At 62.2% G+C, this 57671-nt stretch carries 51 protein-coding genes, 1 tRNA gene and 1 pseudogene (2 of these 53 running past the window's edge); 25 read left to right on the top strand and 28 right to left on the bottom strand.

From position 1 onward, the window contains the following. Window positions 1–272 carry the beginning of an arylesterase gene (locus CCK88_RS05620; protein ID WP_244557435.1) on the bottom strand. The gene continues 358 nt to the left of window position 1, outside the view, so the window shows 272 of its 630 coding nt (coding positions 1–272); its start codon is at window positions 270–272; its stop codon lies beyond the left edge, outside the window. Window positions 273–336: 64 nt separating this feature from the next. On the opposite strand from CCK88_RS05620, the gene CCK88_RS05615 reads away from it, so the two are divergent. The 4 genes from CCK88_RS05615 to CCK88_RS05600 all read left to right on the top strand — a co-directional run bounded on the left by CCK88_RS05615 (window position 337) and on the right by CCK88_RS05600 (window position 5511). Beyond that, window positions 337–1041 carry an ABC transporter ATP-binding protein gene (locus tag CCK88_RS05615; RefSeq protein ID WP_086469503.1) on the top strand — a complete coding sequence of 235 codons (705 nt, stop codon included), beginning with the start codon at window positions 337–339 and terminating at the stop codon, window positions 1039–1041. Further along, complete coding sequence (locus CCK88_RS05610; protein WP_086469502.1) at window positions 1038–3581, top strand: ABC transporter permease; 2544 nt, start codon at window positions 1038–1040, stop codon at window positions 3579–3581. The genes CCK88_RS05615 and CCK88_RS05610 overlap by 4 nt, the downstream gene beginning before the upstream one ends. A gap of 96 nt (window positions 3582–3677) precedes the next feature. Continuing rightward, entirely contained in the window at window positions 3678–4472 is a 795-nt protein-coding gene (locus tag CCK88_RS05605) for a lantibiotic ABC transporter permease (RefSeq protein WP_086469501.1), read from the top strand. Window positions 4473–4674: 202 nt separating this feature from the next. Further along, window positions 4675–5511 carry an undecaprenyl-diphosphate phosphatase gene (locus CCK88_RS05600; protein ID WP_086469500.1) on the top strand — a complete coding sequence of 279 codons (837 nt, stop codon included), beginning with the start codon at window positions 4675–4677 and terminating at the stop codon, window positions 5509–5511. 192 nt (window positions 5512–5703) lie between these two features. On the opposite strand, the gene CCK88_RS05595 is transcribed toward CCK88_RS05600, so the two are convergent. Next, window positions 5704–9402 (bottom strand): vitamin B12-dependent ribonucleotide reductase, encoded by a 3699-nt coding sequence (locus CCK88_RS05595; protein ID WP_086469499.1) that lies wholly within the window; start codon window positions 9400–9402, stop codon window positions 5704–5706. 558 nt (window positions 9403–9960) lie between these two features. Continuing rightward, entirely contained in the window at window positions 9961–11145 is a 1185-nt protein-coding gene (locus tag CCK88_RS05590; RefSeq protein WP_170926366.1) for an MFS transporter, read from the bottom strand. A 144-nt stretch (window positions 11146–11289) separates the two neighbouring features. Between CCK88_RS05590 and CCK88_RS05585 the strand changes: the two genes are divergently transcribed. The 5 genes from CCK88_RS05585 to CCK88_RS05565 all read left to right on the top strand — a co-directional run bounded on the left by CCK88_RS05585 (window position 11290) and on the right by CCK88_RS05565 (window position 14249). Beyond that, entirely contained in the window at window positions 11290–11886 is a 597-nt protein-coding gene (locus CCK88_RS05585) for a TetR/AcrR family transcriptional regulator (RefSeq protein WP_086470831.1), read from the top strand. 164 nt (window positions 11887–12050) lie between these two features. Continuing rightward, a complete protein-coding gene (locus tag CCK88_RS05580) occupies window positions 12051–12437 on the top strand; it encodes an NADH:ubiquinone oxidoreductase subunit NDUFA12 (protein ID WP_086470830.1) in 387 nt (128 codons plus the stop codon). 12 nt (window positions 12438–12449) lie between these two features. Continuing rightward, window positions 12450–12872 (top strand): DUF2155 domain-containing protein, encoded by a 423-nt coding sequence (locus CCK88_RS05575; RefSeq protein ID WP_086469497.1) that lies wholly within the window; start codon window positions 12450–12452, stop codon window positions 12870–12872. A gap of 79 nt (window positions 12873–12951) precedes the next feature. Then, window positions 12952–13737, top strand: coding sequence for an SDR family NAD(P)-dependent oxidoreductase (locus CCK88_RS05570; protein WP_086469496.1), 786 nt, complete (start codon window positions 12952–12954; stop codon window positions 13735–13737). Between the two features lie 14 nt (window positions 13738–13751). Next, window positions 13752–14249, top strand: coding sequence for a GyrI-like domain-containing protein (locus CCK88_RS05565; RefSeq protein WP_086469495.1), 498 nt, complete (start codon window positions 13752–13754; stop codon window positions 14247–14249). A gap of 82 nt (window positions 14250–14331) precedes the next feature. On the opposite strand, the gene CCK88_RS05560 is transcribed toward CCK88_RS05565, so the two are convergent. The 6 genes from CCK88_RS05560 to CCK88_RS05535 all read right to left on the bottom strand — a co-directional run bounded on the left by CCK88_RS05560 (window position 14332) and on the right by CCK88_RS05535 (window position 19070). After that, the gene (locus CCK88_RS05560) at window positions 14332–15108 is read right to left on the bottom strand and encodes an APH(3') family aminoglycoside O-phosphotransferase (protein ID WP_170926365.1); all 777 of its coding nucleotides are present in this window, start codon (window positions 15106–15108) and stop codon (window positions 14332–14334) included. Further along, window positions 15105–15737, bottom strand: a complete 633-nt coding sequence (aat, locus tag CCK88_RS05555) for a leucyl/phenylalanyl-tRNA--protein transferase (RefSeq protein ID WP_086469493.1) — start codon at window positions 15735–15737, stop codon at window positions 15105–15107. The genes CCK88_RS05560 and aat overlap by 4 nt, the downstream gene beginning before the upstream one ends. A 37-nt stretch (window positions 15738–15774) precedes the next feature. After that, window positions 15775–17121, bottom strand: a complete 1347-nt coding sequence (gene accC / locus CCK88_RS05550; protein WP_086469492.1) for an acetyl-CoA carboxylase biotin carboxylase subunit — start codon at window positions 17119–17121, stop codon at window positions 15775–15777. A 10-nt stretch (window positions 17122–17131) separates the two neighbouring features. Continuing rightward, window positions 17132–17632 (bottom strand): acetyl-CoA carboxylase biotin carboxyl carrier protein, encoded by a 501-nt coding sequence (gene accB, locus CCK88_RS05545; protein ID WP_086469491.1) that lies wholly within the window; start codon window positions 17630–17632, stop codon window positions 17132–17134. A 33-nt stretch (window positions 17633–17665) separates the two neighbouring features. Then, window positions 17666–18103 carry a type II 3-dehydroquinate dehydratase gene (gene aroQ, locus CCK88_RS05540; protein ID WP_086470829.1) on the bottom strand — a complete coding sequence of 146 codons (438 nt, stop codon included), beginning with the start codon at window positions 18101–18103 and terminating at the stop codon, window positions 17666–17668. A 94-nt stretch (window positions 18104–18197) separates the two neighbouring features. Further along, window positions 18198–19070, bottom strand: coding sequence for a DsbA family protein (locus CCK88_RS05535; RefSeq protein ID WP_170926364.1), 873 nt, complete (start codon window positions 19068–19070; stop codon window positions 18198–18200). A gap of 190 nt (window positions 19071–19260) precedes the next feature. Between CCK88_RS05535 and CCK88_RS05530 the strand changes: the two genes are divergently transcribed. Then, window positions 19261–20373, top strand: coding sequence for a pyridoxal phosphate-dependent aminotransferase (locus CCK88_RS05530; protein ID WP_086470828.1), 1113 nt, complete (start codon window positions 19261–19263; stop codon window positions 20371–20373). After that, entirely contained in the window at window positions 20374–20880 is a 507-nt protein-coding gene (locus CCK88_RS05525) for a GNAT family N-acetyltransferase (RefSeq protein WP_086469489.1), read from the top strand. Between the two features lie 174 nt (window positions 20881–21054). Here CCK88_RS05525 and CCK88_RS05520 read toward each other — a convergent pair whose 3' ends face one another. After that, complete coding sequence (locus tag CCK88_RS05520) at window positions 21055–23688, bottom strand: Rne/Rng family ribonuclease (protein WP_086469488.1); 2634 nt, start codon at window positions 23686–23688, stop codon at window positions 21055–21057. Window positions 23689–24249: 561 nt separating this feature from the next. Between CCK88_RS05520 and CCK88_RS05515 the strand changes: the two genes are divergently transcribed. The 4 genes and pseudogenes from CCK88_RS05515 to CCK88_RS05500 all read left to right on the top strand — a co-directional run bounded on the left by CCK88_RS05515 (window position 24250) and on the right by CCK88_RS05500 (window position 29904). Then, window positions 24250–25479, top strand: coding sequence for an N-acetylmuramoyl-L-alanine amidase (locus tag CCK88_RS05515; RefSeq protein WP_086469487.1), 1230 nt, complete (start codon window positions 24250–24252; stop codon window positions 25477–25479). Window positions 25480–25563: 84 nt separating this feature from the next. Further along, window positions 25564–27909 (top strand): annotated as a pseudogene (locus CCK88_RS05510) (penicillin-binding protein 1A); the annotation flags it as partial. Window positions 27910–28189: 280 nt separating this feature from the next. Beyond that, window positions 28190–28273 (top strand) — tRNA-Leu (locus tag CCK88_RS05505). Between the two features lie 269 nt (window positions 28274–28542). Then, on the top strand, window positions 28543–29904 hold the full coding sequence (locus CCK88_RS05500) for an MATE family efflux transporter (protein ID WP_086469485.1): 1362 nt from the start codon (window positions 28543–28545) through the stop codon (window positions 29902–29904). A gap of 40 nt (window positions 29905–29944) precedes the next feature. On the opposite strand, the gene CCK88_RS05495 is transcribed toward CCK88_RS05500, so the two are convergent. Together CCK88_RS05495 and CCK88_RS05490 are read right to left on the bottom strand one after the other, a co-directional pair. After that, a complete protein-coding gene (locus CCK88_RS05495; RefSeq protein ID WP_086469484.1) occupies window positions 29945–30217 on the bottom strand; it encodes a hypothetical protein in 273 nt (90 codons plus the stop codon). Between the two features lie 122 nt (window positions 30218–30339). Beyond that, complete coding sequence (locus CCK88_RS05490) at window positions 30340–31908, bottom strand: serine hydrolase (protein ID WP_170926363.1); 1569 nt, start codon at window positions 31906–31908, stop codon at window positions 30340–30342. 368 nt (window positions 31909–32276) lie between these two features. Here CCK88_RS05490 and clpS point away from each other — a divergent pair, with 368 nt between their 5' ends. Together clpS and clpA are read left to right on the top strand one after the other, a co-directional pair. After that, window positions 32277–32666, top strand: coding sequence for an ATP-dependent Clp protease adapter ClpS (clpS, locus tag CCK88_RS05485; protein ID WP_086470827.1), 390 nt, complete (start codon window positions 32277–32279; stop codon window positions 32664–32666). 9 nt (window positions 32667–32675) lie between these two features. Next, window positions 32676–35015: an ATP-dependent Clp protease ATP-binding subunit ClpA gene (clpA, locus tag CCK88_RS05480; protein WP_086469482.1), complete on the top strand. Its 2340-nt coding sequence runs from the start codon at window positions 32676–32678 to the stop codon at window positions 35013–35015. Window positions 35016–35081: 66 nt separating this feature from the next. Here clpA and CCK88_RS05475 read toward each other — a convergent pair whose 3' ends face one another. The 7 genes from CCK88_RS05475 to CCK88_RS05445 form a co-directional block, all read right to left on the bottom strand. After that, the gene (locus tag CCK88_RS05475) at window positions 35082–35447 is read right to left on the bottom strand and encodes a DsrE family protein (protein WP_086469481.1); all 366 of its coding nucleotides are present in this window, start codon (window positions 35445–35447) and stop codon (window positions 35082–35084) included. A gap of 59 nt (window positions 35448–35506) precedes the next feature. Further along, the gene (locus CCK88_RS05470) at window positions 35507–36148 is read right to left on the bottom strand and encodes a YoaK family protein (RefSeq protein ID WP_086469480.1); all 642 of its coding nucleotides are present in this window, start codon (window positions 36146–36148) and stop codon (window positions 35507–35509) included. A gap of 4 nt (window positions 36149–36152) precedes the next feature. Beyond that, window positions 36153–36569 (bottom strand): HIT family protein, encoded by a 417-nt coding sequence (locus CCK88_RS05465; RefSeq protein ID WP_086469479.1) that lies wholly within the window; start codon window positions 36567–36569, stop codon window positions 36153–36155. Window positions 36570–36952: 383 nt separating this feature from the next. After that, window positions 36953–38128 carry a GNAT family N-acetyltransferase gene (locus tag CCK88_RS05460; RefSeq protein ID WP_086469478.1) on the bottom strand — a complete coding sequence of 392 codons (1176 nt, stop codon included), beginning with the start codon at window positions 38126–38128 and terminating at the stop codon, window positions 36953–36955. A 131-nt stretch (window positions 38129–38259) separates the two neighbouring features. Then, window positions 38260–38718, bottom strand: coding sequence for a RidA family protein (locus CCK88_RS05455; RefSeq protein ID WP_086469477.1), 459 nt, complete (start codon window positions 38716–38718; stop codon window positions 38260–38262). Further along, the gene (locus CCK88_RS05450; protein ID WP_086469476.1) at window positions 38715–40040 is read right to left on the bottom strand and encodes a DNA polymerase IV; all 1326 of its coding nucleotides are present in this window, start codon (window positions 40038–40040) and stop codon (window positions 38715–38717) included. The genes CCK88_RS05455 and CCK88_RS05450 overlap by 4 nt, the downstream gene beginning before the upstream one ends. Before the next feature lies 1 nt (window position 40041). Further along, complete coding sequence (locus CCK88_RS05445; RefSeq protein ID WP_086469475.1) at window positions 40042–40317, bottom strand: DUF3572 family protein; 276 nt, start codon at window positions 40315–40317, stop codon at window positions 40042–40044. 129 nt (window positions 40318–40446) lie between these two features. Between CCK88_RS05445 and CCK88_RS05440 the strand changes: the two genes are divergently transcribed. After that, entirely contained in the window at window positions 40447–40818 is a 372-nt protein-coding gene (locus CCK88_RS05440; protein ID WP_086469474.1) for a response regulator, read from the top strand. 130 nt (window positions 40819–40948) lie between these two features. Beyond that, complete coding sequence (locus CCK88_RS05435; RefSeq protein ID WP_086470826.1) at window positions 40949–42319, top strand: PleD family two-component system response regulator; 1371 nt, start codon at window positions 40949–40951, stop codon at window positions 42317–42319. A 466-nt stretch (window positions 42320–42785) separates the two neighbouring features. On the opposite strand, the gene rpmG is transcribed toward CCK88_RS05435, so the two are convergent. Further along, window positions 42786–42953, bottom strand: a complete 168-nt coding sequence (rpmG, locus tag CCK88_RS05430; protein WP_046104197.1) for a 50S ribosomal protein L33 — start codon at window positions 42951–42953, stop codon at window positions 42786–42788. Window positions 42954–43066: 113 nt separating this feature from the next. On the opposite strand from rpmG, the gene CCK88_RS05425 reads away from it, so the two are divergent. After that, window positions 43067–43483: a hypothetical protein gene (locus CCK88_RS05425; protein WP_140048896.1), complete on the top strand. Its 417-nt coding sequence runs from the start codon at window positions 43067–43069 to the stop codon at window positions 43481–43483. Between the two features lie 2 nt (window positions 43484–43485). Here CCK88_RS05425 and CCK88_RS05420 read toward each other — a convergent pair whose 3' ends face one another. Together CCK88_RS05420 and rnr are read right to left on the bottom strand one after the other, a co-directional pair. Beyond that, entirely contained in the window at window positions 43486–43881 is a 396-nt protein-coding gene (locus CCK88_RS05420; RefSeq protein WP_086469472.1) for a DUF983 domain-containing protein, read from the bottom strand. A 3-nt stretch (window positions 43882–43884) separates the two neighbouring features. Continuing rightward, window positions 43885–46179 carry a ribonuclease R gene (gene rnr / locus CCK88_RS05415; RefSeq protein ID WP_086469471.1) on the bottom strand — a complete coding sequence of 765 codons (2295 nt, stop codon included), beginning with the start codon at window positions 46177–46179 and terminating at the stop codon, window positions 43885–43887. Window positions 46180–46337: 158 nt separating this feature from the next. Between rnr and plsY the strand changes: the two genes are divergently transcribed. Both plsY and dprA read left to right on the top strand, forming a co-directional pair. Further along, entirely contained in the window at window positions 46338–46946 is a 609-nt protein-coding gene (gene plsY, locus CCK88_RS05410; RefSeq protein ID WP_086469470.1) for a glycerol-3-phosphate 1-O-acyltransferase PlsY, read from the top strand. 4 nt (window positions 46947–46950) lie between these two features. Continuing rightward, window positions 46951–48072, top strand: coding sequence for a DNA-processing protein DprA (gene dprA / locus CCK88_RS05405; RefSeq protein ID WP_086469469.1), 1122 nt, complete (start codon window positions 46951–46953; stop codon window positions 48070–48072). A gap of 3 nt (window positions 48073–48075) precedes the next feature. Here the strand turns inward: dprA and murB are convergent, their stop codons facing one another. After that, entirely contained in the window at window positions 48076–49086 is a 1011-nt protein-coding gene (gene murB / locus CCK88_RS05400; protein WP_086469468.1) for a UDP-N-acetylmuramate dehydrogenase, read from the bottom strand. Beyond that, window positions 49083–49259, bottom strand: coding sequence for a hypothetical protein (locus CCK88_RS18365; RefSeq protein WP_170926362.1), 177 nt, complete (start codon window positions 49257–49259; stop codon window positions 49083–49085). The genes murB and CCK88_RS18365 overlap by 4 nt, the downstream gene beginning before the upstream one ends. Window positions 49260–49386: 127 nt before the next feature. Between CCK88_RS18365 and topA the strand changes: the two genes are divergently transcribed. Continuing rightward, entirely contained in the window at window positions 49387–52014 is a 2628-nt protein-coding gene (gene topA, locus CCK88_RS05395) for a type I DNA topoisomerase (protein WP_086469467.1), read from the top strand. 116 nt (window positions 52015–52130) lie between these two features. Here the strand turns inward: topA and CCK88_RS05390 are convergent, their stop codons facing one another. The 4 genes from CCK88_RS05390 to ruvX all read right to left on the bottom strand — a co-directional run bounded on the left by CCK88_RS05390 (window position 52131) and on the right by ruvX (window position 56173). Next, entirely contained in the window at window positions 52131–53174 is a 1044-nt protein-coding gene (locus tag CCK88_RS05390; RefSeq protein WP_086469466.1) for a dipeptidase, read from the bottom strand. Window positions 53175–53320: 146 nt separating this feature from the next. Beyond that, a complete protein-coding gene (pyrC, locus tag CCK88_RS05385; protein WP_086469465.1) occupies window positions 53321–54613 on the bottom strand; it encodes a dihydroorotase in 1293 nt (430 codons plus the stop codon). Further along, window positions 54610–55578 carry an aspartate carbamoyltransferase catalytic subunit gene (locus CCK88_RS05380; protein WP_086469464.1) on the bottom strand — a complete coding sequence of 323 codons (969 nt, stop codon included), beginning with the start codon at window positions 55576–55578 and terminating at the stop codon, window positions 54610–54612. The genes pyrC and CCK88_RS05380 overlap by 4 nt, the downstream gene beginning before the upstream one ends. Window positions 55579–55720: 142 nt before the next feature. Then, the gene (gene ruvX / locus CCK88_RS05375) at window positions 55721–56173 is read right to left on the bottom strand and encodes a Holliday junction resolvase RuvX (RefSeq protein ID WP_244557433.1); all 453 of its coding nucleotides are present in this window, start codon (window positions 56171–56173) and stop codon (window positions 55721–55723) included. A 762-nt stretch (window positions 56174–56935) separates the two neighbouring features. Between ruvX and CCK88_RS05365 the strand changes: the two genes are divergently transcribed. Together CCK88_RS05365 and gatC are read left to right on the top strand one after the other, a co-directional pair. Next, window positions 56936–57460 carry a hypothetical protein gene (locus CCK88_RS05365; protein ID WP_086469461.1) on the top strand — a complete coding sequence of 175 codons (525 nt, stop codon included), beginning with the start codon at window positions 56936–56938 and terminating at the stop codon, window positions 57458–57460. Window positions 57461–57546: 86 nt separating this feature from the next. Further along, window positions 57547–57671 carry the beginning of an Asp-tRNA(Asn)/Glu-tRNA(Gln) amidotransferase subunit GatC gene (gatC, locus tag CCK88_RS05360; RefSeq protein ID WP_086469460.1) on the top strand. 163 nt of this gene lie beyond the right edge of the window, so the window shows 125 of its 288 coding nt (coding positions 1–125); it begins with the start codon at window positions 57547–57549; the stop codon falls past the right edge of the window.

The following is a 57671-nucleotide window of genomic DNA, read 5'->3' as shown; positions in this document are numbered from 1 at the left end:
CGCTCGGCAAGCGACCAGTCAAGACGCGCCAAGCCATCGGATGCAGTATCTCCCGAGACGCTGGCGTTGACGATGGTAACGTCGTCGCCAAGGGCCTGCTGCAGCTGACCTGCGAAACTGTCCTGGGCCGAAAGGCCAAGACCAGCCATCAGGCTATCGCCATAGAGCATCAAGGTACGCTCGTCGGCAGTCGTCGCAACCGGCAGGAGGATGGCGACTGTCAACGAAAGCGCTGCGCCGAGAAGTCCGTCACGAAGTTTTTTTATCTGCACGGCTGTTCTTTCCTCCGCGACCGCCTAGGTCTTGCTGAGTGATCATTCTGACGGAAGTGCGCCCATGAGCAGCCCAGTGGTAGAGACTGCCGCCCTCAACCTGAACCTGCAATCGGGCAAGACGCCGCTCCACATTCTCAAGGACATCGACTTCTCGGTCGCGCCGGGCGAGGTGGTGGCGGTGGTGGGGCCGTCGGGCAGCGGCAAGACATCGCTGCTCATGGTACTCGGTGGGCTCGAACAGGCAACAAACGGCAGCGTGATTGTTGCCGGCAAGCCGATCACAGGCCTTGGCGAAGACGAGCTGGCAATCTTCCGGCGTCAGCATCTGGGCATCCTGTTTCAGAATTTTCATCTGATCCCGTCGATGACGGCGCTCGAAAACGTGGCGCTCTCGCTCGAGATCGGAGAGACAGGGCAATCCTATGCCGAGATCATGGCCGCCGCGACCGAGGCGCTGGTCGCCGTGGGGCTCGGCGATCGGCTCGATCATCGTCCGAGCGCTCTATCTGGCGGGGAGCAACAGCGCGTGGGGTTGGCGCGTGCCATCGTCAACAAGCCCAAACTGCTGCTGGCCGACGAGCCGACGGGCAATCTCGACCAACATACCGGCGCCCGGGTGATCGAGATGATGTTCGCACTGGCCCGCGACAACGGTACGGCGGTTTTCCTCATTACCCATGATCCGGCTCTCGCCCGTCGTGCCGACCGGGTCCTCGCCATGAACCACGGGCGATTGACCAGCGTCACGGAGCAGGTGCTTGCATGAGCCGACTTCTGGGCTGGATGCGGATCGGGATTATCGACCTGCGGGGCGATTTCAGGCGCTTCGTCATTCTTCTCGCTTGTCTGGCCCTGGGCGTCGGTGCCATTGCGGCAGTGTCGTCGGTCGGGGCTGCACTGCAGTCGGCGGTGCAGCGCGATGCGCGCGTCATCCTCGGCGGTGACATGGAAGTGCGTTCGCGCGGAGCAGACATCTCGCCCGAGCAACGCGCGGCGGTCGAGGCGCTTGGCGAGACGGCAAGGGTGGTCGATATTACCGCCCGGGCCAGCGCCAATGGCGCCAGTACGCTGCTGAGCCTGCGCGCGGTGAGCAGCAATTACCCGCTGCTCGGAAGCGTCGCGGTTTCGCCTGCATCGGGAGAACCGCTGGGTGTCCTCCTCTCCGACGAGAGCGGGTTGCCCGGAACGGTGGTGGACCAGGGGGTGCTCGACAGGCTCGGGGTGACGCTGGGTGATACGATCCGGATCGGCGATGCCGACTTTGCCGTGCGCGGCGTGCTCGAGGCGCTGCCAGACCAGGCGGCACTCGGGTTTCAGCTCGGCCTTCCGGCCGTCGTAATCGATACCACACTTGCAGAGGCAGGGCTGCAGCAGCAGGGCGTTCTCAGCCGATACGGATACAAGGTCGTGCTCGCGGAGGGTAATGCGGCGCGGGCGATCGAGGGACTGAACGCGGCTCATCCCGACGCCGGATGGGACCTGCGGCAGCCCGAGGACGCGGCGGCGAATCTCGCGCGGTTCTTCGATCTTTTCGCGCGGTTCCTGACGCTGGTGGGCTTGTCGTCGCTGCTGGTCGGCGGGGTGGGCGTCTCCAACGCGATTTCCGCCTATATCACCGAAAGGCGCACCTCTATCGCCACGCTGCGCAGCCTGGGCGCCACGGGGGCTCGAGTCCTCGTGCACTTTCTGACGCAGGTCATGGTGCTGGCCGCTGCGGGTGTGCTTCTCGGGCTGGTCCTTGGCGCAGGGACAAGCCTTGTCGCCTTGCCGGTCCTGTCGGGCATGCTGGGCATTGAACTCGCGCCGAGCCTCGATCTGCGTTCGCTCGTCACGGCGGCGGGGTTTGGCCTGCTGATCGGTTTCGCCTTCGCCCTGTTACCGCTTCGCGCTGCACAGAAGCTCAAGCCCGCCAACCTGTTCCGCGCGTCAGACGGCGGTGTGAATACCCTCAACTGGCGCGATCTCGTGGCTTGGCGGACGTCCTTGCCACTTGCTACTGCGCTGCTCGGCATAGCCGGTCTGGCCGTCTACACCACAGGCTCGCCCTGGCTGGTCCTGTGGTACACGATAGGCGCGGGGGTCGCGTTCGGCCTGCTGCGGGTCGCCGCCTGGCTGCTGCAGGCGCTGCTGCGGCTGGTTCCACCGATGCCCAATACGGTGCTTCGACAGGCCTTCAAGTCCATCTACCGGCCGGGATCGGTCGCTCCCGTGGTGGTGCTGTCGCTCGGGCTCGGTCTTGCGCTGCTCCTGATGATCACATTGCTCGACCAGAACCTGCGCAGCCAGATCGACGGCGCAGTGGCCGAGGATGCGCCGGCCTTCGTGCTGCTGGATATGCCCAAGGAGCAGGTGCCACTGGTAGAGGCGTTTGCAGCGGCCGATCCCGGTATCGCGGCGCTCGAGACCATCCCCATGCTGCGTGGCACGATCGAGAGCGTTAAGGGCGTGGCCGTCGCCGAGCTCGGACCGGTGCCCGACGACATCGCCGACATGTTCGAAGGCGATACGGCGCTGAGCTGGGCGCGATCCTTGCCAGAGGGCTCGAGCGTTGTCGACGGGGAGTGGTGGGCCGACGACTATTCCGGCCCTCCACTGGTATCTCTGAGCACCGAGCTGCGCGCGCCGCTAGGGCTCTCCGTGGGCGATAGCATGCGCATTGCCGTTGCAGGCCGGGCGATCGATGTGACGGTTGCCAATTTTCGGGATATCGACTGGCGCGAGGGCGGCGTGAATTTCCGGCTGCTGTTTTCGCCCGGCATGGTCGAGAGCGCGCCGCAGACCGTGATGGGCGCCATCGACGTGGTCGATGGTGCCGCTCCGGGCGTGGAGGGCCGGCTGTCCCAGGCCTTTCCGACACTGAGCTTTCTGCCAGTCGGGTATGCGATCGCGCGGGTTGAGGAGATACTTTCAAGCCTTGCCAACGCCGTGGCTCTGGTGGGGAGCCTTGCGGTGGTGTCCGGCGTGCTGGTGCTGGCGGGCGCCATGGCCGTTGGGCGCCGACAGCGCGAGGCGGATGCCGTGGTCATGAAAGTGCTGGGGGCAACTCGGCGCAATGTGATCGTGGCCTTCGTGGTCGAATACGGGGTGCTCGGTCTGCTTGCGGCAGCCATGGGCGCCGGCCTGGGTGTGACTGCGACATGGGCGATCCTGACCTTCGTGATGGAAATCCCCTTCGTGCCAAACATGATGACGGTCGCGGTCGTCATCATCGGGGCCGTCGCGACGACGATCGCGACCGGAGTTCTGACGACCTGGTCGGCCATGTCGGTGCGGCCAGCGCGGCAGCTCCGAGCCGACGGCGTCTAGTGCTCGGCTCAAGTGGTCCGAAACCGAACAGGCGACGTAGTGTTATGACATCGTGGCTGACAGTCCGATCAGCCCGCTACCTGAGGAACACGTCACATGCGCGCCGCGGATCTGCCCGTCAAACTTGGGCTCACAGTTACCTACCTGCTGATGGTCTTCGTGAATTACCTGGCCAACGCGCTGCCGCTCAACGGGCGCCAGACCGGCGAGATTTCCGATGCCTACGAGAACCTTTTCGCTCCCGCCGGCCTGACGTTTTCGATCTGGGGGCTGATCTACCTGCTTCTGGCGCTGCATGTGCTTTATCAATGGGGACTGTTCCGTGGCCGCAGCCGTGACGACAGCGGGCTCCTCAACAAGATCGGCACGCTTTTCGCCCTTTCCTCGCTGGCCAATACGGCCTGGGTTTTCGCCTGGCACTACGATCAGATCCTGCTCTCGACCCTGCTGATCACCACGATCCTGATCCTCCTGGCGGTGATCGTGCTGACGATCCGCCGGCACGCGCTGAGCGGCCGGGACTGGTGGCTGGTGGCGGTGCCATTCTGCGTCTATTTCGGCTGGCTGACCGTCGCCACGGTCGCCAATATCACCGTGCTGCTGGTCAGCGCTGGCTGGGACGGTTTTGGAATTTCGGCGGACATCTGGGCGGCCATCATTATCGCGGTCGCTGCGGCGATCGGGACGCTGGCCATGGTCCGAAACCGCGACATGGCCTATGGCTTCGTGCTGATCTGGGCCTTCATCGGCATTGTCGTCAAGCACACCTCTGCTGATGGATTCGCGAACCAGTATCCGCTCGTCATTGCCGTCACGATCGGCTGTATCATCCTCTTCGTCGCGTCCGAGGTTTTCGTCTGGATGAAGCGTCAGAGAACAGGGCTCGCCTGACGCCAGCGCAATTTCCCAAGGATGACCCGAAGCGGCCAGACCCAAAAGCTGGCGGCTTCGCTGCAACTCCGCTCCAAACGGCTTTTCTCGATTGTGCCCCGTTTCCGACGCGGTTGGGCGCTAGCGCGAAAAGAGCGCGGCGCTTAAGGAATCCTGCACTTCTCGGCGGCAGGGTCGCGCCACCTGGATCGAAGGAGCTTCCATGTCGACAAGCTGGCTCGACGCCGCAATTCTGGGGCTGGTGCAAGGCCTGACGGAATTCCTGCCCATCTCATCGAGTGCCCATCTCCGGGTGCTTGGCGAATTCCTGCCCTCCGGGGCCGATCCTGGCGCCGCGTTCACCGCCATCACCCAGATCGGCACCGAACTGGCCGTTGTCGTCTATTTCCGCCACGACATCCTGCGTATCGCATCGGCCTGGATCAACCGCACCCTGCTGCGCAATACCAATGGCGAGGCGGCGGATGCTCGCATGGGCTGGCTGATCATCCTCGGGTCGCTGCCGATTATCATCCTGGGCCTCCTGTTCAAGGACGCGATCGAGACGGGCCTCAGAAACCTCTACATCACCGCGACCGCGCTGATCGTCTTCGGCATCATCCTCGGGATTGCCGACCGGGTAGGGGCCAAGGTGCGCCCACTGGAAAAACTGACCTGGACCCACGGGCTGCTGTTCGGCCTCGCCCAAGCCATGGCGCTGATCCCCGGCGTGTCCCGCTCGGGCGGCACCATCACCGCAGGCCTGCTGATGGGCTACACGCGCGAAGCGGCGGCCCGCTACTCGTTCCTCCTCGCCATCCCCGCCGTCTTCGGATCCGGCTTTTACCAGCTTTTCAAGAGCATGGGCGAAGTCAACCCGGTGGGATGGGGCGAGACCTTCCTCGCCACGGTCGTCGCCTTCTTCGTCGGCTACGTGGTGATCGTCTTCTTCCTTAAGCTGATCTCGACCCGCAGCTACATGCCCTTCGTCTGGTACCGGGTCGTTGTCGGGCTTGGTCTTCTGGCGCTGCTTGGGCTTGGGGTTCTGGCGCCGATTTAGGTCGGGGTGGACCCTATAAGTTCAGGGATCAGACGCCTGCTTGCGTAAGCGTTGGTTGGACTACCGTGCTCCCGTGGGCAGTCACATGTAACGCGACTGCTCTAACGCGTGAGCCAGCTTTCCCGAAGTTCAAAAAGATCGGGGCGCCTGAGCGCCCCGGCAATTCATCGATAGATTGAGATCCAGAAGGGCTCAGCTACACCCGGTGGTCGTTCCGCAGGTGTCGCACTTCAGGCAGGTGCCGTTGCGGACCATGGTGAAGTTGTTGCACTCCGTGCACTGGTCGCCGGTATAGCCCTTCATCTGCGCTTCGGCGCGAAGGAGGCCAGCATCCCTTGACGGCGGCGGGGCGGGGATCGGGTCGAGTTCGGCGGTGTTGAGGGCCGTCGGGCTCGGGTCGATCTTGAGCGCGGTGGCGCTGCGCAGGGCAGTGACGGTCGATGTGGCCGTCGCGGTGGCCGGGGCGTAGCGGGCGGCCTCGGCAGTCGGCACCAGCATCAGGGATGCATTGGCCGTCTTGCCGCGGGTCATGCCGCGGGAGACAAAGCGCTCAGCGGGCACCGGGGCGGGCGCAGGCGCGGTGCGCGTGCCCTGTTCCTCGGCAACGCCCTTGCTGAGCGAAGTCGGGCTTTCCGGATTGACGTGGGCGAGGTCGTTCCGATCGAGATAGGAAACGGCCAGTTCGCGGAACACGTAGTCGAGGATCGACGTGGCGTTCTTGATGCGATCGTTGCCCATGACCATACCGGCCGGTTCGAAGCGGGTGAAGGTGAACGCCTCCACATATTCGTCCAGCGGCACGCCATATTGCAGGCCCAGCGAGATGGCGATGGCGAAGTTGTTCATCATCGCGCGGAAGGCGGCGCCTTCCTTGTGCATGTCGATGAAGATTTCGCCCAGGCGACCATCGTCGTATTCGCCGGTGCGGACATAGACCTTGTGGCCACCGACGACGGCCTTCTGGGTGTAGCCCTTGCGGCGATCCGGCATCTTCTCGCGTTCGCGGAACACCTTCTCGACGATCTTTTCGACGATGACTTCGGTGCGCGCGGCGGCGGGCAGGGCGGCGATGGCCTCCACCGCATCGTCCTCGTCCTCGTCGTCGGCAGCGGCCAGCACGGAGGAATTGAGCGGCTGGGAGAGCTTGGAGCCATCGCGATAGAGCGCGTTGGCCTTCAGCGCCAGGCGCCAGGAGAGCATGTAGGCGTTCTTGGCGTCCTCGACGGTGGCGTCGTTGGGCATGTTGATGGTCTTGGAAATCGCGCCCGAGATGAAGGGCTGGGCAGCAGCCATCATGAGGATGTGCGACTCGACCGAGAGGTAGCGCTTGCCGATCTTGCCGCAGGGGGTGGCACAATCGAAGACGGGCAGGTGCTCGTCCTTAAGGAAGGGCGCGCCTTCAAGCGTCATGGCACCACAAACGTGGATGTTGGCGGCCTCGATGTCCTTCCTGGAGAAGCCGAGATGGCTCAGCAGATCGAAGGAGAAATCGCCCAGCTGTTCGTCGGTGACGCCGAGGGTCTTGAGGAAATCGGCGCCAAGCGTCCACTGGTTGAAGACGAACTTGATGTCGAAGGCCGACTTCATCGCGGCGTTGAGCGCCTCGATCTTTTCATCGGTAAAACCCTTGGTGCGGAGCGTCGAGGGGTTGATGCCAGGCGCCTGGTTCATGTTGCCGTGGCCAACGGCATAGGCCTCGATCTCGGCGATCTGGTCTTCGGCATAGCCGAGGGTGCGCAGGGCGGGGGGCACGGCGCGGTTGATGATCTTGAAGTAGCCGCCGCCGGCGAGCTTCTTGAACTTCACGAGGGCGAAGTCGGGCTCGATGCCGGTCGTGTCGCAATCCATAACGAGGCCGATCGTGCCGGTGGGCGCGATAACGGAAACCTGGGCGTTACGGTAGCCATGAGCTTCGCCCAGCGCCAAAGCATTGTCCCAGGCAATCCGGGCACGCTCGGAAAGGGCCGCGTCCTTGACGTTGGCATGGTCGAGCGGAACCGGGTTGATGGAGAGGCCTTCATAGCCATCAGCATTGCCATAGGCGGCATTGCGGTGGTTGCGGATGACGCGCAGCATGTGCTTGCAGTTGCGCTTGTAATCCTTGAACGGGCCGAGCTCCTTGGCCATTTCGGCCGAGGTGGCGTAGCTGACGCCGGTCATGATGGCGGTGATGGCACCGGCGATGGCGCGGCCTTCGGCGGAGTCATAGGGAATGCCCGAGGTCATCAGCAAGCCACCGATATTGGCGTAGCCGATGCCCAGCGTGCGGTATTCGAACGAGCGTTCCGCAATGGCGCGGCTGGGGAACTGGGCCATCATCACCGAGATTTCGAGCACGATGGTCCAGAGGCGGACGGTGTGTTCGTAGGCAGCGGTGTCGAAGCTCGAGTCAGCGTTGCGATAGGGCAGGAGGTTGACCGAGCAGAGATTGCAAGCCGTGTCATCGAGGAACATGTATTCCGAGCACGGATTGGACGCGACGATCGGACCGGCTTCGGGGCTGGTGTGCCACTCGTTGATGGTGGTGTGGTACTGGATGCCGGGATCGGCCGATGCCCAGGCCGCGTAACCGATCTGTTCCCAAAGGTCGTTGGCCTTGAGTGTCTTGATGGTCTTGCCGTTGCTGCGGGCCGTCAGGTTCCAGTCGCCATCGGATTCGACTGAGCGCAGGAAGTCATCGGTGACGCGGACGGAATTGTTGGAGTTCTGGCCCGAAACGGTCAGATAGGCTTCGCTGTCCCAATCGGTGTCGTAGATGGGGAATTCAAGATCGGTGTAGCCCTGGCGAGCGAACTGGATGACGCGGAAGATGTAGTTTTCCGGAACCAGGGCCTTCTTGGCGGCGCGGACTTCGCGCTTGAGGGCGGGGTTCAGGGCCACGTCGAAGCAGTCGTCGCCATTGCCTTCACAATTGACGGCGGCCTTCATGATGGCCTTGAGGTGTTTCGAGACCACCTTGGAGCCGGTGACGAGGGCGGCGACCTTCTGCTCTTCCTTGACCTTCCAGTTGATGTAGGCCTCGATATCGGGGTGATCGATGTCGATCACGACCATCTTGGCGGCGCGGCGGGTGGTGCCGCCCGACTTGATGGCGCCGGCAGCGCGGTCGCCGATCTTCAAAAAGCTCATCAGGCCCGAGGACTTGCCGCCGCCGGAGAGCTTTTCGCCTTCGCCGCGCAGCTTGGAGAAGTTGGTGCCGGTGCCGGAGCCATACTTGAAGAGGCGCGCTTCGCGGACCCAGAGATCCATGATGCCGTTTTCGTTTACGAGGTCATCGTCCACCGACTGGATGAAGCAGGCATGCGGCTGCGGATGCTCGTAAGCCGACTTGGACTGGACGAGCTTGTGGGTGAAGGGGTCGACATAGAAATGGCCCTGGCCGGGGCCATCGATGCCATAGGCCCAATGCAGACCGGTGTTGAACCACTGCGGGGAATTGGGAGCGACCCGCTGGCTGGCGAGCATGAAGGCGAGTTCGTCAAAGAAGGTGCGCGCGTCTTCCTCGCTGTCGAAATAACCGCCCTTCCAGCCCCAGTAGGTCCAGGTGCCCGCAAGGCGATCAAAGACCTGGCGCGAATCCATTTCCGAGCCGTAGCGCTCATTTTCGGGAAGCTTGGCGAGGGCTTTTTCGTCTGGCACGGAGCGCCACAGCCAGGAGGGAACGTCGTTTTCCTCGACCTTCTTGAGGACCTTGGCGACGCCGGCCTTGCGGAAGTATTTCTGCGCGATGATGTCGGTGGCGACCTGAGACCAGGTTGCGGGCACGGCAATGTCGTCGAGCTTGAAAACCACCGAGCCGTCGGGGTTCTTGATCTCGCTGGTTGCCGAGCGGAACTCGATAGAGCCGTAGCGGTCCGCGTTGGCAGTCGTAAACCGGCGTTCAATGCGCATTCGTATTCCCCAAGTGTCGGGCACAAATGTGCCCACCAGCCGAAACCCCGGCTTCTCATCCAGATCTGTATTGACGCTTCACCAAGCAAAGTCCGCAGGAGGGCGGCCTTTGTAGAATTGCCCCGTGCCCCGGTCCTGCGCAGGTCTGATGCCAGCGCTTGGTCGGGGACTTGTCCGGAGCCTTTTTAGAGAGCGCCGGACCGTGGATCAGAGTTAGTCGATTCAGGGGCAGCGTCAACGCCAGAAATCACAAGACCTAGTGTTGCGGCTATGCGCTCAAACAAGAGCTAGTATGGGTAATATGTGGATTACGGGGACAAATGGCAAGGAAACCAGAGCCATTGCGGCGCGAATTAAACGCTGTGCCGGAGTGGCCAAGCCGGTCGATACGGGGTGCGAAATTCGGGCTCTAAGGGTGCGAATTTACTCACAGATCCGTCCAATCTGCCGGGTGTTAACCGGGCATTATCCATGCCGCTAAGAGGCAGAATCAACTCCTGACCCAGGGTGTCAAGGCCAGAATTTTGAGCGAAATCGTGTTAGGGGAGGACACCACATCTAGTCGGTGGCCCTCAGGCCGCGACGCTGCCCGTAGATGACCCACAGAGCCAGAGGCGCCATGACGAGGCCAGCCCAGCCATAGGCGGGCAGGATGCCGACCCGCTCGGCCAGGAGGCTGAAGGCAAGGGTCAGCACGATGCCCGAGACATTCTCCGCCATGACGAGGGCAGAGGTCGTCGTGGCGCGGCTGCGGCCCTCCATGACGCGTTGGAAGCGCGCTTCGGCGAGGACGTTGATCGGCGCCATGACGACGTAGGCGGCGCAGAGCAGGAGAACGAACCAGGGCGAGGCGCCGACCGATGCCAGAACCAGCAGGACACCGCCGACCAGCGGCAGAAGCCAGGCGAGCCAAGGCCGACCGTCAAGGCGATGGGCGAAGAGGCTGGCGCCTGCAAAGAGGAATTCGACCGCCGCGCCGGCAACACCCCAGGCCCATATGGGCAGGGAAATGGCCAGATAGTAGAGCTGGTCAAACTCCTCAAGGAGCTGAAACACCACAAGGCCCACTGCGATGTAGGTTGCGACAAAGCGCAGATTCGCGTGGTGGCGGAACTCATTGGCCGCATCCACGAAATGGGAGAAATACCCGGAAACCGTTTCCGTGGGTTGTTCCGAGCGCGTCGACCGACGGACGTCCTCAAGCCCTAAGGCGAGGGCGGAGGCCATGAGGAGAGGCGGGACCGACAACCACAGACCCCAATCGAAACTCAACCATGCGACAAAGCCCCCAAGCAGGGTGCCACAACCAATACCCAGCTCCTCGGCTGCATTGTCCCGACCCAGCGCCTTGTCGAATTCCGCCTCACGCCCGTCATGAGCCATCCGCTCATAGAGCAGGGCTTCGCGCGATCCGGACTGGAGGGCCTGGGCGAGGCTCCAGAACATAAAGCCCAGGGTATAGAGCCAGAAGTTTCCGGCCGCGAGGATCCAGAGCAGAAACGTCAGCGCCTTGAACAGCGGCGCTGCCATCAGCAACCAGCGCCGGTCAAAATGGTCGGACAGCGCGCCCGAAGGCATTTCGAGGATAATGGCTGCGGCGGACCAAAGCGCCAGCAAAACGCCAATCTCCGTTATCGACAGGCCTTCGAGTTCGAACAAGGCCGTGTAGAACGCGTAGGCGAGGATGAAGTCGAACAGGAACACATAGGCATAGTAGCGCCACAGAAAGCCACGCAGGGTCATGGACCTAGCCGTCCGGCCGCTATCGCTCTGGCATCGCTTTCCGTGGGCACAGGCGGCGGCATTGCTTTTCCAAAATTTCAGAACGATAAGTGAATAACCCGGCTGCGAGCCAGGGTCAATTGATAGCAGAATGATCGATCTGAAATGGCGCGACCCAGAGGATATGAACGCGATGACGTTATCGACAAGGCGATGGAGCTGTTCTGGCGCGTTGGGTACGAGGGCGCGCATCTGGCCGCTCTCGTGCAGCATACAGGTCTCAATCGGTTCAGCCTCTACAAGGAATTTGGCGGCAAGGCAGGGCTATTCGAGGCGGCGCTCGAGCGGTTCGTGGGCTTCCTGCTCAAGCAGTATCGAGCCGCATTGACCCGGCAACCCATGGGCCTTGAGAACATCGAAACCAACCTGAGAAACCTGCAGTATGGCAGCGAGTATTATGGCTGCTTCATGCTCAATACGCTCACGCAACGCCATACCGTGCCCGATGGTGCCTATCATCGCGCGGTGGAGGCGGCAGCGGAGATCGAAGCACTTTATCACGCCAATCTGGTGAGTGCTGCCGCGCGAGACCAGGTCGACGGCGCAAGCAATCTCGCAGGCCTGGGAAAGATGCTGCAAACGGTGGACCAAGGGCTGCATATTCAGGGGCTCGCAGGCACGAGCGACGTGCAAAAGGATCGGGTGATCACCGCGATGATGAGCCTGCTGCGCCGAGGCGAGGCCAGCCAGCCTCCGGTCTGAGGCTGCTGGAACGCATTTGCGCCTCTGCGTGGACCGGGCGGCGCAAGGAACCAGAGGTGTGGCTCAATTCCGCGCGGAGGCTCTAGGCTCACCCGCTGCACCATGCTAAACCGACCGCAAAATCGACGCCATCTATGCGGAATCGAAAATTGGCCAAATCCGGTATCAAGCAGTTTCTCACCGAAATCTTCTCCTGGTGGAGCGGCAACACCTGGGGCACGCGCCTTTGGGTCAAGCGCTTCGGCGCCTATGTGGGTTCGGACGAGTTCGGTAACCGCTACTACCAGGACAAGCGCGCCAATCGCCGCTACGTGACCTATGCAGGTGGCTATGCCGATGCGTCGTCCATTCCGCCGGGCTGGCACGGCTGGATGCACCATCGCTCGGACGAAGTGCCGGCCAATGCCAAGTACGAGCCGCACGCCTGGGAGAAGCCGCACCAGCCGAACCTCACCGGGACGGCCGCTGCCTATCGTCCGGATGGGAGCCTGCTCAACAAGGGCGAACGCCCGCGCGTTACCGGCGACTACCAGGCCTGGTCGCCCGAATAAGGGCAGCGGAGCTTGCGCATTCCATTTGCAAATCTGGCACGGCCGCTCCTGACAGCGGCCGTTTTGACCTCGACGCTCCAGTTGCCGGTGCAGGCTCAACCGATCGCCAATCCTGTGGCGACGTTTGCTGGCCTCGACAAGATCACCGGCCGCATCACACGTTTCGACGTCTACATCGACGAGACCGTACTGTTCGGCGCCCTCGAGATAACCCCGCGGGCCTGCTACGAGCGGCCCAGCAACGATACGTTGCAGCGCACATCGGCCTTCCTCGAGGTCGATCAACTCAGCCTCGACGGCACGAACGAGCGCATCTTCACCGGCTGGATGTTTGCCGATAGCCCAGCCCTCAATGCCGTCGATCACGCCGTCTATGACGTGTGGCTGATCGAGTGCAAAACGGCCACCAGCGTCCCGCCCCCAGACCAGCGCTAAAAATTTTCAGCCCCCGTGTTCAAGTTTCTCGTTCTCCACCGTCGTGGTGATAGAGCGCGAACCAGTGTGGGGAGGAAACATGCTGCTCAAGGACAAAGTGGCCGTCGTTTACGGGGGGAGCGGCGCAGTAGGGAGTGCCGTGGCCCGGGCATTCGCGCGCGAAGGCGCCATCGTGCATCTGGCGGCGCGGCGGATTGACCCGCTGGAAAGCGTGGCCCGCGACATCAGGGAACGTGGTGGACACGCTTTCGCTGGGCGAGTCGATGCGCTGAACCCGGATTCCGTCGCGGCGCATCTTGATCAGGTTGTGAGCCATAGCGGCCCAATCAAGATCGCCTTCAGCGCGGTGGATTGGGGCGACTCGCAAGGCCGCGATCTTATCGACCACGATTTCGAGACCTTCATGCGCCCGGTGCAGAACGGGCTGAAGTCGTGGTTCAATGTCGGGACAGCCTATGCCCGGCATATGGGAGAGAATGGTGGCGGCGTCATTCTCGGCTTCACCGCAAATGCTGCGCGGCAGGCATTCGGGCAGATGGGCGGTTTCGGCGTCGCCAGCGCTGCGGTGGAGCATTTTCTGCGGCACCTGGCCGTCGAGAGTGGACCCAAGGGGGTGCGTTGCTGCTGGGTGCGTTCGCCTGGATCGCCGGACACGCCGGGTATCCGCGAAGTTTGGACTATCCACGCAAAAGAGCGCGGCATGAGCTTTGACGAGCTGCACGCCGAATTCGCCAAAGATACGCCGCTTCGCCATATCGCGTCGCTCAGCCAGACCGCAGACGCTGCGGTGCTGCTGGCGAGCGATCTGGCATCGAGCATGACAGCGACGCTGGCCAACACGACTGGCGGCGGGCAGGTCGACTAACTGGAGGAAACAAAATGCTGACACTTCCCGAGATCGAAAAGCGCAAGGCGCAGCCGTATATCTTTGTGCCGTTCACCGTAACCATGCGGCAGATGCAGAAGCCCGCGAGAGATGGCTTTCCGCTGATCTTCGCGCATCTCGAAAAGCATGGGCTGAAGCCTGTCGGCCCGGCTTTCTACAATTACCGCCGCATCAATATGGCTGAGACGCTCGATGTCGAGGCGGGGATCGCGGTGGAGAAGCTAGGGCCGGAGGAGGGGAAGGTGAAGAACGGCACCTTGCCCGCCGGCAAATTCATCGGCGTGAGCTGGACCGGTCATCCGGACAAGCTGATGACCGTTACAGGCATGCTCATCGGTTGGGTCAAGGAGAGCGGGCAAAAGCTCGATGTCGAGGAAAAGGCCGATGGCGATCACTTTGCCTGCCGGCTGGAGCTTTATGACAGCGACCCGGAAGAGGAGCCGGATATGGAAAAGTGGGTGACGACGCTGGCGTTCAAGATGAAGGATTGAGGCGCGCCCTCTCCTGGATTTTACGAGACCGCCCTCGGGACGACCCCCGGGGCGGAATGGCGACGTATCGATTGATCGCGGCTCAAAACATCTCATCGAGCGCGCAATAATAGCGGTATTTTTCCTCGTCCCAGTCGGTTCCATAGGCAGCGAGGAAGGGGGCAATGTGCTCGCGGCCGATATTGTATTCAATACTGCGGCAGGCCAAAGCGAGGTCCTGCCACATATCGGCGAGGCCCATTCGGCCGCAGTCGACCATGCCGGAAAAGCGGCCGTCGAGCGCCAGGACATTGGGTGTCGAGGCATCGCCATGGGTGACGATGAGTTGGCCTTGCGTGGGCCGATTGCCCTTGAGCCAATCGAGAACCTGACCTGCGGTCCAGCCAACGCGGTCCGCATCGAAGTCGCTCTCGTCGACCAGCCCGGCCGCCACGCGGGTCTCGGCCTCGGCTAGACGCGCCTCGATGGCGTGGTCGAAGAGGCAGGTGGTCGTGTCGAGCGCGTGGATGCGCTTGAGCCCCTGGGAAAAGACGCGGATAAAGTTCTCGGGCTGGCTGGTGTAGTGCGTGAGGTCTTCGCCCGGCACGGCGCTCATCAGCAGCCAGACGCGGTCGACGGATTGTTCGGCGTCGATCACGCGAGGCGCCTTGAAGCCCATGCGGGTAAGCCAGTTGAGCCGTTCGATTTCGCCGGGCAGTTCGGCAAGCGGGCCAATGGCTTCGGATTTGAGAAAGACAGAATTGCCGTCGCTGAGGGCAATGCGCCAGACGTCGCTCGCGGACTGTCCCACCGTGATCGGGGTCCATTCGAGGTCGCGCAGCGGCGAAAGACTTTCGGGGAGCGTTTCGGGTCTAATCATAGGCGGTCCCATGCGTGCCAATCGGCGTCTCGCGATGTGGCGCGAGCAAGGCGGTCTTCGTATTCGGCTCGCCCGATTTCGACACCGCCAAGCGAGGCGAGGTGATCTGTCAGAAACTGGGTATCGAGCAGTTCGAAGCCCCCGGCGTTGAGACGCTCTACAAGATGGGTCATCGCCATCTTGGAGGCGTCGGTGCGGCGGTGGAACATGGACTCGCCAAAGAACGCGCCGCCGATGGCGATCCCGTAGAGCCCGCCAACAAGCTCCGAGCCATCCCAGACCTCCACGGTGTGGGCGATGCCGCGATCGAACAGAGCACCATAGACGGCGCGGATGGTGCCGTTGATCCAGGTGGTGTCGCGATCGGCGCCGACCGTGGCGCAACCTTCGACAATGCCATCCCAATCGGTATCGACGCGAATGTCCCAAACGGACGTGCGCATCGCCTTGCGCAGGCTTTTGGAGGCGTGGAAGCCATCGAGGGGCATGATGCCGCGATGATCCGGGCTGACCCAGAAGATTTCGGGATCCGTTGCGTCTTCAGCCATGGGAAACATGCCGGCGCGATAGGCGCGCAGCACCAGCTCGGGTGTGAGTTCGATGGCGAAGGGGTCGGTGCGGCGGGCCATGCGGGAAAGATAAGGGGCGCTGTCGCGCCCCTCAAGCTCAGGCCTTGTTGTTGGCCAGGAAATTTTCGAGCCAGTGGATGTCGTAATTGCCTGTGAGGATGTCCGGCTGCTTGAGAAGGCGCTGGAAGAGCGGCAGGGTGGTCTTGACCCCATCGATGACAAATTCGTCCACGGCGCGGCTCAGGCGCTTGAGGCATTCCTCGCGAGTGCGCCCGTAGACGATCAGTTTGCCAATCAACGAGTCGTAGTAGGGCGGGATCTTGTAGCCCTGATAGACTGCCGAATCGACGCGGATACCGACGCCACCGGCCGGATGGTAGAAGGTGATCGTGCCGGGCGAGGGCGCGAATGTCTGCGGATCTTCGGCGTTGATTCGCACTTCGATCGCATGGCCGAAGAACTGCACCTGATCCTGCGTCATCGAGAGTTTTTCGCCAGATGCCACGCGGATCTGCTCGTAGACGATATCTATGCCCGTGATGCGCTCGGTGACCGGATGCTCCACCTGCACGCGGGTGTTCATCTCGATGAAGTAGAATTCGCCGTTCTCATAGAGGAACTCGATGGTGCCGGCGCCAGAGTATTTGAGCTTGCGCATGGCGGCAGCGCAAATTTCACCGATGTGGTCGCGTTCTTCGGCGGTGATGGTGGGGCCGCCGGCCTCTTCCCAAACCTTCTGATGGCGACGCTGCAGCGAACAGTCACGCACGCCGAGGTGGACAGCATTGCCCTGGCCATCGCCAAGCAGCTGCACTTCGATGTGGCGCGGCTTGCCGAGGTATTTTTCCATGTAGACGGCTTCGTTGCCGAAATTGGCCTTTGCCTCGGAACGGGCCGTCGACCAGGCGACAACGACATCCGCTTCGCTGCGGGCGACCTTCATGCCTTTGCCACCGCCGCCGGCCGTGGCCTTGATCAGCACTGGGTAGCCGATTTCCTTGGCGGTACGCTTGGCGTCCTCCTCGGTCTCGACGGCGCCCGCCGATCCCGGAACCACGGGAATGCCGAGCTCGACCGCCGTCTTCTTGGCGGTGATCTTGTCACCCATGATCTCGATATGGTGAGCCGAAGGCCCGATGAAGGTAACCTTGTGCTCCTCAAGGATCTTGGCGAAGCGCGCATTCTCGGACAGGAAACCGTAGCCGGGATGCACCGCGTCCGCGCCGGTGATCTCACAGGCAGCCAGGATCGAGGGGATGTTGAGATAGCTGTCGCGTGCCGAGTTTGGGCCGATGCAGACGCTCTCGTCGGCCAGGCGCACATGCATGGCATTGGCGTCGGCGGTCGAGTGCACCGCAACGGTCTGGATGCCCATTTCCTTGCAGGCGCGCAGGATGCGCAGGGCGATCTCGCCTCGGTTGGCGATAAGAACCTTCTGGAACATGGTCGCTCCCTTACTCGATGACGACGAGCGGCTCGCCATATTCAACCGGCTGAGCATCGTCCACGAGGATACGCGTGACGGTGCCGGAACGGTGCGCGGGGATCTGGTTCATGGTCTTCATCGCCTCGATGATCAAGACGGTCTGACCTTCCGAGACCTTGGTGCCGACCTCGGCGAAAGCAGGTTTGCCAGGTTCGGGCGAGCGGTAGGCGGTGCCGACCATGGGCGAGGTGAGGGTGCCAGGATTGGAGGCCAGGTCTTCAGACTTGGATGCTGCGGCGGCTGGCGCCGAACCAGCTGGCGTGCTCGGCGTTGCCGGGGCATGGGGCGCTGCGGGCGGCGCCATATACTGCATGGGCTGCGGCGCGTAGACCGGGGCTTCGGTAGGGTATGAGCGCGTCACCCGTACTCGCAGATCGTCCTGCTCGATTTCGATCTCGGCAAGGTTTTCCTTGTTGAGCAGTTCGGCAATGGCGCGGATCAGGTCCTGATCCACTGATGACTTGGTCATTCTGTCGGTCTCCCGGCTTCTCGCGTCGAAGCGTTATTTGAGTTTTTCGGCCAAGGCCACGAGGGCCAGTCTATATCCAAGCGAACCAAAGCCGCAAATGACGCCGAAGGCGACAGAGGACACATAGGAATGATGCCGGAACGCTTCACGCTGGTGGATATTGGTGAGATGAACTTCGGCCACCGGCAGATTGACGGCGCGGAGCGCGTCGTGGATGGCCACCGAAGTATGGGAATAGGCGGCGGGGTTGATCAGGATGCCGTCGGCAGTCTTGCGCGCATCCTGGATCCAGGTGACCAGTTCGCCCTCATGATTGGACTGACGGAAATCGAGGCCAAGCCCCAATTCGCCCGCTGCCGTCTTGCAGAGATTTTCCACATCCTTGAGCGTTTCCGAGCCATAGGTTCCCGGCTCGCGCGTGCCGAGCAGGTTTAGGTTCGGGCCGTTGAGGACGAGAACGCGTTTGGTCATGATCCATGCCTTGTGCACCGGCCCTTTTGACCGGCGCAAGGGCGGTTACACGAAATGCACTAAAAAGCAAACAAGGCAGAACAATGCCGGCGCGTCAGCTGCACTGGCTCTTGCCGCATTCTCGCATATTGGCAATCCGGCTCCGCAACTCGTCGGCACCGATCGCACCGGGAATGATTTCGTTACCGATGATGTAGGTCGGGGTCCCGGTAATCCCCAGTGCCTGGGCGATTTCATAAGAGGACTGAATGGTTTCGGCCACGTCGGGGGCATTCATCCTGGCTTCGAGATCGGCAGATGACAAACCCAGGGTCTCGGCGGCCGACAGGGCGACCGCCTTGTCGACCTTCCCACGGCTGGTGAACAGCGCCGAGTGGAAGTCCCAATAGTCCGCATCGGCCTGGCCCACCAGGACGCCTACACGCGCCGCATCGATGGATTCGTTCGACAGGATCGGGAATTCTTTCAGCACGACCTTGAGGTTAGGGTCCTCTTCGAGGAGTGCGGCCATATCGGGCAGGGCCGCGCGACAATAGCCGCAGTTGTAGTCGAAGAATTCCACAAGGGTCACGTCGCCGTCGGGATTGCCGAGAACGATCTGGTCGGGCGCATTGAAGATGCGATCATGGAACGAGGCCATGGCCGTGCGGGTGCGTTCCTCTTCCTCGCTCCGTAGTGCCGTCTCGAGGGCGGCCGACACGCGCTGAAGGACCTTCGGGTCGCTCATGAGGTATTGCTCGATCATGGGGTTGAGGATCGCGGGGTCGATGGCGGCCGTTTCCGGTGCTTCTTCGACAGGCGGGACAGCCGCGGCCGCCATCACGGCGTGTTCGTCCAGGACTTGCTCGACAATGGCGCGGACGGCGACAGCATCGGTTTCCGGTTTGGGTTGCGTGACAAGCGAATAACCCAGTGCACCGGCAAGGATACCCGCTACGGCGGCCAGTACGATGGAAAGGCGGTTCATGGTCGGCTCCAGTCGAGTCTCTGGCGCCATGTCTAGCAGACGTCCTGCACCTGGCGCACCTGCTCTCGGTTGAGCCGAAAAGCGATTGGTTCAATTGTTGTTGAGAATTGATCCGCTTCGCGCTAGGCCGCCAGACAACACCGGAGTTTGCATGACCATCTCTGCCGACGGCCTGATGCCCTTTTTCGCCATGGACATCCTCAAGCGCGCCAAAGCACTGGAGTCCCAAGGGCGTACGGTCTGCCACCTGGAAATCGGCGAGCCTGGGGCCCCTCCGGCACCCCGCGTGATCGAAGCGGTTGCGAAGGCGCTGCCGCAACCGCAGGGCTACACCAATGCCAAGGGGCTTACCGAACTCAGAGAGGGGCTTGCAAGGTACTACGATGACCAGCATGGCGTTTCCGTCGATCCTGATCTGGTCCTTGCGACCATGGGTTCTTCCGCAGGCTTCATCCTCGCCTTTCATGCGGCCTTCAAGCCCGGTGCCCGCATCGCCATTACCCGGCCGGGCTATCCTGCCTATGTGAACACGCTGCTCGGCCTGGGCTTCGGGATTGCGGAAATTCCGGTGACGGCTGCGGATAACTGGGTGCTGACCGGTGCGCAGATCGCGGCCGCACATGCACGCCAGCCGTTCGACGGACTGTTGTTCGCCAGCCCAGCCAACCCCACCGGCGCTGCGGTAAGCCGGGACCAGCTGAACGACATCATTTCGACGTGTCAGCGCTTGGGCGTGACCTTCATTTCTGACGAAATCTACCACGGGCTCGACTATTCTGCTCCGTCGGTCAGTGCACTCGAGTTGACGCGCGACGCGATCGTGATCAACAGCTTCTCGAAGTATTATTGCATGACTGGATGGCGGATTGGCTGGATGGTGCTGCCCGAAACCCTCATCAGGCGAGCCGAGATTCTGCAGCAGAACCTTTTCATTTCTGCGCCCACACTGAGCCAGATCGCGGCCACCGTGGCCCTCGGCGAGCGCCACTATGCGGAGGAACAGAAGGCTGGATATGCGCGCAACCGGCGAATTTTGGGGCAGGGTCTGCGGCAGCTGGGCTTCGATATGTCTGCCGACGGCAACGGAGCGTTCTATGCCTACGCTGGAATTGGACGGTTTTCGAACGATTCCATGGACTTCTGCCTGAGCATGCTGGACCGCGCAGGTGTGGCAGCAACGCCGGGTGTCGATTTCGACCGGACCGATGGCAATAGCTTTGTGCGGTTCAGCTATGCAGGCACGCAGCGGTCAATCGAAGAGGCGCTCGAGCGGATGCGCAGTTTCCTGAAGGACGGTGGCTAGATGATCGCCATCCCGACGCTCACCACCGAACGGCTGGTATTGCGGGCTCCGAGCATGGCGGACTATCCGGCCTATGCCCAATTCATGGCCTCGGACCGGTCTCGGATGATGGGTGGTCCGCATGTGCGCTGGGCGGCCTGGGGCATGTTTTCGAGCGATGTTGCCATGTGGACGCTCTACGGCCACGGCGCACTTATGATCGAGGCAAGGGAAACCGGTCATTGCATAGGGCAGGTGGGCATCAACCACGGGCCGATGTTTCCTGAAAAGGAGCTGGGCTGGATGCTCTATGACGGGTTCGAGGGCAGAGGTTATGCAACCGAGGCCGGTGGAGCGTTGAAGGATTGGGCGTTCGGAACGCTGAAACTGGATACGCTGGTGAGTTATTTCGATCCGGAAAATGCCAAGTCCATGGCGGTTTCAGCCCGGCTGGGCGGTATGCGGGACGATCGCGCAACGCCCCAGGACCCGGGCGATGTGGTGTTTCGGTATTTTCCGGGACGCTAAGGCCGCAACCGCACGACTATCTCAAATCGCCCTCGGACTTGACGCCAGAGCCGCGTTCGACGTTCGCAACGGCTCTCGTTTGGGCTGAGAGTGGCCCTCGGGTCAGGCCCGAGGGCGGCACTGCGGAGCTGCGGTAGCCAAAAAAGGGCGGCCCGTAGGCCGCCCTTGATGCTTCTAGCCAAGGCCGAGGCGGCGCTGCCACCAACCGACCTTCTTTTTCTTTTCCGGCTCACCATCTCCGGCAGTCTCGTCCGCATCGGGGGCGCCGGCAACGGCCGTTTCAGCCTCTGCACTGGACGTCACCACGACGCCTTCGGGGGGCAGTTCCTTCTTCACCCGGCGAGCACGGGCCGGCTTCTTCTCTTCTTCCGCCGGCGTTTCGGCCACGGGTGCGACCTCGGTCACTGCGGGCGCCTGTGCCGCCTCGGCGGTTTCTGCCTTGGGTTTACGAGCGCGCGGCTTGCGCTTGGGCTTTTCCTCGGCGGCAGGCTCTTCAGCGGGCGCGGCGACTGCTTCAACCGGAGTGGTTTCAGCCGGTGCCGACTCCTCGGTTTCGGTCACCTTCTTGCGGCGGCTGCGCTTGGGTTTCTCGGCGGGTGCTTCTTCGGCGGCCGGAACGGGCTCGGCGGCTGGCTCAGCATTCACCTCGACATGGTCGACAACAGCATCGGCCGGTGCAGACACTGCGGCCTCGGCGGTCTCGGTGCCCGCTTCGCCGTTCTGGTCGCGCCTATTCCGGCGGCCACCACGACGGCCACGACGGCGGCGACGGCGGTTTTCGCCGTCGGCGTCGTCTGCGGAACGAACGCCGTTGTCGTCACCGCCATCGGTCTCTTCGCCATCACTTTCGGCATCGACGCCCGTATCGTCGGAGGTCTCGGCGACCTGCTGATTGACCTGGTCGCCATTGCGGCCACCGCGACGACGGCGACGGCGGCGACGGCGGCCGTTGCCTTCACCTTCACCCTGTTCGCTCGAACGAGCCTCGGCGTCCTCGGCTTCTTCGACCTCGTCCTCTTCCTCGACGACATCTTCGATGACAGCGCTGTCGACGCGGACATGGGCGGCGGCGCGCTGATCGGCATACGCCGAAACGCGGGTCTCACCCTTTTCGATGTGGAAGTCGTGGCCAGCCAGTTTGCTGTCAGCAGTGATGGTGATCGACAGATTATTGCGGATCTCGAGCTGCGTCAGCGTTTCGCGCTTGAAGTTGAGAATGTAGAGCGCGACTTCGACCGGCACGCGGACGTTGATCGACTGACCCTGCTTGCGCAGCACGTGGTCTTCGATGTGACGCATGATCATGAGCGCCAGCGATTCGGTGGAGCGGACGAGACCGGTACCATCACAGATCGGGCACTTGTGCGTCGAGCTTTCGACCACGCCGAAGCGGATGCGCTGGCGGCTCATTTCCATGAGCCCGAAGTGCGAAATGCGGCCCACCTGGATGCGGGCGCGATCGTCTTTGAGGCAATCCTTGAGCTTGCGCTCGACGGCCCGGTTGGAGCGGTTCTCCATCATGTCGATGAAGTCGATGACGATCAGGCCTGCAAGGTCGCGCAGACGCAGCTGGCGGGCCACTTCCTCGGCCGCTTCCAGATTGGTCTGAAGCGCGGTGTCCTCGATATTGTGCTCCTTGGTGGAGCGGCCCGAGTTCACGTCGATGGAGACGAGCGCTTCGGTCGGGTTGATAACGATGTAGCCGCCCGAGGGCAGGGTAACCGTTGGCGAGAACATCGAATCGAGCTGGGCTTCGACGCCGTACTTGGAAAAGAGCGGCTGCTCGTCCTTGTAGAGCACCACATTCTTGGCGTGGGACGGCATGATCATCTTCATGAAGTCCTTGGCCTCGCGATAGGCGTTGTCGCCCGCGACCAGAACTTCGTCGATGTCCTTGTTGTAGAGATCGCGGATCGTGCGCTTGATCAGCGAGCCTTCTTCATAAACGAGGCATGGCGCGGAGCTTTCCAGCGTCAGCGTGCGCACGCTCTCCCACAAGCGCATAAGGTATTCGAAGTCGCGCTTAACCTCGGCCTTGGTGCGCGATGCACCGGCGGTGCGCAGGATCACGCCCATGCCCTGCGGCACTTCGAGATCGGCGGTGATTTCCTTGAGGCGCTTGCGGTCAGCCGCATTGGTGATCTTGCGCGAGATGCCGCCGCCACGGGCGGTATTGGGCATCAGAACCGAGTAGCGCCCAGCAAGCGACAGATAGGTGGTGAGGGCCGCGCCCTTGTTGCCACGCTCCTCCTTGACGACCTGAACCAGCATCACCTGGCGGCGCTTGATGACTTCCTGAATCTTGTACTGGTGACGGCGCTGCTGGCTGGAGCGACGACGCTCCGGCACTTCCTCGAGCGCATCTGCACCGCCGATCGATTCGACCGGCTCGCTGTTGGCCGGAGCCTGCTCGATATGGCTGTCCTCGCCGTGTTCCTGAGGATCGGCTTCGGCATCGGTCTCGACGACGCCCTCGGGCACGGAGACGGTGTCCTCAGCGTCGTCGTGATGATCGTCCTCGTGCTCTTCATCGCGCAGCAGGGCTTCGCGGTCGGCAACAGGGATCTGGTAGTAGTCGGGGTGGATTTCCGAAAAGGCGAGGAAACCGTGGCGATTGCCACCATATTCCACAAAGGCCGCCTGCAGCGACGGCTCCACGCGCGTCACCTTGGCGAGGTATATGTTGCCCCGCAACTGGCGGCGGGTCGCCGATTCAAAGTCGAATTCCTCCAGACGGTTACCCGAGGTAACGACAATCCGTGTTTCTTCCGGGTGGATGGCATCCACCAGCATTCTCTTGGTCGCCATAATGAACTCCGCGCACCCGCGCGCCGACAAGGGGACGCCGGAAGGCCGGCATCCTGGTCGTGGCGCATTGCGGGGCGAATAGGTTTGATGTTGGGCGGCGCGAACCTCTCACGTTCTGCGCCAGAGATGTGTCGGTCAAAGCCTGCTTTGAGGCCGAAGCAAAGCGGCAATCGGAATATTCGATCGCGTCGCGCTCTGTTCGCCAGCGGGCCATATGACCTCTTCCTATTGGGTGTCAGGCGCGTTGCCTGGCACCGTCCGGTCCGAGTGGACCGAAATTCGTCACTGCAGAGCGTTGAAACCGCAACTTCCGCTTCGAGCCATAGGGGGCTAAGTCAAACCCCGAAAACGGCCGCGAAACACACGCACCTGCATCCTTAGCGTGTAGAAAAGTTGCGCCGGAATGGCAACAAGAAAGTCAAAACAGACGCTCCTGCAAGGGTTTTGCCGCGTCGTTCCTTGGCCACAGCCGCAAATCATCGCATAAGGCCACATCTGCCAAGGAATCGCCGCAAGCTGGCGCCATTTCATGGCCCAGACTTTTGGGAGCCGGTCGACCTCTTGACCACACAGTTTCTGATACGCTTCGCCTGCGCCGTGATGGCCATCGTGGGGCTTCATTTGCCGGCTCAGGCGCAGGATGCTGCGCCGCTGCCGCCATTGCCGAACGTCATCGATGCCCGCGTCACCGTCGGCGCCGACCGGGCGCGATTGGTCGTCGACCTGGCGGAGCGGACGGCCTTCTCGTTCGTATCGCTCGACGATCCGCAACGACTTGCGATCGATGTGAGGGCAGGGACCTTTTCGGTGCCGGAGCCTCAGGGCGAGGTCGCCGAGGAGGGACTGGTTTCGGCCTATGCAGTCGAGCAGGCATCGGCAGACCGCGTGCGCACAACGCTGACGCTGACCGCCCCGGCGCAGGTGCAGCAGGCTTATGTTCTGGACGCCTTCGAAGGCCAGCCGGCGCGACTGGTCGTCGACATCATTCCGGCAACGGCCGAGGAATTTACTGCCAACGTTGAAAAGGACAGGCTGGGGTCCGGAACGTCTGTTGCGGCCGTGTCGACCCCGGCAGGTGGATCTGAATTGCCGATCGACAGCAAACCGCTGGTGGTGATCGACCCCGGACACGGTGGCATCGACAGCGGCGCAGAGACGCCGGAGGGCATTAAGGAAAAGGACATTGTCCTGGCCTTCTCGCTTCGCCTCCAGGAGTTGCTGGTGGAATCAGGCCGTTTCGATGTGGCGCTGACCCGGCAGGACGACACATACCTCAGGCTCGAAGAGCGCGTGGAGCTTGCCCGGGTGAACAAGGCCAACCTTTTCATCTCGATCCACGCCGACAGCTTCCAGCAACCCGAGATTCGCGGCGCTTCGATCTATACGCGCGACGAGAACGCCACGGATGTGCTCGACAAAGTGCTGGCGGACAATGAGAACGCCACCGACGTCATTGCCGGCTTCGCCATGCCACAGACCATGGCGCCGGAAGTGGTCGACATTCTCCTCGACCTGATGCGCCGGGAGATGCGGGTGCAGTCCTTCATGGCTGCACAGTCGATCGTCCACCAACTCGAGCCGAGCGTCGCGTTGCGGCGCTTCCCGGTACGGCAAGCGGATTTCTTCGTGCTGCAGGCACCCGATGTTCCATCGGTCCTTGTGGAGCTGGGATTTCTCTCCAATGCCAGCGACATCGCCAACCTGATGCAGTCGGACTGGCGGGACCGGACGGCCGAAGCAATCGCGCGCGGGATTTCGACCTATTTCGACAGCCTCGAGGACGAATTGTGACACGAGCGCTCGTGATCACCATTCCAATGCGGCTCTGCTATATTCGACCTGTGGTCGCGATTGCGGCCAGGAGAACCTGACTCGATGTTTCGTCTACTGGGCTGGCTGTTCGGATTTGGCATGTTCCTCGCGCTTGGCGGGGTCGCAGCGGCGGCAGTGTATCTGGCAACTGTCACGGCGCAGCTCCCCGACTACACGGTGCTCAAGGACTACCAGCCGCCGGTGACGACCCGCGTCCATGCTGCGGATGGCACCTTGCTGGCGGAATATGCGCGTGAGCGGCGACTGTTTCAGCCCATCGAGACTGTTCCGCCTCTCGTGATCGAGGCGTTCCTGTCGGCCGAGGACAAGGATTTCTACAGCCATAGCGGCATCGCCATCGACGGCGTGGTCCGCGCGATGCGCGACAATGTCGTAGCGCGCCTCGATGGTAACAACTCCATCCAGGGCGGCGGTTCATCCATCACCCAGCAGGTAGCCAAGAATTTCCTGCTGACTTCGGAGCAGACCTGGGACCGCAAGATCCAGGAAGCCGTCCTGGCGCTCAGAATCGAGTCCACGTTCTCGAAGAACAAAATCCTCGAGCTTTATCTCAACGAGATCTTCCTCGGTCTCAATTCCTATGGCGTGGCGGCTGCCGCGCTCAATTATTTCGACAAGGCGCTTTATCAGCTGACATTGCCGGAGGCGGCCTATATCGCGGCGTTGCCGAAGGGGCCCAACAATTACCATCCGTTCCGCCGTGCCCAGGCCGCTATCGAGCGGCGTAACTGGGTCATCGATCGGATGGTCGAGAACGGCTACGTGACCTATGAAGCGGCGGCTGCCGCCAAAGAAGAGCCGCTCAACGTGATTCCGCGGGCTGCAGGGAGCCAGCTCTACTCTGCCGAATACTTTACCGAGGAAGTCCGCCGCGAGCTTGCCAAGCTGTATGGCGAAGACCAGCTCTATGGTGGCGGGCTTTCTGTGCGGACCACGCTGGAGCCACGACTTCAGGAGTATGCGCGACGGGCGCTGATGGATGGTCTTATCGACTTCGATCATCGCCGCGGTTTCCGCGGGCCGGTGGCGAGTATCGAAGTGGGTGACGACTGGGGCCAGGCGGTCTCAGCCATCAAGCCGCTCAGCGACGTTCCTGAATGGCAGCTGGCGGTTGTGCTCGAGGTTGGAAACAACCAGGCCCGTATCGGTCTGCGCCCGGAGGAGGACGTCGACGGCGCAGTATCGGCTACCCGGATCGAGGGAACTTTGTCCGGTCCCGAGATCAAATGGGTATCCCAGCCTGTGCAAAGTCTGCTCAAGGTCGGCGACGTCGTCTATGTGGCGCCGGTGGCGGGCCAGGATGCTGTCTACACGCTTGAACAGGTGCCGGAGATCGAGGGTGCACTGGTCGCCATGGATCCGCGTACCGGTCGCGTACTGGCCATGGTCGGTGGCTTCTCGTTCGCCGAGAGCGAATTCAACCGGGCGACGCAGGCGCTGCGGCAACCGGGCTCCTCGTTCAAGCCGATCGTTTATGCAGCGGCGCTCGATAATGGCTATACGCCTGCTTCCGTCGTGCTGGATGCGCCGGTGGAAGTGCGCATGGGCGACGGCTCGGTCTGGCGCCCGGAGAACTACTCCCAGGAATTCTATGGCCCGCAGACCCTGCGTCGTGGCATCGAGCGCAGCCGGAACGTGATGACCGTGCGACTGGCGCGTGATATCGGCATGCCGCTCATCGCGGACTACGCACAGCTTTTCGGCATCTACGACAACATGCAGCCGGTCCTTGCCATGGCGCTTGGTGCGGGCGAGACCACCGCCATGCGCATGACGGCGGCATATGCGACGATTGCCAACGGTGGGCGCAAGATCGTGCCGACGCTGATCGACCGCATCCAGGACCGTTACGGCTCGACCGTCTATCGTCATGATCAACGCGTCTGCGAGGGGTGCGAGGCCGCCGACTGGCATGGGCAAGGGGAGCCGCGCATTCTCGACAACCGTCCGCAGGTGCTCGATCCGATGACGGCCTACCAGATCACCTCGATGATGGAGGGCGTGGTGCAGCGCGGGACCGGGACCAAGGCCAAGGCGCTCAATCGGCCTGTTGCTGGCAAGACCGGCACGACCAACGACTACAAAGACGCCTGGTTCGTCGGCTTTACGCCCGAACTCGCGGTCGGCATTTATGTCGGCTACGACCAGCCGCGCTCGATGGGTTCAGCCTCCACCGGTGGCGACATGGCCGTGCCGATCTTCACCAGTTTCATGGCCAATGCCTTGCAGGGCAAGCCGGCGACCCCGTTCAACGTGCCGACAGGCATGCAGACGGCCTGGATCAACCCGTCGACGGGTGTGCAGGCCTTCGAAGGCGAAGCCGCCATTGCCGAGGCATTCAAGCCCGGTACCGGCCCCAATCTCATGACCTCAGTCATTGGGCTCGATGTGCAGGCGTTCGACGCCATGCAGCGCGAGCAGATGATGCAGCAGCAGTACGGCGGTGGGATGTTCAGCACCCAATCGGGCGGTGGAAGCTTCTTCTCGAACCGCCCGGGCACCAGTCGATTCAGTCCCGCACAGTCGGCCCCCGCAGAAGACAACTCGGGTAGTGGAAGCCTGCTGTAGAAGCGGGCTCAAGATGGCGGAAAGCGTTGTGAACTCTGGCATGCGATCAGGCGCGCAAGCTGTTGCGCGAGGGCGACTTCTCGGCTAGGAACCGTCTCGTGCCCCTCTGGCGGAATGGTAGACGCAGAGGACTCAAAATCCTCCGCTGCGAGGCGTGCCGGTTCGAGTCCGGCGGGGGGCACCATTCTCTCACAAGCAGACAAGCAGAGTGACGTCGGACCTTATTGAGGCCCGAATAAAAGTCGGCTCAGCCAACCACGCGGCCAGATTGACGCCCGCACAGAGCGGGCGTAGACAGGCCGCCGTCATTGCCCAGCCTCCCGCGCCCGTCCAGCCGGCATTGCAATTTTCTGCAGTGTGAATTGGTCCCTCCGGCCGCATCGCGAAACGTGATCTTCCGGTCCTGGGCCAGAGCCGTGACGAGCCCATTGATGCAGTTCCCGGAGCGTTCGCATGAACCCCCATTCCACCCGGCCGCTATGGCAGCGGTTTGCCCTCTTCCTCGTTCCGCTGATGGCGTCCAACATCCTCCAGGCACTGTCGGGAACGATCAACTCGATCTATGTCGGTCAGATGATCGGCGTGGAAGCCCTCGCCGCGACGGCCACATTTTTCCCGATCCTGTTCTTCCTGATGAGTTTCATCATCGGGCTCTCGGCCGGCTCCACTATTCTGATCGGCCAGGCCTGGGGCGCAAAAAACATCGACAAGGTCAAGCAGGTCACCGGCACGACATTGGCGACGGCTTTTGTCCTTGGACTTGTCGTGGCGATTGGTGGCGGGCTCTTCACCGAGCAGATCATGACCGTTCTGGGAGCGCCAGAGAACATTCGCCACCTTGCCGTGGGCTACGCGCGAATCGTGTTGATCGGAATGCCCGGGTTCTTCCTGTTTCTCGTTGTCACGTCGGTGCTTCGCGGGGTCGGGGACACGATCACGCCGCTGTTTTCCTTGATCATGTCTATGGTGGTGAGCCTGCTGGTCACGCCGGCGCTGATCCAGGGATGGTTCGGTTTGCCGCAGCTCGGTGTCGACGCGGCAGCTTGGGCAATGATCGCCGGATTTGCCACGGTCCTTATTTTTCTCTTCGTCTACATGCGGGCGCGCAACATGCCGCTGGCACCCGACGGCGTGCTGCTCGGCGCGGTGTTGCGCCCCGACTTCAAGCTTCTGGGCCTCATCCTGAAGCTTGGCATCCCCGCGGGGTTGCAGATGGTCATTTCGTCCATCGCCGGCATCGTGGTGGTCGGACTTGTCAATCGGTTTGGATCCGACGCGACTGCGGCCTACGGCGCGCTGGGGCAGGTTATGAGCTATGTGCAGTTTCCGGCCATGTCGATCGGCATCGCCGCATCGATCTTCGCGGCGCAGGCGATCGGTGCCCGCCGTAACGACCAGCTGGGCGAAATCACCAAGACTGCCCTCGTGCTGAACCTCATCATCACCGGTGGATTGATCGTGCTCGCCTATCTTTTCAGCCAGCACGTGGTGGCATTGTTCATCACCGACCCGTCCGTTGTCGATTTGACGGAGACGCTTTTGCACGTAGTGCTGTGGAGCATCCTGTGCTTCGGCTGGAGCGTCGTGTTCTCGGGCATCATGCGCGCTAGCGGTACGGTCTACGCGCCGATGCTGCTGTCGCTTGCCTGCATCCTCCTGATCGAGCTTCCCGGCGCCATCTGGCTCAGCCAGACGAGCCTGGGGCTGACGGGGATCTGGGTCGCCTATGCGGCGAGTTTCACGATGATGCTGATATTGCAGGCTGCCTGGTATCAGTTCGTGTGGAAGCGCAAGACAATCGTGGCGCTCGTCTAGCTCCAAAGAAAATGCCCGGTATCGCTACCGGGCATTTTCATTATTCACGACCGAAGGTCATTCTCAACGCCCGCTTTCCACCTGGCGCAAAGACATCGACTTCCACATGGGCGGGGTCCTGCGCCATGCGCCGGGTGCGGGCCGAGAGGGCCATTACCACCGCTAGCAGATCGCCCACCGAGCGCTTCTGACGCGGCAGAATCCGATCGGTCATGCCAGACAGCGCTTTGTTGCGCACGCGCATATCCGGCGAGGCAAGAGGCGAACGGCCGACGAAATTGGCCAGTTCGATAAGAGCGTTGCGCTCACTCATTGGGCTACTCCAAACACAAGCACCAATTGCATTCCAAGGAGCGGCAATACGCGCCGCTTACCTGCTTCGGGCCCGCTGGACCCGTGTGGACGGCGGTTTACCCGCCGCTCCACGGTGTCGTATCAGCCCTGCATCGCCAGGCACGCCATGTCCTGGGCCTTGAGGTGATTGCACATGTTGGTCGCCGCATCGCGGTCGCCAAAGCCGACGAACCGAGCACGGAAGAACTTCTGACCGTTCTTCTCGAAGGGTTCGACATAGGAGCGGAAGTCTCCGAGCGAGCCGACCTTGCCGGCCGCGTCGGACAGCATAGCGCGCGCACTGTCTTCGGACGGGCCGGCGCCGATCTGGACGATCCAACCACCGATGGAAGCGGCATCGGCAACCGAACCGGAATGCATCAGGTCGACTGGCTGGTCGGCAGCATCACTGGTGCCGCCATTGACGCTGCCCGGCGGGAGCAGTGGCGTGGACGGTGCCGTCTGGCCGAGTGCTGCCGGAGGTGCGCCGAGATTGTAGGTTTCGCTGAGCCAAGCGCCTATGACATCCTGGCTATAGTTTGGTGCTGCCTGGGTCGGTGCTGCCAGGACATTGGCGGCCTGGACAGCAGGCGACAGGCCAAGATCAGCCGGGGCCGGTGTCGGCAGGGCGACTGGAGCCGCCGAGGCGACGGCGACCTGGGGCTGCGGCTGGGCTCCGTTACCAGCGACGAGCGCCGCAAGGCGGAAGTCGGGCATGGGCGTGGGCATGACGAAAGTGGGCTTGCGCGGCTGGGCCAGCGCAAACTGGGTGTTACCCTGGCGCCCCGGCACCGGAACCATGGCGGTCTGCAAGTAGTCGCCGCGACGACCCTTATCGAGGTAGTTGGCCACGAGCTGGCGCACCTTCTCGTCGCGCGAAGCCGCGGAGTTGAAGCCGAAGGCCACGATGACGATGTGGCGGTTATCTTTGCGGGCGGCGGTGAGGAGGTTCGAACCGGCGGCGTTGATGTAGCCGGTTTTGATGCCGTCAACGGCGCCCATATAGCCCAGAACGCGGTTGTGGTTGCCGTAGGTCTTGCCGTTATAGCGGAAGGACGTGGTCTGGAAGAAGGAATAGTACTGCGGGAAATGCTGGTATACGGCGATGCCCAGGATTGCCTGATCGCGCACGGTCGTTACCTGGCCGCCATCCGGAAGACCCGACGCGTTGCGGTAGGTGGTGTTGCGCATGCCCATGGCTCGGGCCGTGGCAGTCATGCGCTCGGCGAATTTGGATTCCGAACCGGAAATATGCTCGGCAATAACGCGGGCCATGTCGTTGGCCGAAAGGGTAACCAGCGACTTGATGGCGTCTTCTACCGAAATGGTCGAGCCAGCGCGCAGGCCGAGCTTGGTGGGGACGGCCGAGGCGGCGTGCCGCGACACCGTCATTTTGGAAGACAGGCTGAGATTGCCAGCCTGCAGTTCCTGAAAGAGGACGTAAAGCGTCATCACCTTGGCGACGGACGCCGGGTAACGCCTTGAATCTGCTTGATCTTCGTAGAGGACGCTGCCGGTCTTGGCATCGACGACGATGCCGGCATATTTGCGGAGGTTCTCGATGGCCTGCGCATGGGTCGCAGCCGAGAGGCTGACGGTGAGGGCCACAAGGACAGCAGCGGCGGCGCGGAAAAATGCGGTGCGCCAGGGGGTCTTTGCCAGGGAAATCACCCGGTACTCCAATTACTTAATCGGGCTTTCTGCCCGTACTCAACCTGTTCGACGCAGCAGGATCCGGTTGTCCCCAAACCACAAAATCCAGCCTCTCAAGAAGTTAGCTTCGCCCCGTTACGAATCCGTAAAATGCAACGAAATTTCGTCAGAAAGCGGCGTCCGGGCCACAGGATGTCACGCATGACCATGACAATGCTGTGAAATTGCTAACGTTGGCGCACCCTTGGCTGCACTCACACTTTCGGGATTGGATTGCCCTTAACACCGCGTGGTTTTTGCCTACATAATGGGTCCAACCAACTGCTTCGTTTCCTCCCCGCGACAGTGCGACCACAATGACCTCTACTCCCCTTCTGCCCAATGCCATGCCGACATCCGAGAGCCCGCCGACGGTGCCGCCGAGCATCGTTGCCGGCCCCAAGGACGACGATGGCCGTCGCCCAGGCGGGAACGATACGGATTTCGAAACCGGGACGGTGACCAAGACGCGTCCCAAAACCAAGCGCCCGAACCTTTACCGGGTGCTGCTCCTGAACGACGACTACACGCCGATGGAATTCGTCGTCCTGGTCCTGCAGGACGTCTTCAACAAGTCACGCGAAGACGCCATGCAGATCATGCTGCACGTTCACCAAAAGGGGGTGGGTGAGTGCGGCGTATATCCATACGAGGTGGCCGAGACCAAGGTGACCCGCGTCATGGATACGGCACGCAAGAACCAGCATCCGCTGCAATGCGTGATGGAAAAACAGTAGGAACATCATATGCCCTCATTTTCGCGCGGACTCGAAAAGGCCCTGCACCAGGCGATGAACCTGGCCCGTGAGCGCAACCATGAGTTTGCCACCCTCGAGCACCTGCTTCTGGCCCTGACCGACGACCGCGACACCGTCGCGGTGTTGACAGGCTGCGACGTCGACATCGACGCCCTCAAGAGCGACCTCGAAGATTTCATCAATGAAGAACTGGACAGCCTCGTGGTCCAGAATGGCCAGGATGCGCGCCCAACTGCCGCATTCCAGCGCGTGATCCAGCGCGCGGTCATCCATGTGCAGTCGTCCGGTCGGGAAGAGGTTACCGGCGCCAACGTGCTCGTCGCCATTTTCGCCGAGCGCGAAAGCCATGCCGCCTATTTCCTCGAACAGCAAGACATGAGCCGGCTGGACGCGGTCAATTTCATTTCGCACGGCATCACCAAGTCGGGCCCGAGCGAGGAGCGCAAGGTGCGCGGCGCCGAGGATGGCGAAGGCCATGCCGAGGGCGGACCGGAGGCCAAGAAGAGCTCGGCCCTGGCCGACTTCTGCGTCAACCTCAACGAGAAGGCCCGCCAAGGCAAGATCGACCCCCTGATCGGCCGCGATGCGGAGTTGCGCCGCACCATTCAGGTGCTCTGCCGCCGCTCCAAGAACAATCCGCTCTATGTGGGTGATGCCGGCGTGGGCAAGACGGCCATCGCCGAAGGCCTGGCGCGCAAGATCATCGAGGGCGACGTGCCCGAGGTTCTGCAGGAGGCTGTCATCTATGCACTCGACATGGGCGCATTGCTGGCCGGCACACGCTATCGCGGCGACTTCGAAGAGCGTCTCAAGGCAGTGATGAAGGAACTCGAGAAGATGCCCAATGCAGTGCTCTTCATCGACGAGATCCACACCATGATCGGCGCCGGCGCTACTTCGGGCGGTGCGCTCGATGCCTCGAACCTGCTGAAGCCTGCTCTGGCTTCCGGCGCGATCCGCTGCATCGGTTCGACCACCTACAAGGAATATAGGCAGTTCTTCGAGAAGGATCGGGCTCTGGTCCGTCGCTTCCAGAAGATCGACGTCAACGAACCGACCGTTCCCGATGCCATCGAGATCGTGAAGGGGCTGAAGCCGTATTTCGAAGAGTTCCACAAGGTGACCTATACCGACGACGCCCTCAAGGCGGCGGTGGAGCTCAGCGCCCGGTACATCACCGACCGCAAGCTGCCCGACAAGGCGATCGACGTGATCGACGAGACCGGCGCCAGCCAGAAGCTGCTGCCGGAAGGCGAGCGCAAGACGGTGATCGACGTCGAGGATATCGAGACGACGATCGCGTCTATTGCCCGCATTCCACCCAAGTCAGTGTCGAAGTCCGATGCGGAACTGCTGTCGGGCCTCGAAACCAGTCTCAGGACCGTGGTGTTCGGCCAGGACGATGCCATTACGGCGCTGTCTTCGGCGATCAAGTTGGCGCGCGCGGGCCTGCGTGAACCGGAAAAGCCGATCGGCTCCTATCTCTTCACCGGTCCGACCGGCGTGGGCAAGACCGAAGTGGCCAAGCAACTCGCCGACACACTCGGCGTGGAGCTGCTGCGGTTCGACATGTCGGAATACATGGAGCGGCACACGATCAGCCGTCTCATTGGTGCCCCTCCGGGTTATGTCGGCTTCGACCAGGGTGGCTTGCTGACCGATGGCGTCGACCAGCATCCGCACTGCGTCGTGCTGCTCGACGAAATCGAGAAGGCGCATCCCGATCTCTACAACGTTCTGTTGCAGGTGATGGACCACGGCAAGCTGACAGATCACAACGGCAAGGCGGTGGACTTCCGCAATGTCATCCTGATCATGACGTCGAATGTCGGTGCTTCCGAACTCGCTCGCTCGCCGATCGGCTTCGGTCGCAAGCGCGAAAAGGGCGATGACGAGGAGGCGATCAACCGCACGTTCTCGCCAGAGTTCCGCAACCGGCTCGATGCGATCATCTCGTTCGCGCCGCTGCCGCGCGAAGTCGTGCGTCGCGTCGTCGAGAAATTCGTGCTGCAGCTCGAGGGCCAGCTGGCCGAACGCGGCGTCACGATCAACCTGACGCCGGAGGCAGCAGACTGGCTTGCCGAGCACGGCTATGACGAACGCATGGGTGCGCGGCCGCTTGGCCGGGTGATCCAGGAGCACGTCAAGAAGCCACTGGCGGACCAGGTGCTGTTCGGCGAACTGGTCAATGGTGGCTCGGTAACCGTTGCGGTCGTCGGCGAGGGCTCGGAAGCCAAGCTGGAACTGGTGGCGGTGCCGCCGCGGCCAGCAAAGCCCAAGGCGCTCCCGAAGCCGAAGAAGCCCAAGGCTTCCGTGGACAAGAGCTAAGAGAAAGGCCCGGAGCGATCCGGGCCTTTTCGTCTGTTGCGGTTCGGCGACGACCACCAGAGACGCCTAGTAGCAGAGGACCCTGTCGCAATCGGCGGTCAACTGCACCAGCTTCGGCGGCATGGCGGGTTGCGCACCCTTGAGGACGATCTGATCGGCGGTGATATTTCGCGCCTTGGCGGACATGCCCGAAAAATAGATCTCCGCGCCATCGGCAGCATTGAGCGCATCGAGATGCTCCATCAGCTTGCCGGTGCCCAACCCTTCGGTTTTGGCTGCGACCTCCGCCGTCAGCAGGTGAACGCCATCGCCCGCAACGAACAGCGCCAGCTGATGCCCCTCTGTCACCACCGTGCGAGCGATCAAGAAGGCCAGAGCGGCCTTGGTGGGGTCAGATGGCCCCACAGTGACATGGACAAGAATTCTGGACATAGCGGTTCCCTCCCAATGGGAGGACACTACCGCTTTGTACGGAATAGAAAAGGCGGTGATCAGGGGCGCGGGGCGGCGACGACATGGCCAATAGTGAAGGCCCCATAGACTACCAACGGCATCACAAGGGCGAAGATGTCCAATGTGCCATAGGCAAGCGCGCCGAAAGCGGCGCCAGCCAGCAGGCTGAGCCATATCAGCATATGCTGGAGCCAACGCCCGAACGGCGCGCGGCCGCGCAACGCAAAGGCAAGGTCCTGCGCTGCGGTGTAAAGCGTACCGGTGACAAAGGTGGCGCCGAGGCGAACGCTTCCCTTGGCCGCGAGAACGGCATTCTGAGCGCCGGCGGTGGCCGCCAGAACCAGCATCGTCTGGGATGGAGGCAGTCCCGCCAGCGTGAGAACAAGCGTTGTGGCCACGCCCAGCATCACGGCCGCACTGGCATAGACCTGTCCCCAGCGCAAGTCGACCAGAGCTAGTAGATTGGCGACCAGGGCGCCCACGAAGAAGAGGGCTACCAAAGCCAAAGAAAGAAGGACGACGGAGACGTGTCCTTCCACCAAAGCCGTACCGCCCTGGGTCGTGTTGCCGCTCATGAACGAGACATAATAGCCACCCAGTTCGATAAAGCCGATCGAATCGAGAAAGCCTGCCGCCGCGGTGAGCAGCATTCCGAAAAGCAGGTGCCGGGTCGGCGTCATGGGATCAGAGGTGCGCCGCGATCGCCTTGGCGATCGTCGCGAGTTCGGCGTCGTCCGCCCGACCGGACGCGTGTGCGCCCAAGGGGACGTCCTCATAGGCCGGGATAAGATGGAAATGCAGATGAAAGACGGTTTGCCCCGCAGGCGCCTCGTTGAACTGGGCAAGGCGGATGCCATCGGCGTTGGTGGCGGATTTCACGGCACCAGCGACGCGTTGCAGCAGGGGCATGACGGCCGACAGGGCGGCGGGATCGGCATCCAGAAGGTTACGCGACGCGGCCTTGGGGATGATAAGCGTGTGGCCCTTCGATTGAGGGAAGATGTCCATCATGACCAGGGCGATATCGTCTTCGTAGACCTTGTGGCACGGCAGTTCGCCCTTGAGGATCTTGGCGAAGATGTTGGTGGAGTCGTAGGTCATGATGATCGTTCCGCTGCGTGGCCAATAGGGTGTTCTGGAGGCCTGTCAAATCCCCAGATCGTCACCCTCGGGCGCGACGAGTGTGCTATAGTTCGCTCAAGCCATCGCAAGCGAAGTGGCCTCGGGTCAAGTGCGGCGCCATTCGAGTATCGCGGGAATGGGCCTCTCCTCTCATTTCGCTCCGCTGGGTGGAATTGCCTGCGGCAGGGCCCAAAGGGTGACGGCTGGTTCGCGCAGAGAGATCAGTGTCGGAGACGGACACCCCCACCCGGCCTCCCCCTGTAGGAGCGGGAGGGGCAGATTGAGGCATCCCCTCGCTGCTCAGTTATGGCCTTGCGGCTTGGCGACCCCATCTTCACCACTGATGGGAAAGATGACCGAGGCTACCGATCCTGGCGCTCGCCCTTGCGGAAGGGGGTAAAAGTTTCGAGCATTTCCTGCTGCTGTTCGATGGCCGGACGCTCATCCTCGAGGTAGTCGGCCACGGCGCGGCGGAGGCCCGGATGGGCGATCCAGTGGACCGAGTGGGTGAGAACCGGCTCGTAGCCGCGGGCGAGCTTGTGCTCGCCCTGCGCACCTGCTTCGACGACGGCGAGCTTGTAGGCGATGGCATAGTCAATCGCCTGGTAGTAGCAGACCTCGAAATGGAGGAATGGCACATCGCGGATAGCGCCCCAATTGCGACCGTAGAGCCGATCCCTGCCGCGGAAATTGATGGCGCCAGCAATCGGTGTCGGGCCGTCGTAGGCGAGCATCAGAACGACGCGATCGGCCATATACTGTCCGAGGAGCGAAAAGAAGGTGCGGTTGAGGTAGGGACGACCCCATTTTCGGGCCCCGGTGTCCTCGTAAAAGTCGAAGAAGGCATCCCAATGCCGCTCCTCGATTTCGGCGCCCGTCAGCCATTTAACGGTGATGCCGTCGGCAAGGGCGTCGCGGCGCTCGCGGCGGATCGTCTTGCGTTTCCGCGAGGATAGGGTTTCGAGGAAGTCCTCGAAGCTTGCATAGCCCTGGTTGTGCCAGTGGAACTGCGTATCGACGCGTCGCAGCCAATCGAGCGAGCCGGCAAGGTCGGCTTCGCTTTCGGGCACGAAGGTCAGGTGCACCGACGACGCTTCGAGCCGGCCCGCCAGTTGTTGAGCTGTCTGTAGCAGCGCTGCCCGCGTTTCGAGATCATCGGAAGGAACAAGGAGCTTTGGCGCCGTGGCAGGAGTGAAGGGCACCGATCCCTGGAGCTTGGGATAGTAGCGTCCGCCAGCGCGCTCCAGGGCATTGGCCCAGCCGTGGTCGAAGACATACTCACCCATGGAATGGGATTTCAGAAACAGCGGCAGGAGACCAACCGGTGTGCCGGCCGCGTCGGCAAGGAGGATGTGCTGCGGTTGCCAGCCGGTCTTGCCGGTGGCGCAGCCGGAATCCTCGAGGGCGCGGAAGAAAGCGTGGTCGAGGAAGGGATTGTCCGGCACACCACCGCTCGAGGGCACGAGTCCGTTCCAGACGGCAGGAGGGATCGACGCGGTGGAGGGGTGAATGGTGGCGGTGAAGCTGGGCTCGGGCACGGGATGGCTATCCCTGACTGGTGTTTTGTCGCGTATCCGAACCGAAAGCGTTTCCAGACGAACCGGGAAAGCTTGCTCGGGTCCAGCCGATATGGGGAGCGGCGGCCCCGGCTTCAACCGGGGCCACGGGTTCAGACTTCGATGACGGCGTCGATTTCGACGGCCGCGCCGAGGGGCAGGGACGTAACGCCGAAGGCTGCCCGGGCGTGCTTGCCCTTGTCACCCAGGATGCCAACCAGAAGGTTGGACGCGCCATTGGCGACCAGGTGCTGCTCGGTGAATTCGGGCGTCGAGGCCACGAGCACGGTGAGCTTGACGATCTGCTTGATCTCGCTCAGCGGCACGCCCGCCATATGCACGACCTGAGCCAGGATGTTGACGGCGCAGAGTTCGGCAGCGTTTCCGCCCTGCACAACGTTCATGGTGTCGCCGAGCCGGCCCTGCACAACGCCGTTGGCATCGCTCGAAATCTGGCCCGAGACATAGAGCAAGTTCCCGGTGCGGGACACGGGAATGTAGCTGGCCACCGGGGCCTTGGGAGCGGGAAGTTCGTAACCGTACTGGCGGAGCTTTTCGATCGGGTCGGTCATGTGGATTTGCCTTCGAGGTCGTCTGCTTCTTCTTCGGATACCGGCGTCGTTTCCGGCCGGGATGAATATAGCTTGCCGCGAACAACGGCAGTCCGACCGAAACGGGTTCGAACCTTGTCCATGGCCCGTTCGGCTGCCGCCTTGCGGGCGACCATCGGCTCGAGCAGATCGCCCGGATCCGAGCCGTCGGCGACATCCAGCCCGGATACGCCAATGCCGATGAGGCGAAAGGCGGTGCCGTCGATCTCGCGCTGCAACAGGCCCATGCCGGATTCGTAGAGCACATTGGCAAGCTGTGTCGGCATCATCAGGTGTCGGGCCCGCGTGCGCAACTTAAATCCTGCGGTCTTGAGCTTCAAAGTGACCGTGTCGCCGACGACGCCCTTTGCCTTGAGGCGCTCGGACAGACGTTCGGAGCATTTGAGGAGCTGGGTCGAGAGTTCGTCGAGCGAAGCGATATCGGTGTTGAAGGTCGTTTCCGAGGAGATGGTCTTCATCTCGCCTTCGATGGACACCTTGCGGGCGTCCTGTCCCTGGGCCAGGCGGGCGAGGCGAGCGCCGGATTCGCCATAGAGGCGCATGAGGCGGGCCGGATCTTCCTGCTGCAGCTGGCCGATGGTCTGGTAACCGTCCTTGCGCAGCGTCTCCGAGAAGACCTTGCCCACGCCGTAGATGAGGCCGATGGGCCTGGGGGCCAGGAAGCTGAGGGTCTCCGCCTTGCCGATGACGGCGAATCCACGCGGCTTGTCGAGATCGGAGGCGACCTTGGCGAGGAACTTGTTGTGGCTGAGACCAACCGAGATGGTGACGCCGAGGTCCTTTTCGATGATGCGGGCGAAGCGGGCCAGAGAAAGGGCAGGGGGCGCCTTGTGGACGCGCTCGGTGCCGGTCATGTCGAGAAAGGCCTCGTCGATCGAGAGGGGCTCCACCAATGGCGTGAGCGCATCCATGTGAGCCCTGATCTGCCGGCTGACCTCGACGTACTTTGCCATGTTGGGCGGGATGATCACGGCATCGGGGCAGAGTTCGCGCGCCTTGAACATGGGCATGGCGGAGCGGACGCCTGACTGCCGCGCGATGTAGCAGCAGGTGGACACCACGCCCCGCTGCCTGCCACCGATGATCAGTGGCTTGTCGCGCAGGCTCGGGTCGTCGCGTTTTTCGACAGAGGCATAGAAGGCGTCGCAATCGACATGGGCGATGGAGAGCGAAAACAGTTCGTCGTGGCTGCGCAGGCGCGGAGAGCCGCAGGACGGGCAGCGACCCGGCACGGGGGCTCCCGATCCAGTCTTCAGGCAATCGCGACAGAACCAGTCGGCCATGTCACTCGGTTCGGTTGAGGCGATGCCAGACGCGCATGAAGGCTTCCGGGGTGAGGCCGGCATTGGCGCAGAGGGCGAGCAGAATCGGTTCGTTTGCGGCAAAATAGTCGATGAGGCCGTGCTGCAGGCGCTCCGTGCCGACCGAGTTGCGCAGCGACTGCGGGTCCAAACCGGCGTGCTGCATGAAAGCCAGGAGTTCCTCGGGGTGTTCGGCAAGGTAGCCCAGGCAAGAGTCGGCAAGGGCGGAAACGTCCGGCGCACGGTCGGATACGGGCACGAAGCAGCCTCATGTGGTGTTTTGTTTAAGTTTCAATGCTAGCTCAGAAGCAAGAGAAAGCGAAGCTGCGCATCAGCATGCTGGTGGGCATCGGGGCGGGGCGCCGGGCAGGCGTCCAAGCGAGGTAGTATGCCCAAGACTGTGATGATCGTCGAAGACAACGAGCTCAACATGAAGCTCTTCAACGACCTGCTCGAATCGCGCGGATACGCGGTCATCCAGACCAGGAACGGCATGGAAGCGCTGGACCTGGCGCGAGCCCATATGCCCGACCTGATCCTGATGGATATCCAGCTGCCGGAGGTCTCGGGTCTTGTGGTCACCAAGTGGCTCAAGGACGACGAGCAGCTGGCGCACATTCCCGTCGTTGCCGTCACCGCCTTTGCCATGAAGGGTGACGAGGAGCGCATCCTCCAGGGCGGGTGCGAGGGCTATATTTCCAAGCCCATATCGGTATCTCACTTTCTGGAAACCATTGCCGAATACATTGGTCCGGCTTGACCTGCGCATCAGCGCGGGAGCCGGCGGGGCATAGGACGGCGCGTATTCAGCCGTTGGTCCGAATAATTTTGTAAGCGCGACCCGCTGGCAGCGATGCTTGGGATCGCGCCTGTGTGTTGGGGTGTATGCAGTGACCGCGCGCGTTCTGATCGTCGATGACATTCCAACCAATGTCCGCCTGCTCGAAGCGCGCCTCTCCGCCGAATACTATGAGGTGGTGACCGCAAGTTCGGGGCCGCAGGCTCTCGAGATCTGTCAGAACCAGGATATCGATATCGTCCTGCTCGACGTGATGATGCCCGAAATGGATGGTTTCGAGGTCTGTCGTCGCCTCAAGGCGAGCCCCAAGACGCACCACGTGCCGGTGCTGATGATTACCGCCCTCGACCAACCCTCGGACCGGGTGCAGGGTCTCGATGCCGGCGCCGACGACTTCCTGAGCAAACCCGTGGACGATACGCAGCTGATGGCGCGCGTGAAGAGCCTCGTGCGGCTCAAGTCCCTGACCGACGAGCTCCGCGCCCGCGCCCTTACCGGCCAGCAGATCGCCATCGAAGATGCTCTGCGGGCGATGGACAGTATCTCGGCGAGTGGCGGCAATATCCTCATCATCGACAGTGACCTCCGACACGCCGAGCGCATCAAGGGCTACCTGTCGCCCGAGCACCGGGTCGATATCCTGACCGAGCCGGCCGATGCGGTGTTCCAGGTCACCGGGGCGAGCTACGAGCTGGCGCTCGTCAGCATGAGTCTGGATGCCTTCGATCCCCTGCGCGTCTGCTCGCAGGTGCGCACCGTCGACCACTCGCGCAACCTGCCGATCATCCTTATGGCGGACACTGGTGACAAACCACGCGTGGTGCGCGCCCTGGACCTGGGGGTCAACGATTTCATCAGCCGTCCAGTCGATCGCAACGAACTGATGGCGCGCGTTCGCACGCAGATCCGGCGCCATCGCTATGCGATGGAATTGCGTGAAAGCGTCAACAACACGATGGCGCTGGCGGTGACTGACGGGCTGACGGGTCTTTATAACCGTCGCTACTTCGACCGGCATCTCAACGTGTTGCTGGGCAAGGCACAGGAGCAGGAGCGCGACATGGCGCTCATGATCCTCGATATCGATCACTTCAAATCGGTCAACGACAACCACGGTCACGATATCGGCGACGCCGTGCTGCGCGAGTTCGCGGCGCGGCTCAAGCGCAACATCCGCGGTGTCGACCTGGCGTGCCGCTTCGGTGGCGAAGAGTTCGTCGTGCTGATGCCCGATACGGATATCGGACAGGCCGAAGCGGTCGCCGAGCGCGTGCGACAGTCCGTGTCGGAGAAGTCGTTCGATGTCGGCGCTGCCCGGCCACTCGATGTGACCGTATCGGTGGGTGTCTCGATCCGCGAGCGCCAGACCGATACGCCGGAGACGCTGATCAAGCGGGCCGACGTCGCGCTTTATCGCGCCAAGCGCGAGGGGCGGAACCGGGTCATTTTCGACGCTGCCTGAGTCCGGATCCCTAAAATCGACCACATTAGGGTTATTCGTTATAATTAACAAAGAGTTGCTGGGCCGGATCCGCTGGATTCTCTTGGCCTAGGCCGAGGTTGGGACTAGGGTCTTTTTACAGACGGCGCGGGGCAATCCCGATGCTTCTGGTTCCCTACGGCCCCTCTCAGGTCCGCCGCAACTCCTGAGTTCCGTAGGGCGGTTGGTCCGGATGCGGACAGAGTGGCCTCTTCGACATGCCGCTCCGGACCAGCCACTCTTTCCATGCAGGACAAGCCTCGTCAAAGTCACCTGTGGACGCACGTGGTGACGCCTCCACTCTCCGCCATGGCCCAGTCCATGTGCGGGGAGTGGGGGCGTAACGCCGTGCCACTCATGCTGTTGGGATGTCGACCCCAGGCCAGATCAAAACAAAACCCCGCAATCGCTTGCGGGGTTTTGTTCATTTCAAAGAGGAAGTGCCAAATTACTTGATCTTGGCTTCCTTGAATTCGACGTGCTTGCGGACGACCGGATCGTACTTCTTGAATGCCAGCTTTTCAGTCTGGGTACGGGCGTTCTTCTTGGTCACGTAGAAAAAGCCGGTATCGGCCGTCGAGACGAGCTTGATCTTGATGGTGGCGGCCTTGGCCATTTGGTACGTCCTTCACAAAGCGAAAGGCGCCGCATCGGGGCAGCGCCGGAATTTGCGCGCAACCTACGGATTTGACCGCCGTTGTCAAGTCAAACGATCAGGCGAGGCGCACCGTGACTGCTCCAACCGAATTGATACACAAGCTTCAAATCAAATCTGGCGCGAAGCTCTGGCTGATCAACGTCCCGCGCGAATTGGTGGAGGAACTCGCAGCCGGCGCAGAGGTGGAGATTGTCCACGAGAACGATGCCTATGACGGGGTGGTGGCGTTTTTCGAAAGCGCTGCCGAAGTGCCGCTATTGGTGCCCCGGATTCTCAAGGAATTGCCTCCTGACGGCCTGCTCTGGGTCGGCTATCGCAAAGGACCGGAAGCCAAGGCAGCGGGACTGAACCGCGATACCGGTTGGGAAGCCCTGGACGCTGCGGACTGGCGACCGGTGCGGCAGGTAGCGATTACCGAGGAATGGTCGGGTCTGCGATTCCGTCCCCGCAATCTGGTGAAGGCGAAGGACGGGAGCCAATTTGCCTGACCTCAGTCCTTCTGACCCGTGCCGAAGCCGTACATGCGATTGGCCCACTGCAGCCCGACGATCGAGCCCTTGATGGAGGGCAGCATGGCCAGGGGAAGAACCACTGCCAGGGGCACCATGGAAAGCAGATAGGTCATGGGATTGACGTGCCAGACCATATCCATGTGCAGCATGATGCCGACCAGCAGGTGGCCCACGATCATGATGGCGATATAGGGCGGGAAATCGTCCGCACGATGATGGCTCAACGTCTCGCCGCAGGCGTCGCATTGATCAACGGTCTTGAGATAGGCACGGAACATCTTGCCCTGGCCGCAATGAGGACAGCGGCAAAGGGTGCCGCGCCACATGGCCTGGGAAATGCTGCGTTGTTCGAGAGCGCGGACCTGATCCGACATCAGTTACCTCTTCCTTCGACCCGATGATTTCGAGCTTCGGGGGCCGAAGCTCTTAGATGCGCCCTTGCGCAGACGCTTTCCAGATGGCGGATTGCCGCGCTTGCCCTCGGAAAGGAGCTCAAATCGCAGTGCTCCGGCGACGGGTGCGGCCTCGAGCAGACGGACCTCGACGCGGTCCCCCAGGGTGAAGGTTTCACCTGTGCGCTCACCGATCATGGCCTGCCGCTCTTCCACATAGCGATAATAGTCCTGGCCGAGGGTCGAGGCGGGAATGAAGCCGTCGGCGCCGGTTTCGAGCAGCCGGATAAAAAGACCGGAGCGGGTGACGCCGGAAATCCGTCCCATGAAGCGCGCGCCAATGCGCTCGGCCAGGAACTGCGCGAGGAGCCGGTCGGATGTTTCCCGCTCCGCCAGCATGGCCCGCCGTTCCGTGGCGGAGATGTGCTGCGCGATTCCCGGAAGCTTTGTCGCTTCCTGATCCGTCAGTCCATCGTCACCGAGACCCAGGGCGCGCACCAGGGCGCGGTGTACGATGAGGTCGGCATAGCGCCGTATGGGCGAGGTGAAATGAGCGTAGCGATCGAGATGCAGGCCGAAGTGGCCGTAGTTCTCGGCCGAATACTCGGCCTGAGCCTGCGAGCGCAGTACCATTTCACTGACCTGCTCGATGTTCCCGGCCTTGCGGGCCTGGGCGAGGATGCCGTTGAAATCGCTGGCGCGAACGCTGTCCGACTTCTTGACTGAAATATCGAGGCTGCCAAGGAATTCGCGGAGCGCCTGGAGCTTTTCAGACGATGGCTCGTCGTGCACGCGATAGAGCAGTTCCGAGCGCTTCTGTTCGAGCGTTTCCGCTGCCGCGACGTTTGCCGCGATCATCATCTCCTCGATTAGGCGATGGGCGTCGAGCCGCTCGGGAACGTGGATGTCGCGCACCATGCCCTTGTCGTCGAGCAGGATCTTGCGCTCAGGCAGGTCGAGATCGAGCGGACCCCGCTGGTCCCGCGCCCTTGCCATCGCGGCATAGGCGTCCCAGAGGGGGCGCAGGATGGGATCGAGCAGTGGGCCAGTCTGATCATCGGCGTTGCCATCGATGGCAGCCTGAGCTTGCTGGTAGCTCAGCTTGGCGGCCGAGCGCATCAGGATGCGATGAAAACTGTGGCTGCGCTTGCGACCATCGGCACCCATCACCATGCGAACGGCGAGGGCAGCGCGGGGCACCCCTTCCTTGAGCGAGCAGAGCTCATTGGAAATCCGCTCGGGCAGCATGGGCACGACACGGTCGGGGAAGTAGACCGAGTTGCCGCGGGTATAGGCTTCGCGGTCGAGCGCGGAGCCAGGACGCACGTAGGCGGCGACGTCGGCTATGGCGACCGTGACCACGAAGCCTCCCGGATTTGCAGAGTCGTCGTCCGGAGCGGCGTGAACGGCGTCGTCGTGGTCCTTGGCATCGGCCGGATCGATGGTGATCAGCGGCAGCTCGCGCCAGTCCTCGCGACCTCTGAGCGTCGCCTCCCTGGCTTCCTCCGCCTCGCGAATGACGCTTTGCGGAAAGACGTGCGGGATTTCAAGATTGTGGATGGCAATCAGCGAAACCGCGCCTTCGGAATTGGGATTGCCGACCACCTTGGTGACCTTGGCGCGCGGAATCATCAGCCGGCCGGAGAAGAGCACCTCCACTTCGACCAAATCGCCATCGCTGGCGTCGCCGAGGTCGCCGAGGGCGATGCGCATTTCCTTCTGCTTGCGGTCGACCGGTATGAGGCGCGCGCCGTCGTCATCCTTGCGGACAATGCCGATCTGGCCGCGACGAGGCTTGTCGAGGACCTTCATCGGGCGGGCGGTGTAGTCGGGAATCGCGTCCTCGCCAGCATCGATGCGCGCGAGTATCCGGTCGCCGGGCGCCGGCACGACGCGGACATCGCGGCCGGTCAGCACGCGAACGCGCGGCATTTCGCCTTCTTCCGGATTCCATTGGGCGGGGAAGGCGTGAAGATTGTCCGGATCGGCATCGGAAGGGATGTCCAGCACCGTGACATGGGGCAGGGCGGCCGTCCGCCGCAACGCCTTGCGGGTGCGGGTAATGACGCCTTCGCCCTCCAGTTCGGCCAGCATTGCCTTGAAGGGCCGACGCAGATCGCCGCGAATGCCGAAGACCTTCGCCAGGTCTCGCTTGCCCTTGATGTCGTCTTCCTGCGCCAGGGCTTCGAGCAGTTGCTCGCGCGTGGGCAACCGGTCAGCCGCGGAGAGACGCGGGCGCTTGGGTCCGGATGTGTTTTTTGGTTTTGGAGTCTTGGCCATTATTCTTGTTCTTGAGAGTTGCCCAATATGTAGGTCATCGCAGCCCAATTGCCAAACCGCCTTGCTGAATGGGTGGTGCGCAATTCTCGTGTCCCTCTTGTGACAAAGGCGACAGAGACTGTATCCATTGGCAAAAGGTTACGAGGAGGGCTCCAACCATGGCCGCCGACATTCTGCCGCTCATCCTGGCTGCGGTGCTGGGTTATCTCTCTGGCTCGATCCCGTTCGGATTGATCCTCACACGGGCGGCGGGGCTGGGCGATATCCGTGCCATCGGATCGGGCAATATCGGTGCGACCAATGTCCTGAGGACCGGTAACAAGAAGGTTGCCGCAGCGACGCTGGTGCTCGATGCCCTCAAGGCAGTCGCCCCTATCCTGATTGCGCGCTATTTCTGGGGCGAGGATGCGGCGCGGGTAGCGGCGATCGGCGCGTTCCTTGGCCATTGCTTTCCGGTCTGGCTCGGCTTCAAGGGCGGCAAGGGCGTAGCCGTCATGATCGGCTCACTGCTGGCACTGAGCTGGCCGGTGGGCCTCATTTTCTGTGCCGTGTGGCTGTTGATCGCCTTTACGCGCAAGATGAGTTCCCTGGCGGCGCTGACCTCGGCCGCGACGGCGCCGATCTTTGCCTATGTGTTTTCCGGCGAGAGGCTGGCCGTGGTCGTGACCGGGCTGGCACTCCTGCTCTTCTTCCAGCATCGCGAAAATATCGGTCGCTTGCTCAAGGGCACGGAGCCCACAATCGGCGGCAGCAAAAAGGCGGGATGAAGAAATGGGCCGGGTGACCACGACGTTCACATCGGCCCAAAAGATCGCGTGGCTCCGGCTGGCCCGCACCGACACGATCGGTCCGGTGACGTTTCGGCAATTGCTCAATCGCTTCGGCTCCGCCGAGGCAGCGCTCGAGGCTCTCCCCGATCTCAGCCGCAAGGCCGGCCGTGCGGTCATGCCGCTCAGCCTTGCGCGGGCCGAGGATGAAGTCGCCGGTTTGACGCGTTACGGCGCACGGCTCGTGGCGCAGGGCGAACCTGATTATCCCGAGCATCTGCTGCATATTTCCGGGGCGCCACCATTGATCACCATGGCGGGTGGGGATCGCCTCGACTGGAAACGGACGGTCGGTATCGTGGGGGCGCGCAATGCGTCGACCGCCGGCATCAAGATGACCCGTATGCTGGCCGAGGATCTGGGCGCGCGGGGCTACACCGTCGTATCGGGCCTGGCGCGGGGCATCGACGCTGCCGCGCATCGGGCCAGCCTACCAACGGGCACGGTCGCGGTGCTGGCCGGCGGGTTCGACAAGATCTATCCGGACGAGAATATTCCGCTGGCACATGACATCCTCGACAATGGTGGAGCGCTGCTGACGGAAATGCCGCTGGGCTGGGAGCCGCGGGCGAGGGACTTTCCGAGGCGTAACCGGCTGGTTTCGGGACTGTCGCTTGGTATCGTCGTCGTCGAAGCCGCAAAACGCAGCGGCTCGCTGATCACGGCGCGGCTGGCCCTCGAGCAGAACCGGGATGTTTTCGCAGTGCCCGGTTCGCCGCTCGATCCGCGCGCGGAAGGGGGCAATCATCTTATCCAGCAGGGCGCTCGACTGGTCACCAATGCGGACGATATCGTCGAGGTTCTGGGCAGTGCCGATCCGGCGCGGAGCGCCTTGTTCGACCCGGAATGGCAGCCACCGGGCGAGATTGCCGGCGACGCGGAACCAGCGGCGGACGATCGCGGACGGTTGCTGGCGGCACTGAGCGCGACGCCGGTGGAAGTGGACGCGTTGATCGCCCAGACCGGGATAACCCCGCATGCGATGCAGGTCCTGCTGCTCGAGCTCGACCTGGGCGGATTGGTTGAATGGTCAAGCGGGCAGCTGGTGGCGATGCGGTATAGCTGACGGTCAGCAGAAGATGGGTTCTTCGTGAAGCTGGATGCCGAAGCGGGCTTTCACGGTCTCCTTGACATGCGCCGAGAGCGCCGAGACGTCCGCCTGCGTGGCGCCGCCGTGATTGACCACGACCAGTGCGTGGCGCTCGGACATGCCGACCGGGCCCATGGAAAATCCCTTGAGGCCGGCTTTCTCGATGAGCCAGCCGGCCGACAGTTTAGTGCGGCCATCGGCCTGCGGAAAGTTCGGCGCGGCAGGAAATTCTGCGAGCACGGTCTGGGCGGCGTCGGTCGAAACAATCGGGTTCTGGAAAAAGGACCCGGCATTGGGGGTGACGCGCCAATCAGGAAGCTTGCTGGTGCGCAGCTCGATGACGCGGTCCATCACCCGGCGGGGGGTAAGGTCCGGGGCAGCGAGATCGGACAGGCCGGCAAAGTTCAAGTTTGGCGTCCAGGCTCCTGGAAGGCGCAGTTGGACGGACAGAACGACATAGCGGTCGGGCTCGTGCTTGAAGATGCTGTCGCGATAGGCAAAGGCGCAGTCGTCACGCGTGAATATCCGCTCAGCCCCGGTATTGCGATCGTAAGCAAGCAGGCTTTCGAACATGTCGGCCAATTCGGCGCCGTAAGCGCCGATATTCTGCACCGGTGCAGCACCGACGGTGCCCGGGATCAGCGCCAGGTTCTCGAGCCCGCCAAGGCCTTGCTCGACCGTCCAGAGCACAAGGTCATGCCAGCTTTCGCCGGCCGCCGCTTCGACCACAGTGGCTCCATCGTCGGCGGCGACGATGCGCTTGCCCTTGATCGCGACAAGCGCGGTGATGCCATCATAAGCGGGCGCCAGAACGACATTGCTGCCACCGCCCAGGATGCGGACAGGCAGCGTCCGGGTCCGCGCTGTGTCAAAGAGTGCGGGCAACATGCCCGGCTCAGTAATGGTGACACCGAAACGCGAGCTGGCGATGAGCGCGAGGGTATTGCGGTCGGCCAGGTCGAAATCGGGAAGCAGGGAAAGTGGTGTCAACTCTGGTGGTCCTGTTCGTGCAGCAGCCGCTCGATGCCGGCACTGTCGAGAACACCATCCTTGTCCTGGTCGGGGCTGCGCGCGGCGCAGTGGCGGCGCAAGAAGGCGGCCAAGGCGGCGGCGCGGCGGCGATGACTTGAAACGCGGAGGGCAGGGCGGTCGATGCTGATCATGGCGGGTCTATATCACGGGCTTTTGCCGCAGCCTACCGATCGGGTGTGCAGATGGCCCCGTTGACACCGGCTGGCGGCTTCACCATGTTGCGCGCTCTTTGAATACTGTTGCGGAACGGAACCGGGCATGAAGGTCGTCGTCGTTGAAAGTCCGGCTAAAGCCAAGACAATCAACAAATATCTGGGCAAGGACTACGAGGTCCTGGCCAGCTTCGGCCATATCCGCGACCTGCCGGCCAAGGATGGTTCGGTGCGTCCGGACGAAGATTTCGCCATGTCGTGGGAAGTCGACACGCAGGCCAAGAAGCGTGTTGCGGACATCGCGTCGGCGCTCAAGGGAGCCGATGGGCTGATCCTGGCAACCGACCCTGATCGCGAGGGCGAAGCCATCTCGTGGCACATTCTCGACGTGCTGCGGGCCAAGAAGGCGCTGAAGAAGGACGTGCCGGTGCAGCGCGTCGTATTCAACGCCATCACCAAGGACGCGGTGACCGCCGCTATGGCAAAGCCGCGCGACATCGACATGCCGCTGGTGGATGCTTACCTTGCGCGCCGTGCCCTCGACTACCTGGTGGGTTTCACTCTCTCTCCCATCCTCTGGCGCAAGCTGCCGGGCTCGCGCTCGGCTGGTCGCGTGCAATCGGTGGCGCTGCGGCTCGTTTCCGAGCGCGAAGCAGAGATCGAGCGGTTCAAGCCTGAAGAATACTGGTCTGTCGAAGCGCAGCTGGCACAGGGAGGCAAGAGCTTTCTGGCACGCCTCTTTGCCGTCGACGGCAAGAAGACCGACAAGCTCGACATCAAGACCGGTGAAAACGCCGCGGAACTCAAGGCGCTTATCGAGAGCGGCCAGTTCAATGTTTCGAACGTCGAAAAGAAGCCCACCAAGCGCAATCCCTATGCGCCGTTCACGACATCGAGCCTGCAGCAGGACGCCTCGTCGCGCCTGGGGCTTTCGCCAAACCGTACCATGCAGATCGCCCAGCGCCTCTACGAGGACGGGCTGATCACCTATATGCGTACCGACGCCGTGCAGATGGCGCCGGAGGGCATCGCCATGGCGCGCTCGGTGATCGGCAAGTATTTCGGCGAGGAATACCTGCCTGAAAAGGCACGCGTCTATCAGACAAAGGCCAAGAATGCGCAGGAAGCGCACGAAGCCATTCGTCCTACCGACATGTTCAAGCGGCCCGAGAGCCTCAACCTCGACGCAGACCAAGCCAAGCTTTATGGGCTGATCTGGAAGCGGACGCTGGCCAGCCAGATGGCATCGGCAGAAATCGACCGGACGACGGTTGATATTGCGGTGAATGTGCCCGCGCGGGCCGTCACCTTGCGCGCAACCGGCTCGGTCGTGACCTTTCCAGGTTTCCTCACGCTTTACGGCGTCGAGGCCAAAACCGATGGCGAAGAGGATGACGAGGACGGCCGCGAGCTGCCTCCGCTCAAGGTCGGCGATAAGCCGGACCTCAAGAAGGTCGAGATCGAACAACATTTCACCCAGCCGCCGGCGCGCTATTCGGAAGCAAGCCTGATCAAGAAGATGGAGGAGCTGGGCATCGGCCGGCCGTCCACGTATGCGGCTACGCTGACCACGCTGAAGGACCGAAACTACGTCAAGCTCGAGGGCAAGGCGCTGCATCCCGAAGACCGCGGGCGCATCGTCACCTCTTTCCTTGAAAGCTTCTTCTCGCGTTATGTGGAATATGGGTTCACTGCGCATCTTGAGGAGCAGCTGGACCAGGTTTCGGCGGGCGAACTCGACTACAAGGTGCTGCTGCGCGATTTCTGGAAGGATTTCACGGCCGCGACCGAGGAGATCAAGGACCTGCGCGTGTCGGAAGTGCTCGACGCACTCAACGACATGCTGGCGGATCACATTTTCCCGGCCAAGGCCGACGGATCCGATCCGCGCCGCTGCCCCACCTGCGGCACCGGGACTCTTTCTTTGAAGCTGGGCAAATTCGGCGCCTTCATCGGTTGTTCGAATTATCCGGAATGCAAGCATACGATGCAGCTTTCCGATGCGGCATCAGGCCAGTCTTCGGAGGCGGTTACAGGCGACGGCGTGCTCGGTACCGATCCGGAAAGCGGCGAAGAGGTTTATCTCAAGTCCGGCCGGTTTGGACCTTATGTCCAGTTGGGCGAGGGCAAGGAGCCGAAGCGCTCGTCCCTCCCCAAAGGCTGGGAGGCAGCCTCGCTGACGCTGGAAAAGGCGTTGCAGTTGCTCAGCCTGCCACGTGAAGTCGGCTTGCATCCGGAAACCGGCCTGCCGATCTCGGCTGGTATCGGCCGCTATGGACCGTTCATCCTGCATGACGGCAAATATGCCAACCTGCCGGATGTCGAAGAGGTGTTCACAGTCGGTATCAACCGGGCTGTGGACCTGATTGCGCAGAAGGCTGCCGGTGGCGGTCGGGGAGGGCGGGGCGCAGCCGTAGCAGCCATCCAGACGTTCGAGCATGACGGTGGACCGATTACGGTAAGGGCCGGCCGCTACGGTCCCTATGTCAATCAGGGCAAGGTGAATGCGACGCTTCCAAAGGACTTGAAACCCGAGGATGTTACGCTGGAACAGGCGATTGCGCTGATCGCCGCTCGCGCAGAAGCTACAGGCGGCAAGAAGCCGGCGAAGAAGGCCGCAGCTAAGAAGCCGGCAGCAAAAAAGGCTACTGCGAAAACGGCTACGGCCAAGAAGCCGCCAGCGAAGAAGACTGCTGCGAAGAAGACAGTGGACTCGGAAGACGTGCCGTTCTGAGGCGGACGCGTGGCCGAGCGGTAGCTCTTGTAACCCGGACCGCCTTCAGGCTTTGGCCCGAGGGCGGAACGGTGGGAACAATCCGAGCAACTCGCTGAGCTCGCGCAGGTAAGCAGTTACCCGATGGTGCGCTCGACGAGACCGAGCCAGTTGTCGAGGGCAATCTTGCGCACCAAGGGTTCGCCGAAGCCGTGATCAAGCAGTGCCTGAAGCAGTTTGGGCACGCCGGCGACGTCGCGGATTTCGGCAGGCATCATGGCGCCATCGAAATCGGAGCCCAACGCTACGCCGTCTTCGCCGACCGTCTCGACCAGGGCTGCGATATGTTGGACCATGAGGTCGATCGGTGTATTCGGGTCAAAACGCCCATCGGGACGGAGGAAACCGGTTGCGTAGTTGAGGCCGACAACACCCTTGCTTTCGCGTATGGCCGCCAGTTGCCAATCGACGAGATTGCGCGTGCTCTGGCAGATGGCATGGACGTTGGAATGGGTCGCGACCAGCGGTTTGCTCGACAGCGAGGCCACATCGCGGAAGCCCGCGGCGTTGAGATGGCTGAGGTCGATCATGACGCCCATGTGGTCACACAAGCGCACGAGTGACTTTCCCGCATCCGAGAGGCCGGGGCCGATATCGGGATCTGCCGGAAAGCGAAAAGGGACGCCCGTGCCGAAAGCGTTGGCGCGGCTCCAGGTGATCCCGATCGATCTCAGTCCAGCGGCGTAAAGCACTTCAAGCGAGTTGAAATCGGTGTCGATGGCTTCGGCACCCTCGAGATGGAAGATCGCGGCGATTGTGCCGGTGGCCTGGGCGTCCCGAATATCAGCCGCAGAGCGACAGACCGCGAGGGCCCCAGCGCGTTCGAGCCGGAGCAGCAGCGACGCCATGCCGTTGGTGGACTGGAGCGCATCGGAGAGAGCGAGTTGCGGAGGCAGCTCGCCCTTGGCGTAGTCGGGGGCGGCGGCCACGGTGGCCAGGTCCGTCTTCAGCGGCGGCGGAAACATGGCGAAGAATCCGCCGACCATCCCCGCAGACCGCGCACGCGGCAGATCGATATGGTCATCGTTCGTGCCTTTGACGAAAGCTTCGACCTTGTCACCCCTGTGCTCCTGAAGACGCAGCAGGGTGTCGTTGTGTCCGTCAAAGAATGGGATGGTCATCCAAGCTCCTTAAGTCGAGAGCGAAACGATAGCTGCTTCGGCAGGGAGAAGCCTATCAGAAAACTCAGGTCCGCCCTCGGGACCTGGCCCGAGGGCGTCTTTCAGCGTGCGAGACGCTAACGTCTTACGGTGGCAGCTGACTGACGTCATGCTTCGTCGAGATACACCGTGCGGCCGGCGACGAGCGTTCGGGTAACTTTACCTTGCATGCGGGCGCCTTCGAAACTCGTGTTGCGCGAGCGCGAGCGGAAATTCTTCTCGGTGACCTGCCAGGGGTAATCGAGGTCGACAAGGATGATATCGGCAGGGGCGCCCCTGGCAATGCGGCCGGTTTCGAGACCCAGAATTTGCGCCGGGCGGATGGTCATGGCCCGAAGCATAGTGGTGAGGTCAATGTCTCCTGAGTGGACAAGCCGCAGCGCTGCCGCCAATAGCGTTTCCAAGCCGACGGCTCCATTGGAAGCTTCGGCGAAAGGCTGACGCTTGACCTCGGAATCCTGCGGATCGTGATCGGAGTGGATGGTGTCGATAATCCCGGACCGCAATGCTTCAAGCATGGCCTGACGATCATCTTCCGTCCGCAGCGGCGGGTTCAGCTTGAAGAAGGTCCGGTAGCGGCCGACGTCGTTCTCGTTGAGGCAGAGGTTGTTTATCGAGATACCAGCGCTCACCGAGGCGTTTCGCTTCCGGGCGGTCTCGATCAGCGCGGCGGAGCCAGCCGTCGATATCTGCGCGGCGTGGTAGCGCACCCTCGTCAGGGCGGCCAGCTGGAGGTCGCGCGCAAGGGGGATGGTTTCAGCTTCGCGCGGAATGCCCTTGAGACCCAGGACGGTTGCGAACAGTCCGTCGTTCATCACGCCATCGCCAATCAGACCTGCATCGGCGGCGTGGTGCACAAAGGGCATGTCGAAATTGGCGGCATAGCCCATGGCGCTGCGGAGCAGCGACGATGACTGTATGGACTGGGCACCATCGGTGAGGCAGATGGCACCGGCTTCCTTGAGGAGACCGAATTCGGTGATCTCCTTGCCCTGAAGACCTTTGGTGATCGCTGCGGCAGGCAGGATGCGGGCCGGCGACTGGGCCTCAGCGCGACGCACGAGGAAGTCCACCAAGGCGCCATCGTCCACGGTCGGCGTGGTGTCGGGCATCATGACGAAGCTGGTGACGCCACCGGCGACCGCGGCGGCCCCGGCAGAGGCCAGCGTTTCACGGTATTCCTTGCCTGGTTCACCGACGAAGACGCGCATGTCGATGAGACCGGGCGCGAGCACTTGTCCGCCGGCATTGACGACTTCGGCATGTTCGGGAACACCTGCCGGCCCGTGGAGTGCCAAATCGCTGATCCGTCCGTCTTCGATGAGTACGGCGCCGAGCTGATCGGTATTGGACGCCGGATCGATGATGCGTGCGTTGTCGATGATGAGAGGGTGGGTCATTGGTCGTTCCTCGGCGGCAGCAGCGCATCGAGCACGGCCATGCGAACTGCCACACCCATTTCCACCTGATCGGTGATCACGGAACGCTCGCCGTCGGCGATGGCGGGATCGATCTCGACGCCACGGTTCATTGGGCCGGGATGCATGACGATGGCGTCGGGCTTGGCAAAGGACAGTTTATGCTCGTCGAGGCCATAGAAGCGGTAATATTCACGCACGGACGGGATCATCTTGCCGTTGGCTCGTTCGTGCTGAAGACGCAGCATCATCACCACGTCCGCGCCCTTGAGGCCTTCTTCCATGTCGGTGAAAACTTCGGTCGCGAGGTTTTCGATGCCAGCGGGCAGGAGCGTGCGCGGGGCGATGACACGCGTGCGGACGTTGAGCGCTCCCAGCAGCAGCAGGTTGGAGCGGGCAACGCGCGAATTGGCGATGTCGCCGCAAATGGCGACGGTGAGTCCTGCAAGCGTACCCTTGTGGTTGCGGATGGTCAGCGCGTCCAGCAAAGCCTGCGTGGGATGCTCGTGGGCGCCGTCGCCCGCATTGATGACCGAGCAGCCGACCTTCTGGCTGAGCAATTCGACTGCCCCTGCGGCGGAGTGGCGGACCACAAGCACGTCCGGCCGCATCGCGTTGAGGGTCGCCGCCGTATCGACCAGGGTTTCACCCTTGGAGACCGAGGAGGTCTTGACCGACATGTTGACCACCAAGGCACCGAGGCGCTTGCCGGCAATCTCGAACGAGGACTGGGTGCGGGTGGAAGGCTCGAAGAAGAGATTGATTTGCGTCTTTCCCGACAGGGTCGGGAGCGATTTGCGCTCTTGCCGCGATATCTCGATCATACGTTCGGCGCGGTCGAGAAGATCGACGATTTCATGCTGTTTGAGATCAGCAATGGAAATAAGATGGCGCTGCTGGAACGGGGGGAAGTCGCCGGACGACCGGGCGGAGCTCAATTGCGGCATGTCGCATCCCTTGCGATTTGCTGCGGTCTAGCCGAGGGGGCAGGGTGGGGCAACCCCAACCGGCCGGTTTCGCAAAATTATCCTCGCGTGGAGCGTCATAGCGCCAAAGGATCAGGTGCGCATGCCCAGAAGCGCATGCGACCTAGCGGTTGCGCAGGCGGTCGAGAGCTCCCTGGAGGATGTAGCTGGCCGCCAGCTTGTCCACGACTTCGGCCCGTCGGTCGCGCCGAAGGTCGGCTTCGATCATCATCCGGGTAACCGCAGATGTGGATAGGCGCTCGTCCCAGAAGGCGATGGGCAGGTTTACTTTTGGCGCCAGGTTGCGGGCGAAGGCGCGAGTAGACTGCACGCGCGGACCCTCTGTGCCGTCCATGTTCAGCGGCAGTCCGAGCAGGATGGCGACGACCTGATTCTGTACCACCAGCTCCATGATGCGCTCGGCGTCCTGGGTGAACTTTGAGCGCTTGATCGTTTCGAGCGGCGTGGCCGAGTAGCGCATGCCGTCGGAAATCGCCACGCCGATAGTCTTCGTACCGAGGTCGAGACCAAGAATTTTTCCAGAACTTGGGATGATGGAGAGAGGATCGTTTTCCACCGACAGATTTTACCTTGGTTTAGAACAAAAGAGCAACAACAGCGTCTCTCTGAAGTCGGCTGTAAACGCCGATTTGTCGAAGCGGGAGAGCGCGCTATGCGGCAATGCCTTGATCGGAATGTAAGTACCAAACACAGGTCGGCGAGCAGACGGTCGTCAGTATGCTGCGATCCGAGTTTGTGTAGTAGGCCCTGCCTTGTTTTCTGTATAGCCAGATTTGGACGTCGAGCGATGTCATGTCTGTGCCCCATTTGGCATTGGACTTCGGTATTGCTCGCAGGAGCGGTTAAGCTGATGTTGCAGACTGCCGGCATTGGTAGCTCGGTCCCAAGAATTTCATTTGTTGCACCCTTGGCCGCACGCACTGTGAAGGTTGTATGGGCAGACAACAGCTCGAGCGAGATAGACCTCACACCGCTTCTTGCGAACCATCGCTCTTACGTTTCGCTGAGGTCTGATGATGCACTGTTTCGTACCGCGCGGATAACACGCGATGGCGGATCGATTGAGTGGAGTGATGGATGCCGCGTTGCAGCGTCCGCAATGCTGAAGCTTCCGCAGACCTACATGGACGCTACCGAGCTTCGGGCCATCATGGACTAGCTGAGGTTGAGCGTGGAAGGATTAAGCGCGCTGTTGGGTCTCTCCAGGCGTGTCTTGGCTGACTATCGATCGGGCATGCCGATTCCCAAGACCCTTGCTTTGGCCATGCGGTACCTGCAGGAGAGGGGGAGCATTTAGGATCGTTAGGCGACAGCAACGATGAAACTCACCTGGTTTGGCGATACCGCGTTGCGCGTGCATCTGGGGGGGCAGGTGGTGGTGCTGGATGCGCATGCCGCAGGTGTGGGAGTAGACCGGGGCGAACTGACCGCGGGAGCGGATCGCGTGATCGAGCTTTCGGGGAGGCAAGCGCTTGCCGAGGGGCTGACCTGGAGGCCACGGGTGGCACAGCGATTGCTCGAGGCCGGCAACACGACGCGCGCGGTGGATGTCTGGTCGCTCGGGGAGGGTGCCTTGCTGCTCGATCCTGACGAAGACATGCCGCTTCTGGTGCTAGGCGGCGCCGTGCCGAAGCTTGGCCGCTGGGTCGAGCGCGCCGTGGTTGTCCTGGTCGGGGCGGACATTGCCGGACGGGCACTGACGCTGGTAGGCCGGTCGGCACCCCGATTGATGGCATTGGCCGGAAGTGAGTCAGACGTCGATGCGGCCTTCGAGGTTTTGCGCGATCGTCTGGATGGCACGGGGCTTGTGGCTCTGGAGCCAGGTTTGGCCGTAGAAGTCTGATCCGGCGCATAAGGCATTTTCATTGTCTTTTTGGCGCGGGCATTGCTAAGAACGCGCCAATACGCCTTTTCTGCCGGAGTTTTCGCATGTCTGTCGACGCCGCCACCACCAAGCGCATCGGGCGCCTCGCGCGCATCCGGATCGAAGAGGACGAGGTTGCCGGGTACCAGAGTGAGCTCAACGCGATTCTGGGTTTCGTCGAGCAGCTTGC

Origin of the sequence: Devosia lucknowensis (genome assembly GCF_900177655.1) — a bacterium.
Lineage (GTDB): Bacteria > Pseudomonadota > Alphaproteobacteria > Rhizobiales > Devosiaceae > Devosia > Devosia lucknowensis.
The sequence above is the reverse complement of the archived record's forward strand: the minus strand, read 5'-3'. Positions and strand labels throughout refer to the sequence as shown.

Excerpts from the sequence above, each read along its gene's own strand:
- CCK88_RS05615 (WP_086469503.1), top strand. The coding sequence starts at position 337 with ATGAGCAGCCCAGTGGTAGAGACTGCCGCCCTCAACCTGAACCTGCAA.
- CCK88_RS05610 (WP_086469502.1), top strand. The coding sequence starts at position 1,038 with ATGAGCCGACTTCTGGGCTGGATGCGGATCGGGATTATCGACCTGCGG.
- CCK88_RS05605 (WP_086469501.1), top strand. The coding sequence starts at position 3,678 with ATGCGCGCCGCGGATCTGCCCGTCAAACTTGGGCTCACAGTTACCTAC.
- CCK88_RS05600 (WP_086469500.1), top strand. The coding sequence starts at position 4,675 with ATGTCGACAAGCTGGCTCGACGCCGCAATTCTGGGGCTGGTGCAAGGC.
- CCK88_RS05595 (WP_086469499.1), bottom strand. The coding sequence starts at position 9,402 with ATGCGCATTGAACGCCGGTTTACGACTGCCAACGCGGACCGCTACGGC.
- CCK88_RS05590 (WP_170926366.1), bottom strand. The coding sequence starts at position 11,145 with ATGACCCTGCGTGGCTTTCTGTGGCGCTACTATGCCTATGTGTTCCTG.
- CCK88_RS05585 (WP_086470831.1), top strand. The coding sequence starts at position 11,290 with ATGGCGCGACCCAGAGGATATGAACGCGATGACGTTATCGACAAGGCG.
- CCK88_RS05570 (WP_086469496.1), top strand. The coding sequence starts at position 12,952 with ATGCTGCTCAAGGACAAAGTGGCCGTCGTTTACGGGGGGAGCGGCGCA.
- CCK88_RS05565 (WP_086469495.1), top strand. The coding sequence starts at position 13,752 with ATGCTGACACTTCCCGAGATCGAAAAGCGCAAGGCGCAGCCGTATATC.
- CCK88_RS05560 (WP_170926365.1), bottom strand. The coding sequence starts at position 15,108 with ATGATTAGACCCGAAACGCTCCCCGAAAGTCTTTCGCCGCTGCGCGAC.
- aat (WP_086469493.1), bottom strand. The coding sequence starts at position 15,737 with ATGGCCCGCCGCACCGACCCCTTCGCCATCGAACTCACACCCGAGCTG.
- accC (WP_086469492.1), bottom strand. The coding sequence starts at position 17,121 with ATGTTCCAGAAGGTTCTTATCGCCAACCGAGGCGAGATCGCCCTGCGC.
- accB (WP_086469491.1), bottom strand. The coding sequence starts at position 17,632 with ATGACCAAGTCATCAGTGGATCAGGACCTGATCCGCGCCATTGCCGAA.
- aroQ (WP_086470829.1), bottom strand. The coding sequence starts at position 18,103 with ATGACCAAACGCGTTCTCGTCCTCAACGGCCCGAACCTAAACCTGCTC.
- CCK88_RS05535 (WP_170926364.1), bottom strand. The coding sequence starts at position 19,070 with ATGAACCGCCTTTCCATCGTACTGGCCGCCGTAGCGGGTATCCTTGCC.
- CCK88_RS05530 (WP_086470828.1), top strand. The coding sequence starts at position 19,261 with ATGGACATCCTCAAGCGCGCCAAAGCACTGGAGTCCCAAGGGCGTACG.
- CCK88_RS05525 (WP_086469489.1), top strand. The coding sequence starts at position 20,374 with ATGATCGCCATCCCGACGCTCACCACCGAACGGCTGGTATTGCGGGCT.
- CCK88_RS05520 (WP_086469488.1), bottom strand. The coding sequence starts at position 23,688 with ATGGCGACCAAGAGAATGCTGGTGGATGCCATCCACCCGGAAGAAACA.
- CCK88_RS05500 (WP_086469485.1), top strand. The coding sequence starts at position 28,543 with ATGAACCCCCATTCCACCCGGCCGCTATGGCAGCGGTTTGCCCTCTTC.
- CCK88_RS05495 (WP_086469484.1), bottom strand. The coding sequence starts at position 30,217 with ATGAGTGAGCGCAACGCTCTTATCGAACTGGCCAATTTCGTCGGCCGT.
- clpS (WP_086470827.1), top strand. The coding sequence starts at position 32,277 with ATGCCGACATCCGAGAGCCCGCCGACGGTGCCGCCGAGCATCGTTGCC.
- clpA (WP_086469482.1), top strand. The coding sequence starts at position 32,676 with ATGCCCTCATTTTCGCGCGGACTCGAAAAGGCCCTGCACCAGGCGATG.
- CCK88_RS05475 (WP_086469481.1), bottom strand. The coding sequence starts at position 35,447 with ATGTCCAGAATTCTTGTCCATGTCACTGTGGGGCCATCTGACCCCACC.
- CCK88_RS05470 (WP_086469480.1), bottom strand. The coding sequence starts at position 36,148 with ATGACGCCGACCCGGCACCTGCTTTTCGGAATGCTGCTCACCGCGGCG.
- CCK88_RS05465 (WP_086469479.1), bottom strand. The coding sequence starts at position 36,569 with ATGACCTACGACTCCACCAACATCTTCGCCAAGATCCTCAAGGGCGAA.
- CCK88_RS05455 (WP_086469477.1), bottom strand. The coding sequence starts at position 38,718 with ATGACCGACCCGATCGAAAAGCTCCGCCAGTACGGTTACGAACTTCCC.
- CCK88_RS05450 (WP_086469476.1), bottom strand. The coding sequence starts at position 40,040 with ATGGCCGACTGGTTCTGTCGCGATTGCCTGAAGACTGGATCGGGAGCC.
- CCK88_RS05440 (WP_086469474.1), top strand. The coding sequence starts at position 40,447 with ATGCCCAAGACTGTGATGATCGTCGAAGACAACGAGCTCAACATGAAG.
- rpmG (WP_046104197.1), bottom strand. The coding sequence starts at position 42,953 with ATGGCCAAGGCCGCCACCATCAAGATCAAGCTCGTCTCGACGGCCGAT.
- CCK88_RS05420 (WP_086469472.1), bottom strand. The coding sequence starts at position 43,881 with ATGTCGGATCAGGTCCGCGCTCTCGAACAACGCAGCATTTCCCAGGCC.
- rnr (WP_086469471.1), bottom strand. The coding sequence starts at position 46,179 with ATGGCCAAGACTCCAAAACCAAAAAACACATCCGGACCCAAGCGCCCG.
- plsY (WP_086469470.1), top strand. The coding sequence starts at position 46,338 with ATGGCCGCCGACATTCTGCCGCTCATCCTGGCTGCGGTGCTGGGTTAT.
- dprA (WP_086469469.1), top strand. The coding sequence starts at position 46,951 with ATGGGCCGGGTGACCACGACGTTCACATCGGCCCAAAAGATCGCGTGG.
- CCK88_RS18365 (WP_170926362.1), bottom strand. The coding sequence starts at position 49,259 with ATGATCAGCATCGACCGCCCTGCCCTCCGCGTTTCAAGTCATCGCCGC.
- topA (WP_086469467.1), top strand. The coding sequence starts at position 49,387 with ATGAAGGTCGTCGTCGTTGAAAGTCCGGCTAAAGCCAAGACAATCAAC.
- CCK88_RS05390 (WP_086469466.1), bottom strand. The coding sequence starts at position 53,174 with ATGACCATCCCATTCTTTGACGGACACAACGACACCCTGCTGCGTCTT.
- pyrC (WP_086469465.1), bottom strand. The coding sequence starts at position 54,613 with ATGACCCACCCTCTCATCATCGACAACGCACGCATCATCGATCCGGCG.
- CCK88_RS05380 (WP_086469464.1), bottom strand. The coding sequence starts at position 55,578 with ATGCCGCAATTGAGCTCCGCCCGGTCGTCCGGCGACTTCCCCCCGTTC.
- CCK88_RS05365 (WP_086469461.1), top strand. The coding sequence starts at position 56,936 with ATGAAACTCACCTGGTTTGGCGATACCGCGTTGCGCGTGCATCTGGGG.